Raw genomic sequence first — 53,523 nt, 5'->3', positions numbered from 1 at the left:
GAACGGGCGTTCCATGAACGCGGGGGTTGATCAAGTGGGTGTCGAAGGGGCGCACACCCGGGTGCGCCCGCAGGGGAACCACGGCAAGAGCAAGGGGCCGCGTCACCATGGCTGGACTCACAACAGGTGGGCCGAACGTGGATGTCAGCCTGCTGTACGAGGTCAACGGCGCGGCCCGACGCGCCCCGTCGTGGCTGGACACGGCCGTGAGCCTGGCCGGCGAGTACGGGATCCTGCTGGCCCTGGTGCTCCTGGTGCTGTGGTGCTGGCGCGGCGCCCGCCGGCAGGACGAGACCGCGGCCGCCGAGACCTTCACCGCGCTCGTGTGGGCCCCCCTCGCCGCCGGTCTGGCCCTGCTCGTGAACGTTCCCCTGCGTGAACTGGTCGGGCGACAGAGGCCGTTCCGCCAGCACGAGGGGCTGCAGGTCCTCGACCCCGGTTGGGGCGCGGGACTCGGCAACACCGAATACTCCTTCGTCAGCGGTCACACCACCGTCGCGATGGCCCTGGGCGTAGGGCTGTTCGTCGCCAACCGCAAGCTAGGGCTCGTCGGGATCGGGCTGGCCCTCCTCGAAGGCCTCAGCCGCGTCTACATGGGCGTCCACTACCCGACCGACGTGATCGGCGGCCTCGCGCTCGGCACCGCCGTCGCCCTCGTCCTCGCGCCGCTCGCGCTGGCGCTGCTGAACCCGGCCGTCCGGGCGGTGGCCGCCTCCCCGCGCTTCGGCCGGCTCGTGCGGGCCGGGGAGCGGGCGCGTCCCCTGCCGGTCGGCCTCGCCCAGCCGCAGACCCCGCCGGCGGGCCGGCGCACGCAGGACAGCGACCTCGCCGCCTGACGCAGGGCCTGCGGCCTCCCAGGGCTGCGCGGCCCGTACCGTATCGGCCTGTCCCGATCGGCCCGTCCCGTATCGGCCTGTCCTCCCGTATCAGCCCGTCCCGTACGAGTCCCACACGGCGAGCAGCGCAGCCGTCAGCAGGCACAGCGCTGCCACCCCGAAGCACACCAGGACCGCCCGCGGGCGGGGCCGGGAGGTCACTGGTCGCCCGCGTCGGTGTCGCCCTCGCGGCGGTGGCGGGAGCGCAGCCACAGGCCGGTGGCCACGGCGGCGGCGGAGGTGAGCCCGATGGCCAGGGCCACGTCGGCCGGGCCGTCCGCCGAGCCCACGGGCCTGGCCCACGCCGCGGCTGCCGCGGCGGCCGGGGCGAACACGAGGAGCAGGGCCCAGAGGAGGGCCGCGAGGCGGGCTGCGGAACCTGGCATGAGTCCAGGGCATCCGCTGCGGCGCCCCCCGGCCAGCCGGGCCGTCCGAACGGGCGAGACGCCGCCCTAGGTGGCCTCCGTGGCCGCGTGGCCGGTGGCGTCCTTGCGGGCCAGGTCGCGGGAGCGGCGGGCGGCCCCCTTCCAGCCGCAGGAGCAGACGGCCAGGCAGAACGATCCGCGGTCGGCGGTGGATGTGGTGTGGGCGGTCGGCGGCTGTGGCTGCGACCACGGCCGCGGGGGCGGTACGGCGTCGAGCGGAGGGGCCGGGGTCGCGTCGATGTGCGGTTCCACTTCTCCACGGTACCCGGGGACCTCGGGATGCGGGCACGGTGTGCCCCCGTGACGGGAAACCCTGGGCCTCGTTAACCGGAGCGGGTGGGGACCTCGGGCAAACAGCGGTCACGCGTTGGGGGTTGGCAGGCGATGGTGGTTCACCGGCACAGGCGGCTGCGCGGGCGCGCGGCTGAGGTGGTGCTCGCCGCCGGAGTCACCCTGGTGGTCGCGGCGGCGGGCGGGTGCGCCGGCGGCGGCGGAAGCGACGACCGGTCCCCGGCGGAGGCGTCGGTGGCGGTCCGCGGCGCCGCCGACGCCCTGACGCGCACGGGCAGCGCCCGGGCCCGTACGGCCATGGAGATGGCCACCGGCGGCACCCGGGTCACCATCCGCGGCGAGGGCGGCGTCGACTTCAAGAAGCGGATGGGGCAGCTCCTGGTGCTGCTCCCGGCCGACGTGAAGGGCGAGGACGAGCACCGGCCCATCACCGAGCTCCTCGTTCCCGGCGCGCTCTACATGAAGAACCGCGGGGCGGGCGTCCCCGCCGACAAGTGGGTGCGCATCGACACGACGACCCTCGCCGACGGGAACCTGGTCACCGGCGGCGCCACCGACCCGCTGGTCGCGGCCGAGCTGCTGCGGGTCGCGCAGGAGGTGACGTACGTGGGGGTTACCGAGGTGGCGGGCACGAAGGTGCGGCACTACCGGGGGACCACCGACATCGGACGGGCCGCCCGAAGCGCGCCGGCGGAGATGCGCGGGGCGCTGGAGGCGGCGGCGAAAGGGTTCAGCGAGGACACGGTGCCCTTCGACGCCTACCTGGACGAGGAGGGGCGGCTGCGGAAGGTCAGGCACCGCTTCACCTACGTCAACAATGGCGTGATCGATGTGTCGTCGACCACGCTCCTGTACGGATTCGGGACACCGGTGACCGTCGTATTGCCCGCGAGCGGGGACATTTACGCCGGAAAGATCGCCGACTAGCGGGGCGGGCGGGTCGGAAGCGGCGCGATCGGGCCATGGCCGGGTATCCGGAAATGGTCCATCCGTGTCATGCGGGGGGAGGGACGTCCTCCCTACGCTGAGAAGCCGGGCGCCGGCAAGTGGTGCGGCATGACCGACGACGGCCGGTGGCCGGTGGCAGATTGAGGTGACACGCGTGACTCCCGCAGGCGGTACGACGGTGCAGGACCACGTGGCGCTCGCCGAGATCGAACTGTGCGGTGAGCTGATCATCGCCGCGTCCGCGGCCGCCGAGGACCGGCTGAGCCTGGACCGCATCGACGAAGTACTGCTGGGCCGGTAGCTCCCGCCCGCCGCCGGCGGGCGGGGACGGACCGCTCAGGTGCGCAGGAGACGAGCGATGGCCTTGGTGGCCTCCTCGACCTTGGCGTCGATCTCGCCTCCGCCCTTGACCGCCGCGTCGGCGACGCAGTGGCGCAGGTGCTCCTCCAGCAGCTGGAGCGCGAAGGACTGGAGTGCCTTCGTGCTCGCCGAGACCTGGGTGAGTATGTCGATGCAGTAGACATCCTCGTCGACGAGCCGCTGGAGGCCGCGGATCTGGCCCTCGATCCGGCGCAGCCGCTTGAGGTGCTCCTCCTTCTGGTGGTGGTAGCCGTGGACGGCCCCGCCGTCGTGGGAGGTGCCGGGGGTGGCCGCCGTGCCGGTGCCGGCTCCGGTGCCCTCCGCCTCGATGGTCGTCATACGTCCTCCCGTGGTCGAACGAACGAGGGGATGTATACCCCTCATGGGTATAGGTTACCGGGCTCGCGCCCGAGGAGCAGGGGCCCGTGTTCCACACTCTGCCTGATGGAGGACACTGGGGAACTGCCGGTTAGCCGTGGCCGGGGGATGCGCCTAGCATCAGCCTGACCGAATCCAATGCACCCCGAGGACCTCACGTGCGATTTCGTCTGACCCCCAGGGAGACGAGCTTCTACGACATGTTCGCCGCATCCGCGGACAACATCGTCACGGGCTCCAAGCTCCTGATGGAACTGCTCGGAGCGGACTCGTCCGCCCGGGCCGAGATCGCGGAACGGATGCGGGCGGCGGAGCACGCGGGGGACGACGCGACACACGCGATCTTCCACCAGCTGAACTCCTCCTTCATCACGCCGTTCGACCGCGAGGACATCTACTCCCTGGCGTCGTCGCTCGACGACATCATGGACTTCATGGAGGAGGCCGTCGACCTCGTCGTCCTCTACAACGTTGAGGAGCTCCCCAAGGGCGTCGAGCAGCAGATCGAGGTCCTGGCGCGGGCGGCGGAGCTGACCGCCGAGGCGATGCCGCACCTGCGGACGATGGACAACCTCACCGAGTACTGGATCGAGGTCAACCGTCTGGAGAACCAGGCCGACCAGATCCACCGCAAGCTGCTCGCGCACCTCTTCAACGGCAAGTACGACGCCATCGAGGTGCTGAAGCTCAAGCAGATCGTCGACGTGCTCGAAGAGGCGGCCGACGCGTTCGAGCACGTCGCGAACACGGTGGAGACCATCGCGGTCAAGGAGTCCTGAACCTCGTGGACACCTTCGCTCTGGTCGTGACCATCGGTGTCGCGCTCGGCTTCACGTATACGAACGGTTTCCACGACTCGGCGAACGCGATCGCGACCTCGGTCTCGACGCGTGCGCTGACCCCGCGCGCCGCACTGGCGATGGCCGCGGTGATGAACCTCGCCGGCGCCTTCCTGGGCAGCGGGGTGGCCAAGACGGTCAGTCAGGGTCTGATCGAGACGCCCCACGGTGCCACGGGCATGTGGATCCTCTTCGCGGCGCTGGTCGGCGCGATCGTCTGGAACCTGATCACCTGGTACTTCGGCCTGCCCTCGTCCTCCTCGCACGCCCTCTTCGGCGGCATGGTGGGTGCGGCCCTGGCCGGCGGCACGGAGGTGATCTGGTCGGGCGTGGTCGACAAGGTAGTCATTCCGATGTTCGTCTCGCCGGTCGTCGGTCTGGTCGTCGGCTACCTGGTGATGGTGGTCATCCTGTGGATGTTCCGCCGGGCCAACCCGCACAAGGCGAAGCACGGCTTCCGTATCGCGCAGACGGTGTCGGCGGCCGCGATGGCGCTCGGCCACGGTCTGCAGGACGCGCAGAAGACGATGGGCATCGTCGTGATGGCCCTGGTCATCGCCGACGTCCAGTCCGCCGACGACGCGATCCCGGTGTGGGTCAAGGTCGCCTGTGCGGTGATGCTGTCGCTGGGTACGTACGCGGGCGGCTGGCGCATCATGCGCACGCTCGGCCGCAAGATCATCGAGCTGGACCCGCCGCAGGGCTTCGCGGCGGAGACCACCGGTGCCTCGATCATGTTCGGCTCGGCCTACCTCTTCCACGCGCCGATCTCCACCACCCACGTGATCACCTCGGCGATCATGGGTGTGGGTGCGACGAAGCGCGTGAACGCGGTGCGCTGGGGCGTCGCCAAGAACATCATCCTGGGCTGGTTCATCACCATGCCCGCCGCGGCGCTGGTCGCCGCGGTCAGCTTCTGGATCGTGAACCTGGCCTTCGGCTAGCTAGGCCGGGTCCGGCCGTACGGACACGAGAGCGGGCCGGCTCCCCCCACCCAGGGGGAGCCGGCCCTCTTTCTTTCTTCCGTCCCGCGGTGGCACCGCCATGCAGCACCGCGGGACGTCTCGCACATCTCGCTCTAGCCGAAGCGGCCCGAGATGTAGTCCTCGGTCGCCTGCACGGACGGGTTGGAGAAGATCCGGTCCGTGTCGTCGATCTCGATGAGCTTGCCGGGCTGGCCGACCGCCGAGAGGTTGAAGAAGGCGGTCCGGTCGGAGACGCGGGCGGCCTGCTGCATGTTGTGCGTCACGATGACGATCGTGAAGCGCTCCTTCAGCTCGCCGATCAGGTCCTCGATCGCCAGGGTGGAGATCGGGTCCAGGGCCGAGCAGGGCTCGTCCATCAGCAGGACCTGGGGCTCGACCGCGATGGCGCGGGCGATGCACAGGCGCTGCTGCTGGCCGCCGGAGAGGCCGGAGCCGGGCTTGCTGAGGCGGTCCTTGACCTCGTTCCAGAGGTTGGCGCCCTGGAGGGACCTCTCGACGATGTCGGCGAGCTCGGCCTTCTTGAAGTTGCCGTTCAGCCGCAGGCCCGCCGCCACGTTGTCGAAGATCGACATGGTGGGGAAGGGGTTCGGGCGCTGGAAGACCATGCCGACCGTGCGGCGGACCGCGACGGGGTCCACGCCGGCGCCGTAGAGGTTCTCGTCGTCCAGCAAGACCTTGCCCTCGACGCGGCCGCCGGGGGTGACCTCGTGCATGCGGTTGAGGGTGCGCAGGAAGGTGGACTTGCCGCAGCCGGAGGGACCGATGAAGGCCGTCACCGAGCGGGGTTCGACGGTCATCGAGATGTCGTCGATGGCCCTGTGGCTGCCGTAGAAGGCGGACAGTCCGCTGACGTCGATTCGCTTCGCCATGAGGGGGTCACTTCGCTTTCATACAGTCGCGTCAGCGACCGGTCTTCGGGGCCTTCCAGCGGGCGATGCCGCGGGCCACCAGATTGAGGATCATGACGAAGGCGATCAGGACGAGCGCTGCGGCCCATGCCCGGTCGTAGGAGGCGTCACTGCCGACCTTGTACTGCTCCCAAATGTAGAGCGGGAGCGAGGACTGGGCGCCTTCGAAGGGGTTGCCGTTGATCAGCTGGGTGCCGAAGACCAGCAGCATGATCGGGGCGGTCTCACCGGCGATGCGGGCGACGGCCAGCATGAGGCCGGTGGCGATGCCGCCGATGGCGGTGGGGAGGACGACCTTGAGGATCATGCGCCACTTCGGCACACCGAGGGCCAGGGCGGCCTCGCGCAGCTCGTTCGGGACGAGCTTGAGCATCTCCTCGGTGGAGCGGACCACGACGGGCATCATCAGGATGGACAGGGCCATCGCGCCGGCGAATCCGGAGGGGCCGAAGCCGAGCGCCAGGTTCCAGGTCGTCAGGATGAACAGGCCCGCGACGATGGAGGGGATGCCGGTCATGACGTCGACGAAGAAGGTCACGGCCTTGGCGAGCGTGCCCTTGCCGTACTCGACGAGGTAGACGGCGGTCAGCAGGCCGATCGGGGCCGCGATCAGGGTGGCCAGGGCGATCTGCTCGATGGTGCCGAGCAGCGCGTGGTAGACGCCGCCGCCCTCCTCGAAGCTGGTCACGCCGTTCATCGAGTGGCTGAGGAAGTCACCGCTGAAGACCTTGATGCCGCGGCTGATCGTGGTCCAGATCAGCGAGAGCAGCGGGATGACGGCGAGGACGAAGGAGACCCACACGACGGAGGTCGCGATGCGGTCCTTGGCCTGGCGGCGGTTCTCGACCACCGCGCTGGCGGTGTACGTGATCGCGACGAACAGGATGGCGGCGATCAGACCCCACTGGATCTTGCTGTGGAGGTCGAAGACGATGCCGATGCCGCTGCCGAGGGTGATCGAGAGGACGGCGATGCCGGCCGGGGCCCAGCGGGGCAGGCCGCCTCGGGTGAGGCTGGCGGGAGCGGCGGACCGGGGGGCCCGGGTGGGCCGCTGGTCCTTGAGTGCGTGGCTCATCAGGCGTTCGCCCCCGAGAAGTCCTTGCGGCGAGCGATGATCAGGCGAGCTGCACCGTTGACCAGCAGGGTGAGCAGGAAGAGGACCAGACCGGAGGCGATCAGCGCGTCGCGGCCGAACTCGTTGGCCTCGTCGAACTTCGCGGCGATGTTCTGCGCGAACGTGCCGCCGCCCGGGTCGAGGATGTGGCCGGAGATCAGGAAGCTCGGCGAGAGGACGGTGGCGACGGCCATGGTCTCGCCGAGGGCGCGGCCGAGGCCGAGCATCGAGGCGGAGATGACGCCGGAGCGGCCGAAGGGCAGCACGGACATCCGGATGACCTCCCAGCGGGTCGCGCCGAGGGCCAGTGCGGCCTCCTCGTTCATGCGCGGGACCTGGAGGAAGACCTCGCGGCTGACGCTGGTCACGATCGGCAGGATCATGATCGCGAGCAGGATGCCGACGGTGAAGAGGGAACGCGCCACGCCGACCTGGGTCTTGTCGAAGACGTAGGTCCAGCCCATGTACTCGTCGAGCCAGAGGTTCAGGCCCGCCAGCTGCGGGACGAGGAAGAGGGCGCCCCAGATGCCGTAGATGATCGACGGCACGGCGGCCAGCAGGTCGACCACGTACGCGAGGGGGGCGGCGAGCCTGCGCGGTGCGTAGTGCGAGATGAAGAGGGCGATGCCGACGGCGATCGGAACCGCGATGACCATCGCGATGATCGAGCTGACGACGGTGCCGAAGAGCAGGACGGCGATGCCGAAGACGGGCGGGTTGGCCGACGCGTTCCAGTCGAAGGTGGTGAGGAAGTTCCCCTCGTTCTCCGACAGGGCGATCGAGGCGCGGTAGGTGAGGAAGACGGCGATCGACGCCATGATCACCAGGAGCAGGATGCCGGAGCCCTTGGAGAGCGCGGCGAAGATCTTGTCGCCGGCGCGGCCGGTGGATCCCCTGCTCGGGGAGACAGGCGGAGCCGTGTCTATCGGGGTGGGTGTGGTGGAAGCCATGGTCTTTCCGGTCTGTGTGGGGGGCAGGCCCCCTGGCGGCGGTGCACCGGATTCCCCCGGGTGGAGGGGAAGGGGCTCCGGGGGCCGGTCCGCCCGGTCCCCGGACGGGGGAGGGGACGGACCGGGCCTCGGAGCTCAGGACTAGCTCAGCGAGTTGACGACCTCGCGGACCTTGGCGTTGATCTCGGCCGGGATCGGCGCGTAGCCGTTCTCCAGGAGGATCTTCTGGCCCGCGTCGGACGCGGTGTAGTTGAGGAAGGACTTGACGGTCGGCAGGGTCTCCGCCTTGTTGCCCTTGTCGCAGACGATCTCGTAGGTGACCAGGACGATCGGGTACGCGCCCTCGGCCTTGGTGGTGTAGTCGAGCTTGAGGGCGAGGTCCGAGCCGGTGCCGGCGATCTTGGCGGCGGCGATGGCCTTGGAGGCGTTCTCGCCGGTCGCCTTGACCGGGGCGGCGGCGCCCGTGTTCAGGTCGACCGTCTTGATGCCCTGGGCGCTGGCGTAGGAGAGCTCGAAGTAGCCGATGGCACCGTCGACCTGCTTGACCTGGGTCGCGACACCGGAGGAGCCGGAGGCGCCGAGGCCGCCCGGGGCCGGCCACTTCTTCGCGGCCTCGTACGGCCACGCGTCGCCGGCGGCGGCCTTGAGGTACTTGCCGAGGTTCTCGGTGGTGCCCGAGTCCTCGGAGCGGTGGAAGTGCTGGATCGCGGTGGAGGGGAGCGTGACGCCGGGGTTCAGCTTCTTGATCGCCTCGTCGTCCCACTTCTTGATCTTGTCGTTGAAGATGTTGGCGATCGTGGCGGCGTCAAGGTTCAGCTTGTCCACGCCCGCGATGTTGAAACCGAGGGCGATCGGGCCGCCGACCATGGGCAGGTCGATGCCCTGGCCGCCGGTGCAGATCTTCTTCGACTCCTCGACCTGCTCCGGCTTCAGCGCCGAGTCGGAGCCGGCGAAGCCGACGGTGCCCTGGTTGAAGGCGACGATGCCCTCACCGGAGGAGGAGGACTTGTAGTTCACCTCGACGCCGGAGCAGGCGGCCATGTAGTTCTTCACCCACAGGTCGACCGCGTTCTTCTGCGCGGAGGAGCCGGAGGCGAGCAGCTTTCCCTTCGCGCCCTCGCACTTGATGTCGCCGGCGGCCGGGGCGGCGGCCTTGGTGGCGCCGTCGCCGGTCTTGGTGTTGTCGTCCGAGCCGCACGCCGTGAGGACCAGGGCGCCGGACACGACAAGCGCACCGAGGGCGGAGGCACGAAGCATGTTCTTGCGCTGAAGCTTCACTTTCGGGTGTTTCCTTCCAGAAGCCGCCGGCCGCTTTTCGTTCGTACCGGGCGGCGTGCGAAGAGGACTACTGCGTCGGGTCGCGCGGGCCGGCTGCCCGCTCTGTGAGCCGCCGTATCCGTGCACGACCGAAATTAGGCGGAACAGGTGAAGCAGCCGACCGGCCCGAGTGAACGGACGGTGAACCGTGGCGGACGACCCGGTGCGTTCCGGGGCGTCCGCACACACTTGCCATCATCCGTTATCCCACCGTTATCGCGGTGCGGCCGCCGGCTCCCGCAGCCACAGGTGCTGGAAGTCGGTCCGCGCCGCCTCGACCTGGTGGCGCTGGTCGGCGTGCAGGACGCCCAGGGCGTAGGCCGTCGCCGGGGCGATGCGGGGGGTGCGGGCGGCCGTGGCGGAGGCGGCGGCGGCCTCGGCGGCGTCCCGGTGGCGGTCCAGGGCCTCGCCCGCGGCCGCCGGGCGTGTCACGTCCTCGCCGAGGACCTCCCGCGCGTAGCGGTGGACCCGCATGAGGCGGCGTACCTCGTGCCAGAGGCCGTCGTGGTCCGCGTCGTACGGGCTCGGCGCCGCCTCGCGGCCGCCGACGGGGGGCAGCGCCGATACCGCGGCCGACAGTCGGGTTTCGGCCACGGCCGCGAGGGGCACGAGGACCTCTCCCACCCGGCCGCGGGCCGCGACGGCGTCGAGCGGGACCTCGGAGGCGAGCAGTGCCACCGCGTCCGCCACCGCGTGGAAGCGGGACGAGCCGAGCGCCTGGAGGGTGGCCGAGTGCGCGCGCGTACGGGCCAGGGTCAGCTGGCGGTCCAGCAGTGCGCCCGCGCGCGCCGAGCCCACCGTCAGCGCGCCGGCCGAGCCGCGCGGCGCCGGGAGCTGCGGGGACCCCGACAGCCGGTGCAGTGCGTCCATGAGCCGGGCCAGCCGGGCGGCGTAGGCGTGCTCGTCGGCCAGGGTCGAGGACAGCCAGGCCAGCTCGGTGCGCAGCCCGTCCGCCCAGGAGGACTCGGTCACCGCCCGGAAGGTGGCCAGTGATCCGCTGATGCGGCGCGCGGCCCCCCGCAGGCTGCGCGCCGCGACGCCGCTTTCGGTGGCGGCGGCCCCGCTCTCCTCGTGCAGGCGCAGGCCCCGCAGGAAAGCCGTGGCCTGGGAGCGCAGGTACGTGCCGAGCACGTCCCCCGCGTCCGCCATCGGGTCATGGTTTGGCTGAGCCACGCCGGCGCCTCCGGGCGTCTATGAGCGTCTCCTGTACGTGCCGCAGCGGCTGGCCGTCCGCATCCGTGCTGTGCCGGGTCCATTCGCCGTCCGGGCCGAGGTGCCAGGAGGAGGTGGCGTCGGACATCCCGGTTTCCAGCATCCGGTCCAGTGCCGCGCGGTGGGCCGGGTCGGCGACCCTGACCAGTGCCTCGATACGGCGGTCGAGGTTGCGGTGCATCATGTCGGCGCTGCCGATCCACACCTCGGGCTCGCCGCCGTTGCCGAAGGCGAAGACCCGGGAGTGTTCGAGGAAGCGGCCGAGGATCGAGCGGACCCGGATGTTGTCCGAGAGTCCGGGGACCCCTGGGCGGACGGCGCAGATGCCGCGCACCCAGATGTCGACGGGCACTCCCGCCTGGGAGGCCCGGTAGAGGGAGTCGATGAGGGCCTCGTCGACGATCGAGTTCATCTTGAGGCGCACGTACGCGGCGCGGCCGGCCCTGTGGTGGGCGGCCTCCTTGTCGATCCGCGCGATCAGGCCGTCCCGCAGCGAGCGGGGGGCGACCATCAGCCGGCGGTAGGTCTCGCGGCGCGAGTAGCCGGACAGCCGGTTGAACAGGTCGGAGAGGTCCGCGCCGACCTGCGGGTCGGCCGTGAGCAGGCCGAGGTCCTCGTACAGGCGGGCGGTCTTCGGGTGGTAGTTGCCGGTGCCGACGTGGGCGTAGCGGCGCAGCTGGTCGCCCTCCTGGCGGACGACGAGCGACAGCTTGCAGTGGGTCTTGAGGCCGACGAGCCCGTAGACGACGTGGCAGCCGGCCTCTTCCAGCTTGCGGGCCCACTTGATGTTGGCCTGCTCGTCGAAGCGGGCCTTGATCTCGACGAGTACGAGGACCTGCTTGCCGGATTCGGCGGCGTCGATCAGGGCGTCCACGATGGGGGAGTCGCCGGAGGTGCGGTAGAGCGTCTGCTTGATGGCGAGGACGTCGGGGTCGGCCGCGGCCTGCTCCAGGAACCTCTGCACCGAGGTGGAGAAGGAGTCGTACGGGTGGTGCAGCAGGACGTCGCGCTCGCGCAGGGCGGCGAAGACGTCGGGCGCGTGCGCGGACTCGACCTCGGCGAGGTCCCGGTGGGTGCCGGCGACGAACTTCGGGTACTTGAGCTCGGGCCGGTCCAGGGAGGCGATCCCGAAGAGGGCGGTCAGGTCGAGGGGCCCGGGCAGCGGGTACACCTCGGAGGCGTTGACGTTCAGCTCCTGCACCAGGAGGTCCAGGACGCCGGGGTCGATGGACTCCTCGACCTCCAGGCGCACGGGCGGGCCGAAACGGCGCCGCATGAGCTCCTTCTCCAGGGCCTGGAGAAGGTTCTCGGCGTCGTCCTCCTCCACCTCCAGGTCCTCGTTGCGGGTCACGCGGAACATGTGGTGCGCGAGCACCTCCATGCCCGGGAACAGCTCCTCCAGGTGCGCGGCGATGACGTCCTCCAGCGGGACGTAGCGCTGCGGGGAGGCCTCCAGGAAGCGGGAGAGGATCGGCGGCACCTTGACGCGGGCGAAGTGGCGGTGGCCGCTGACGGGGTTGCGCACGACCACGGCCAGGTTGAGGGAGAGGCCGGAGATGTACGGGAAGGGGTGCGCGGGGTCCACGGCCAGCGGGGTCAGCACCGGGAAGATGTGGTTCCGGAACAGCGTGAAGAGGCGGGCCTGCTCCTTCTCGGTGAGGTCGGGCCAGCGGATCAGGTGGATGCCCTCCTCGGCCAGCGCCGGGGAGATGTCCTGCTGGAAGCAGGCGGCGTGGCGGGCCATGAGCTCGCGCGAGCGCGTCCAGATGAGGTCCAGCACCTCGCGGGGCTGCAGGCCGGAGGCCGATCGGGTGGCGACGCCCGTCGCGATGCGCCGTTTGAGGCCGGCCACGCGGACCATGAAGAACTCGTCGAGGTTGCTCGCGAAGATCGCCAGGAAGTTGGCGCGCTCCAGGAGCGGGGTCGTGGGGTCCTCGGCGAGCTCCAGCACCCGCTCGTTGAAGGCGAGCCAGCTGCGCTCCCGGTCGAGGAAGCGGCCCGGGGGGAGTTCCCCGCCGTCCTTGTCGTCGTAGGCGTCCAGGTCGGCGTCGAGATCGGGGTCGAAATCGACGTGCGGGCGGTGCGCTGCGATGGAGCCTATGCGGGCGTGGGCCGCGGCGGCGGGCGCCTGCCCGGCGGCGTTGCCGGTGTCCTTGCCGGTGTCCTTGCCGGCCTTGCCGGCGGCGGACGCGGACGGGTGGGACGGGTGCTGGGCGGGGACCTCGGTGGGACCGGCGCTGGGCTTGTGGCTCATGACTCCATTCTTCCGCGCAAGCGGCAGGACAGGCGCGTCGGACGTGTCGGCCGTCAGTCGGAGTCGGGGCTGCATTGGGGGAGAGTCGCAAGCGCTTCTGAATGCCCGGTTAATGGCGCATGGCTTCCCGGCTCCGGCCGGCCCACGAGTCGCCTCCCGGCGGGGGTGGCGAAGGTGGCGGGGGCGGGGCGTACGGCCCGGCGTGCCGCGTGCGGTGCCGGGCCGGGTGGGCTGCACCCTTGGCCCCGCCGGGCGTGTCCCCGCCCGGACCCGCGCCTCGCCGGCGGGGCGCAAGGATCGGGGCTCCGCCCCGGCCCTGCGCCCCAAGCGCCGGCGGGGCCGGGTTGTGCGGCGGGGGCCGGGGGGTCAGCTCTCCGTGCGGTACATCAGGTCGACCTCGTGGGTGGTGAAGCCGAGGCCCTCGTAGACGGCGAGGGCCGCCGGGTTGTCGGCGTCGACGTAGAGCATGGCCGTCGGCAGGCCCTGGGCCGCCAGGTGCTGCAGGCCGATCGCGGTGAGGGCCTTGCCGAGGCCGCCGCCCTGGGCGCCGGGGAGGACGCCGACCACGTAGACCTCGCCCAGCTGCTCCGCCGCGTGGACCTTCGTCCAGTGGAAGCCGACGAGCTCGCCGTCGCGCTCGGCGAGGAAGAACCCCTTGGCGTCGAACCACGGCTGCGCGATGCGGTCGTCGAGGTCGCGCTGGGTGAGCGAGCCCTGCTCGGGGTGGTGGGCGAAGGCCGCCGCGTTCGCCGCGAGCCAGGCCGCGTCGTCGGTGCCGGGCTGGAAGGTCCGTACGGTCACGCCCGGCGGGAGTACCGGGTCGGGCAGCGGGGCCCCCTCGGCCAGGGGCCGGCGCAGCTGGCGCAGCTCGCGGAAGAGGGTCAGGCCGAGCACCTGGGCGAGGTGCCGGGCGGCGGACTTGCCGCCGTGGGCCCATACCCGCAGCCGCTTGCCGGAGGCGGCCAGCAGGGCCATCCCCATGACGCGCCCGTGGCCGCGGCCGCGCAGGGCGGGGTGCACGAGGAGTTCGGCTGCCGGGGCCTCCACCGGGTCGGTGTCCTCCAGTTGTCCGTACGCGGCGAGCCGGCCGCCGTCGGTGAGCAGGAAGTGCCGGATTCCCGCGCGCGGCCCTCCGCGCAGCTGGAGCCTTCCCTGTTCGGACACGGCGGTGGTGCCGTCCGTACGCGCCGCGTCCTCGATCAGGTCGAGGACGGCGTCGGCCTGTTCCCCCGTCAGCTCGTCGAGGGTCTGAATCTGCCGTCCCGGCTCCAGGGCCGCTGCTGCGTCAGTCATGGAACGAGCCTACGACCGTCCCGGCCGCCGGGGTGGAGTGCGGGCGCAGGGTCGGTCCTTCTTCTGCGCGTAACCAACGCGATACCCGTTACCCCCTGGTAGAGCTACGCGCGTTGACCATAGGCTTCGGCGGACCTCCCAAGCAGTATCGCTGTCCACAAAGGGGACTAAATGTCAGCGACGCCACAACGGCACCGCCGAAACCGCCGGTTGACCTTCGCCGCCTTCGCCGTCACGGCCGGGGCCGGAGCGCTGGTCGCGGCCGCACTGCCGGCCGGTGCCGCGAGTGGTGGCGGTGCGGCCAAGAGCCGGACCGTCGACGTGCAGATGCTGTCGTTCAACGACTTCCACGGCACCCTGGAGCCCCCGCAGGGCTCCTCCGGCACCGTGACCGAACGTCAGGCCGACGGCACCACCAAGGCCATACCCGCGGGCGGGGTCGAGTACCTCGCGACCAGCCTGCGCGAGGCCCGCAAGGGCCACGAGTACTCCGTCACCGCAGCGGCCGGCGACATGATCGGCGGCAGCCCGATGCTGTCGGGGCTCTTCCACGACGAGCCGAGCATCGAGGCGCTGAACAAGCTGGGCCTGAACGTCTCCAGCGTCGGCAACCACGAGTTCGACGAGGGTGGGACCGAGCTGCGCCGCATGGCGTACGGCGGCTGCCACCCGGTCGAGGGCTGCTACGAGTTCGGCAAGGAGTTCACGGGCTCCACCTTCCAGTACCTCGCCGCGAACGTCACGGACGAGAAGACCAAGCGCCCCCTGATGTCGCCCACCTACGTGTGGAAGAAGGGCGACGTGAAGATCGGCTTCATCGGCGTCACCCTGGAGGGCACTCCGGACGTCGTGACCGCCGAGGGCGTCAAGGGCCTCAAGTTCGGCGACGAGATCGAGACGATCAACAAGTACGCCGCCGAGCTGAACAAGCAGGGCGTGAAGTCGATCGTCGCGCTGATCCACGAGGGCGGTCTGCCCGCGAACGGCGCGTACAACTACGACTGTGACGTCCCGGGCGCCGGCGCCGGCATCTCGGGCGCGATCGTGGACATCGCCAAGAACGTCGACGCCAAGGTCGACGCGCTGGTCACGGGCCACACGCACCAGGCCTACGCCTGCAACATCCCCGACCCGGCGGGCAACCCGCGCGCGGTGACCTCGGCGGCCTCGATCGGCCGTCTGTTCACGGACACCACGCTCACCTACGACCGGCAGACCAAGGACATCGTCCGTACGCCGGTCGCCTCGCCCAAGCCGGTCAACAAGGTCGTCACCCGGGAGCAGCCCAAGGCCCCGGACATGACCGAGCTGATCCAGCGCTGGAACGCCCTGGCCGCCCCGATCGCCAACCGCCCGCAGGGCTTCATCTCGGCGGACATTCCGGGCCGCGGATCGGCGGAGCACGAGAAGCCGCTCGGCGACCTGATCGCCGACGCCCAGCTGGAGGCGCTCGCCCCGGCGGACAAGGGCGGCGCGCAGCTGGCCGTCATGAACCCGGGCGGCATCCGCTCGGACCTCGCCTACAAGGCCTCGGGCGCCGAGGGCGACGGCGTGGTGACGTACGGCGAGTCCTTCACGGTGCAGCCGTTCACCAACATGATGAACGTCGTGGACCTGACCGGCGCGCAGCTGATCACCGCGCTCCAGCAGCAGGTGAGCGGGCCGGTCAACGGGACGAACCCGAAGATTCTGCAGGTGTCGAAGGGCTTCACCTACACCCTCGACATGACGAAGGCGGGCGCGGACCGCATCGTCGTGGACTCGGTCAAGCTGAACGGTGTCGCGATCGACCCCGCCAAGACCTACCGCGTCGCGATGAACGAGTTCCTCGCGGGCGGCGGTGACGGCTTCACCGTCCTGAAGGAGCACAAGAACAAGCTGGTCGGCGCGTCCGACCTGGACTGCTTCAACGCCTACCTGACGAAGAACTCCTCGGCGTCCGCGCCGATCGCCCCGCCGGCGGCGAACCGGATCACCGTCATCAAGTAGCACCCGCGCACAGCGCGCCCGGAGGGGCGGCGGGCCTGTCGGCCCGCCGCCCCTCCGGCGTTTCCCCGCGCACCCCCGTGGCGCGGGGGACCCGCGGGTCAGAGGGCCGCCAGGAAGGCCCCGACGGCCCGGTGGAAGCCGTCCGGGTCGGTGAACGGTACGAAGTGGTCGCCGTCGAGGGGCGCGTACGAGGTCTTCGGGCGCCGGGCGACCATCGCGTCGGCGACGGGCTGCGTGAGCGCCTGGCTCCGGGTGCCGTGGATCAGCAGGGCCGGGCAGGTGCTCGCGAGCCAGGCGTCCCAGTGGTCGCCGGCGCAGGCGTGGATGGAGTCGAGCATGTCCTGCGGGTGGTAGGCCAGGCGCCAGCCGCTGCCGTCGGGCAGGGGGCGCAGCCCGTCGGCGACGAAGGGCGATGCGGCCGGTCCGGCGGCGGCGAGGAGTTCCTCGCGGGTGGGGGCGGTGTAGGGGAGGCCGCCCAGGAAGTCGAACCAGTTCGGTCCGTCGGGGATGCGGATGTCGACGGTGGCGTCGACGCCGACGAGCGCGGAGATCCGCTCCGGGTGGGTGGCGGCCAGGTGGTAGGCGTTGGTTCCGCCCAGGGAGTAGCCGAGGAGCGGTAGGGGGGCGTCCAGGGCGAGGTGGTCGAGGAGGGCGAGGGCGTCGCGGACGTAGCCCTCGCGGCGGTAGTCGGGCGCCCGGTCCGACGCGCCGTGGCCGCGCTGGTCGGGGGCGATGACCCGCCAGCTGTCGCCGAGGGCGGCGGCGAGGCCGGTGAAGGCGACGGCCTCGGACATGCCGCCGTGCAGGGCGAGGAGTGGTCGGCCGGTGCCGCCGAAGTCCAGGTAGGAGAGGGTCCGGTTCTCGATCTTCAGCTCGTGGCGCATGTTCTTGCCTCCCGAGGGCTTGTGGATCTTTCCGACGGCTCCACCCTGCCAGGAGTTGCGCAAGCGCGCAATACGCTTGTATTGCGCGCTTGCCCAAAACGGCGGTGGATACGATCCCGGCATGGGAAATCGCGAGGACCTGCTGGCCGGAGCCCGGCGCTGCCTGGAGGAGAAGGGCTACCTGCGCACCACCGTGCGCGACATCGCCACGGCCGCGGAGGTGAGCATGGCGGCGATCGGATACCACTTCGGGTCGCGCGAGGCGCTGCTCAACCAGGCGCTGTTCGCCGCGATGGAGGAGTGGGCCGCGGGATCCGGCAGGCTCGCCGGAGAGGGTGAGACCGCGGGGGAGCGCTACGCCGACACCTGGGACCGCAAGATCCGGGACTTCGGCGAGACTCGCTGGCTGTGGCTGGCCTCCGTGGAGGCCTTCGTGCACGCGCAGTCCTCGCCCGAGCTCCTCGCGATCCTGGCCGAGGGGCAGCGCCGGAACCGCCGGATGGTGGCCGCCGCGCTGCGCGGGGTGCCGGAGTCCGAGGTGTCGCAGGAGGACGTGCGTGCCCTCGGCTCGATGCACATCGCGCTGCTGAGCGGGGTGATGGTGCAGACCCTGACCGATCCGGAGCAGGCTCCGGACGGCCGGGAGCTGCTCCGGGGGCTGCGCGAGATGGTCGGGCTGCTCGAAGACTGACCGCTGCCGACAGGTGGCAACTGTGACGTGTGCACGCCATAATCCGGCCATCACCGGGTCGGCGAAGGGGCGGGCATGGGCACGGTCACGAGCACGGGCATGGGCATGGGCCGGCGGGCGTTCCTGGCCGGAGCGCTGGCCGCGGGAGCGGCCGCCGGACTGGGGGCCGCACCCGCCCCGGCCGCCGCGGCGGCCCTGGGCACGCAGGACTGGATGTCCGGCCTCGGCGACTCCACCCCCCTCCAGCGGATGACCATCCCCGGCACGCACGACTCCGGGGCGGCCAAGGGCGGCCTCTACGTCGCCTGCCAGAACACTTCGATCGCCCAGCAGCTCGACTCCGGCATCCGCTTCCTCGACGTCCGCTGCCGGGTCACCGGCGGATCCTTCGCGATCCACCACGGGTCCTTCTTCCAGGACCTGATGTTCGGGGACGTCCTCGTCGCCTGCTGGAACTTCCTCTCCGCGCACCCCGGCGAGACCGTCCTGATGCGGGTCAAGCAGGAATACTCCGGGGAGAGCGACGCCACCTTCCGCGCCGTCTTCGACGACTACCTCGACCACCGCGGCTGGCGTCCGCTGTTCCGGATCGCCGACACCCTGCCCGCGCTGGGGCAGGCCCGCGGGAAGGTGGTCCTGCTCGCGGACAACGGCGGCCTGCCGGGCCTGCGCTACGGCGACGGCAACGTCTTCGACATCCAGGACGACTGGAACGCCGAACCCTTCGCCAAACGCGGGAAGATCGAGAACCACTTCCGCAAGGCCGTCCAACAGCCCGGCAAGCTCTTCGTGAACTACGTCAGCACCTCCGCCTACATGCCGCCGCGCTGGAACTCCGACCGGCTCAACCCGCAGGTGCACTCGTTCGTCGACGGCGGGGAGATGGCCGGCCGGACCGGGCTCGGCATCGTCCCCATGGACTTCCCCAACACCCGCTCGGGCCTGGTCGCCTCACTGATCCGGCACAACTGACGGCTCGGAGGGCGGCGGGGTCGGCGCGCCCGGGATGCGGAGCACCGCCTCCGTGCCCCCACCGCCGTCCGCCGCCGCCCGCAGCTCGGCGCTGCCGCCCGCGCGGGCCGCCGTACGGGCCACGATCGACAGGCCCAGCCCGCTGCCGGGCAGGGCGCGGGCGGACGGGGAGCGCCAGAACCGCTCGAAGACGTGCGGCAGGTCCTCGGCCGGGATGCCCGGCCCGTGGTCCCGTACGGTCAGCTCGCCCGCCCGCAGCGTCACCTCGACCGCGCCGCCCGGCGGGCTGAACTTCACCGCGTTGTCCAGGACGTTGACCACGGCACGCTCCAGCGCCGCCGCCTCGCCCCGTACGTACCAGGGCTCCAGGTCCGACGCGAAGGCCAGCTCCGGACCCCGCAGCCGGGCCCGCGACAGCGCGGCCGCGGCGATCTCGTGCAGGGCGACCACCCCGAGCCGGCCCGGGGCGGCCGCGTCCGGCCGGGACAGCTCCTGCAGGTCCCCGATCAGCGAGGCCAGTTCCGTCATCTGCGCCTTGACCGAGGCCAGCAGCTCCCGCCGGTCGTCGGGCGGGATGGCCCGGCCGGTCTCCTCACTGCGCGCGAGGAGCTCGATGTTGGTGCGCAGCGAGGTCAGCGGAGTGCGCAGCTCGTGACCCGCGTCCGCGATCAGCTGGGCCTGCCGCTCCTGGGAGGAGGACAGGGCCGCCGTCATCGCGTTGAAGGACCGCGACAGGCGGGCGATCTCGTCGTCGCCCTCGTCGGGGATCCGGACGGTCAGGTCCTCGGTACGGGCGATGTGCTCGACGGCGTCGGTCAGCTCGTCGACGGGCTGCAGCCCGGTACGGGCCACCCACAGGCCGGCCACGCCGGCGCCGACGACCCCGATGCCGGAGACGAGGAGCAGCACCCAGGCCAGGGTGGACAGGGGCTTGTCGATGTCGGCGAGCGGTTTGGCGATGGAGACGCCGCCGAAGACCTGGCCGGTGTCCGGGGCCACCACCGGGATCGTGAAGACGCGCATCTCGATGCCGGCGGAGGTCGTCACGGTCTGCAGGGTCTTGCCCCGCCGGCCCGCCGCGATCTCCTTGTCGGCCTCGGTCACCGGCAGGGCGGTCGGCCCGGCGACCCAGCAGTGGCGGCCGTCGGGGAGGACGATCTGGACGGTCGCGCCCAGGTTTCCGGCGGTCTGCTGCCGGGGCTGCTGCGGGGGCGGGAGACAGTCGTTCTGAATCACGATGCGGTTCACCTCGGCGCCGACGTTCGTCGCCACCAGGGAGCGGTCGAGCTGCTCGCGCAGCTGGGCGCGCACCATCACCCAGGACACCGCGGACACCGTGGCCACGGCGAGGGCCACCGCCACCGTGACCAGCAGGGCCAGCCGCGAGCGCAGCGGAAGGGCGCGGAAGCGGGCGACCGGGCTCACTCGGGCCCGCCGTCGCCGGCGCGCAGTACGTAGCCCACCCCGCGCACGGTGTGGACCAGGCGCGGCTCGCCGCCCGCCTCGGTCTTGCGGCGCAGGTACATCACGTACACGTCCAGGGAGTTGGAACTGGGCTCGAAGTCGAAGCCCCACACGGTCTTGAGGATCTGTTCGCGGGTCAGGACCTGGCGCGGGTGCGCGAGGAACATCTCCAGCAGCGTGAACTCGGTGCGGGTCAGCTCCACCGGCCGCCCGGCCCGGGTGACCTCACGGGTCGCGAGGTCCATGCGCAGGTCGCCGAAGGTCAGGGCGTCCTCGTGCGCGTCGGCGCCGGCCTGCGGGGCGGCGTAGGCGCTGCGGCGCAGCAGGGCGCGGACGCGGGCGAAGAGCTCGTCGAGCTCGAAGGGCTTGACGAGGTAGTCGTCGGCGCCCGCGTCGAGGCCGGTGACGCGGTCGCCGACGGTGTCGCGGGCGGTGAGCATCAGGATGGGGGTGACGCTGCCGGAGGCGCGCAGCCGACGCGCCGCCGTGAGCCCGTCCATCCGCGGCATCTGGATGTCCAGCACGATCAGGCCGGGGGCGTACGAGGCCGCTTTGTCGAGGGCGTCGAGGCCGTCGACGGCGGTCTGTACGGCGTACCCCTCGAAGGCGAGGCTGCGGCGCAGGGCCTCGCGTACGGCCGGTTCGTCGTCGACGACGAGGATCCGCGCTTCGCCTTCGGCGGGGTTCATGGATGGGTCTCCCAGGTGTGGTGGTCGGCCGGTGGCTCCGATGATGAGGGCGCCTCCAGCCTCGCACGGGCCGGACGGCTAGAAAGAGGTGCCGAAGCCGTTGGCGAAGGAGTCGCCGCCGGAGTCCCCGGGGTTGGCGGAGGATCCCTTGCCGCCGGGGCCGCCCTTGCGCAGGGAGTCCAGGTCGGCCTTGATCGTGTCGACCGGGATGGCGAAGCCGAGGCCGACGCTGCCGGCGGCGGAGCCGTCCGAGGAGGGGGAGTAGATCGCGGAGGGCATGCCCACGATCTCGCCGTTCATGTTGACCAGGGCGCCGCCGGAGTTGCCGGGATTGAGGGAGGCGTCCGTCTGGAGGGCCTTGTACGAGGTGGTGTCCGAGCCGGTGTTCCCGTTGAACTGGCGGCCGCCGAAGGAGAAGGGCCAGCCGTCCTCGCCCCGCTGCCGGCCCTGCGGGGAACCCTGCTCCGACTTGGGCACCTTCACCTCGCGGTTCAAGGCGGAGACGATGCCGCTGGTCACGGTGCCGGTGAGGCCGTCGGGGGAGCCGATGGCGACGACCTGGTCGCCGACCTTGACGCTGCCGGAGTCGCCGAGTGCGGCAGGCTTCAGACCGCCGGCGCCCTGGAGCTTGATCAGGGCCAGGTCCTTGTCGGGGTCGGTACCGACGATCTCGGCGGGGTACTTCTTGCCGTCACTCATCGTCACCCGGATCTCGGTGGCGCCGTCCACGACGTGGTTGTTGGTGGCGATCTCGCCGTCGGCGGTGAGCACGATGCCGGAGCCGGTGCCCTGGCCGGAGCCGGTGCGGGTGTCGATGCGGACGACCGAGGGGCTGAGCTGTTCGGCGATGCCGGAGACGGTGCCGGTGCTGGACTGCGAGACGTTCGTGCCGTTGACCCCGCCGGTCGTGCCGGCCTGCCGGTCCATCAGCTGCTGCACGGCCGCCGCGGTGCCGCCGCCGACCAGGGCGGCGGCGAGCGCGACGGCGGTCAGCAGGGCGGCGGGCTTCTTCGCGCGCCGGTCGGGTGCGGCGTGAGCCGGCCCCTGCCGGGTGCCGGCGCCGCCCTCGCCGCCGGCCGCCGGGACGGTCTCGCCCGCGATGACCAGCGGCCGGTGCACCTCGTGCCGGCCGGGCGCGGCCGGCGGGTAGGAGGGCGGCGGCGGATACGCCCCGGTCCCGGTCCCGGTTCCGGCTCCCGGCTCGTGCGCCGGCCGGTCGCGTCCGCGCTGCCGGTCCTCGCCGAACGGTGCGTGGCGGGGGCGGTGCTCCTGCGGGTACTCGCCTTCGCGGCGGAAGCTCTCGGTCATGACACGACTCTCCCCGTCGTTGATGAGAGCTTCCTGAGCCCGGCCTGAGAAGCCCGACAGAACCGCGTATGCCCCATGTAAAGACACTTCCCCGACGGCTCCCCTTTCCGCTATCTTGAACATGTTCAAGTGAACGTGTTCAAATACGGACCGGGGGTCGGGGATGGACGAGGTCGTGCGGCGGAAGGTGTCCGGCGTGCCGTGGAGGCTGGCGGTGGCAGCGGTCGCCGTGACGGCCGTCGCGGCGGTGTGCGCGGTGACCGTGGGGACGGGGCACGTGCCGGGCGCCGTCCACCTGGTGGTCCTGGCCGTCGTCGCCCTGCCGCTGCTCAGGCGCACCGCCCCGGCGTCCTTCTGCCGTGCCTGCCTGCTCGCCGGGATGGTGCTGCTGTGGGTGTCGCTGCTCGGGGCGAAGTTCGGCCTCGGGCCCGTCGTCCCGGCCTCGTTCCTGCTGCTGGCCGCCTCCGTCGCGGATCGCGACAACCCCCCGGACGGCACGTCGGTGGCGCTGGCCGCGGTGCTGCCGCCGGTGTTCTTCGTGGCGGCCTTCTGCATCTCCCCGTACTGAGGAGAGACGGCCTAACGGCAACCGCAGGAGCGGCGGATCACCAGGGCCGACGGGAACTGCTTGAGGCGTTCCCGGCGCGAGCCGGCCACGCGCAGCCCGTCGTCCAGGACGAGGTCCACCGCCGCGCGGGCCATCGCCGGGCGGTCGGAGGCGATCGTGGTCAGCGGCGGGTCCGTGAGGGCCGCCTCCTTGACGTCGTCGAAGCCCGCCACGGCGAGTTCCCCGGGCACGTCGATCCGCAGCTCGCGCGCGGCGCGCAGTACACCGATCGCCTGGTCGTCCGTGGCGCAGAAGATGGCGGTCGGCCGGTCCGGCCGCGCCAGGACCTCCAGGGCGACCGTGTAGGCGTCGTAGCGGTTGTACGGGGCCTCGATCAGCCGGCCCTCGATCGAGCGGCCCGCCTCCAGCATGGCCCGGCGCCAGCCCTCGACGTGGTCGGCGACCGGGTCGCCGACCGACGGGGTGTTCTCGATCCCGCCGATACAGGCGACGTACTCGTGCCCGTGCTCCAGCAGGTGCCGGGTGGCGAGCTGGGCGCCGCCGATGTCGTCCGTGACGACCGCGACGTCGTCGATCGCCTCCGGGCGCTCGTGCAGGAGCACCACGCGGGCGTCCCAGGCCTCGATCTCACTGGCGGCCTGCTCGCTCATGCCCTGGCTGACCAGGATCAGGCCCGAGACCCGCATCCCGAGGAAGGCCCGCAGGTAGTGGACCTCGCGCTCGGTGCGGTAGTCGGAGTTGCCGACCAGGACCATCTTTCCGCGCTCGGCGGCGGCCTGCTCGACCGCGTGGGCCATCTCCGCGAAGAACGGCTGGCGGGCATCGGGGACGATCATGCCTATGAGGTCGGTGCGCCGCGACGCCATCGCCTGGGCGACCCGGTCCGGGCGGTAGCCCAGGTCCTTGATCGCGGCGAGGACACGCTCGCGCGTGGCCGGGGCGACCGGCCGGGGTCCGTTGTTGATGACGTAGCTCACGACGGCGGTAGAAGTACCCGCAAGTCGCGCTACGTCATCCCGCGTCACCTTGGCCACGCGCGGCAGTCTACGCGGGGTGACCTACCTCTGGGCAGGGCATCCTGAAGACCGGACGATCACCGGCCCTTCAGGCCGACCGGGTGGCGGCCCCGGACGCCGGGACGGGGCCCTCCGCGGCCGCCTCCGCGGCGACCTTGGCCGCCGCCTGGGCCGCCGCCTCCGCGGCCGCCCGCTCGACCTTCTCCGGTGTGACGAAGCGGTAGCCGACGTTGCGGACCGTACCGATCAGCGACTCGTGCTCGGGGCCGAGTTTCGCCCGCAGCCGGCGTACGTGCACGTCGACCGTCCGGGTGCCGCCGAAGTAGTCGTAGCCCCAGACCTCCTGGAGCAGCTGGGCGCGGGTGAAGACCCGGCCCGGGTGCTGCGCGAGGTACTTGAGCAGCTCGAACTCCTTGAAGGTGAGGTCCAGCACCCGCCCCTTGAGCTTGGCGGAGTACGTGGCCTCGTCCACCGACAGGTCGCCGTTGCGGATCTCCATGGGGGAGTCGTCCGAGCCGAGCTGCTGACGGCCGGTGGCCAGCCGCAGTCGCGCCTCGACCTCGGCGGGGCCGGCGGTGTCCAGGAGCACGTCGTCGATGCCCCAGTCGGCGGTGACGGCCGCAAGGCCGCCCTCGGTGACGACCAGGATCAGCGGGCAGCCGGGGCCGGTGGAGCGCAGCAGCTGGCACAGTGACCGGACCTGTGGCAGGTCGCGGCGGCCGTCGACGAGGATGACGTCGGCGCCGGGGGTGTCCACGAGGGCCGGGCCCTCGGCCGGCGCCACCCGGACGTTGTGCAGCAGCAGGCCGAGTGCGGGCAGCACTTCGGTGGACGGCTGCAGTGCGTTGGTGAGCAGCAGGAGCGAGCTCATGACCGACCACCTGCCCTGGCCGGACGGTGGTGCACGGATCGCTGGTCCATCACGTCGGTTCCTCCTCGGTCCCGTCGAGGACGTGCGCGGTACTGCTTCGTACGTGTCGCCTGGTGCCCTCGCGGCCCCGCGCCCCGGGGAGTCCGCTCGGACACCGCTGTTCTCGGTTCGTTCAACGTGCTGAAAGCACAAAAGGACCCGGGGGCCACATTGCCCGGATCCTCTCGCCAGCAGAATAGCCCACCCGCCGTTTCGGGGCCGAGGCTCTTCCACTCCGTCTTCTGTGGTTCCTGCCACCCTCCTGCCACGTTTCCGCCCTGCGTATGCACCGGTTTCACCGGATCGGGGGCATGCGCGGCGGCGCCGGTCGCCCGCCCCGGCGCACACACGGCGCGTCGGGGCACGCCGGGGGCGGCGGCGCGAGGGGCCATCATGGAGGCCGACGGTAGAGAGCCGACGATAGGAGCTGCAGTGGCAACCGGAACCATCCGCTACTGGGCGGCGGCCAAGGCCGCGGCCGGGACTGCGGAGGAGCCGTACTCGGCGGGGACACTGGCCGAGGCGCTCGAGGGCGTGCGGGAACGCCACCCCGGGGAGCTGACCCGGGTCCTGCTGCGCTGCTCCTTCCTCGTGAACGAAGAACCTGTGGGCAAGCGCCCGCACGATTGCGTACCGCTGACCGAGGGGGGCACCGTCGAGGTGCTCCCGCCGTTCGCGGGCGGGTGAGCGGGAGCCGATGAGCACGCCTGAGGAACAGCAGCGCCGGCAGTACGCGCAGCAGCAGTCAGAGCAGCAGCCACAGCAGCAGCCGCAGCAGCAGGATCCGTACGGGACCCAGACCTGGCAGGCCGACACCTGGGACACCGGGTACCAGCCGGTGCACCCGCCACTGGGCGCGGTGCCGGGGCAGCCCGTCGCACCCGAGGGCTGGTTCCGGGACGAGGCCGCGGCTCCCGCCGAGCCCGCTCCGGCGCAGGACTGGTCGCAGGACTGGTCGCAGGGCGGTCCGGGTGCGGTGGCCGTGCCCGGTCACGCCGAGGCCTACCCGTCGTACCAGGCCCCCTCCCAGCCCCAGCTGCCGCCCCAGTCCCAGCTTCCGGCTCCGGAGGGATGGTTCCGGGACGAGGCCCCGGCGCCGGCCGCGCCCGCGTCCGCCGCCGAGACGGCGTATCTGCCGCCGTACCCGGGTCCCGGGCCGGAGCAGGGCGCCGCCGCGGAGCAGACCGCGTACCTGCCGCCCTACCCCGGTCCGGCGCAGCAGGCCGTCGCTCCGGAGGGCTGGTTCCGGGACGAGGCGCCGGCGCCGGTCGCGCCGGCACCCGCGCAGGACTGGTCGCAGGGGGCCGGGACGGCCGTCCCGGCGGCCGAGACGGCGTATCTGCCGCCGTACCCGGGTCCCGGGCCGGAGCAGGGCGCGGCCGCCGAGCAGACCGCGTACCTGCCGCGCTTCCCCGGCCCCGAGCCGCACCGGCAGGAGCCCGCCGCGGGCGCCGCCGAGCAGACCGCGTACCTGCCGCCCCAGACGGCCGCCGAGCCGGCTGGGGCCCGGGCCCAGGCCGCGGACGGCAACGCCGCCGAGGCGCCGGAGGCCGCCGCCGACTGGTCCCCGCCCACCCTCGGCGGGAACACCGTGCGCGCCGTGGACCCGGCCCAGGCCCGCGCCGAAGGCCGGTCGCCGATCATCGACCCCGGCCCGCAGTCGGCCATATTGACCGCCGCCCTCGGGCTGCTGCTCTCCGCGGCCGCCGTCCTCGGGCAGTTCGCCCTGCTCATGCCGCTGATCGCACTCCAGGGCCTCACCGCGGCCGGCTGGTTCCGCCTCAACGGCATGTGGCCCGCCCGGCAGGGCATCGCCCTCGCCTTCGCCGGAGCCCTGGTCGCCGACGCGGCCGTGCTCGCGGTGGAGGACGCGTACGGGGCCGGCGCGATCGTCGGCACCCTCGGTGCCTGGGTGCTGCTCACCCTCGTCCTCCAGCTGCGCAGCCACGCGGACCCCGACGAGCGGATGTACGGGCTGATGGCCTCGGTGGCCTCGGCCGCCCTCGCCGTCATCTGCACCGGCTACCTGGCCGCCGACACCGCCGCCGTCACGGTCGGTGCCGCCGCCGTCGCGGTCGCCGTCTTCGTGCGCGCGCTGCCGCTGCCCACCGCCACCTCGGTCGGCGTCGCGCTGGCCTCGGCCGCCGGCGTGGGCGTCGCGGTCGGCGGGCTCACCTCCGTCGGAGTGGGCGGGGCGCTGCTGGGCCTTGCCGCGGGGGTGTGCGCGCTGGTCGGACTGCGCGTGGCGGCGTACGACTACCCGTCGAAGTTCGTGCACATGACGGCCGGTGTCGCGCTGCCGCTCGCGGCCGCCGCTCCCGCCGTGTACCTGATGGGACGGGTGGTGGGCTGATACCCGTCCGACACGGAGCATGGTCCACTAGAACGCACGTACCGATTAGTAGGGGGAGGGCGCGTGCGGGTTCTGCGTGTCGTTGTGATCGTCGGAGTGGTGCTGGCGGCCCTGTTCGCCGGAGTGGACCGGTGGGCGGCCGGCTATGCCGAGAACCGGCTGGCCGAGCGGATACAGGCCCGCCAGGGACTGGCCGGTACCGCCGAGGTGGAGATCCACGGGTTCCCCTTCCTCACCCAGGCGCTCAGCCACGACCTGGACCGGGTCGACCTCGGCCTGCGGGGCGTCGAGGTCATGGCGGACGGCCGCAAGACGCGGCTCGCGGAGCTCGACGCGAGCTTCCACGGCGTGAAGCTGAACGGTGACTACAGCGGCGGCACGGCCGAGCGGGCCACCGGCACCGCGCTCATCACCTACGCCGACCTGACCGCCGCCTCGCAGACCGGCGCGACCCTCTCGTACGGCGGCGCGCCCGGCAAGGTGAAGGTCACCGCGTCGGTGGACATCGTCGGCAGGACGCTCTCGCGCAGCGTGATCTCGACGATCACGCTCGTGGACGCGCCGGACTCCAAGGGCGGCAAGATCGTCCGAGTGCACGCCGAAGAGGTGCCGGGTGAGGGCATCCCCGGGCTGGAGCGCCAGGTGCGCAAGCGGACCGACTTCGACCGCGATCTCGGCACCGGCCTTCCGGCCGGGCTGCAGCTCTCGGCGCTGACCTCGGACGAGGCGGGTGTGCACCTCACGCTGGGCGGCTCGAACGTGGTGATGGCCGGATCGTGAGACGGAGTGGTCCGATCCGCAGAAGGACGGGCCGCCCGGCGGGCCGGAGGGGCGCCGCGGCACCCGGAACGAGGCTTCGCGTCCCACCATACGGACGATCCTGTCTCGGAATATGACACACCGGTGACAGGGCGGCTGATTCGTCCCTACGATCCATGGCTATGAAGCATCAGCAGGCGGACCTCACGAAGCGACGGGCAGTAGACCTGTGTCGCGTCGCCGCCATGCTCTGTCGATCCATGTGACGTGTGAGCGCATCCGCTCCATCAGCCGGACGACGGCCCCGACAGGCCCTTCCCGCGTGACCGCAACCGCCTCCTGAACCCTGACGCCTCCCCGCGCAGGAAACCGAGCGCACCCGCAGGCACGCAGCACAGCGCAACCCGCACCGCCCCGCCGCACACTGCCCCGGAGGAGAACACCATGAGCCGCAGCGACGTCCTCGTAGACGCCGACTGGGTCGAGGCCCACCTGAACGACGCCAACGTCGTCATCGTCGAGGTGGACGAGGACACGTCCGCCTACGACAAGAACCACATCACCAACGCCGTCCGGATCGACTGGAAGAGCGACCTCCAGGACCCGGTGCGCCGCGACTTCGTGGACCAGGAGGGCTTCGAGAAGCTCCTCTCCGCCAAGGGCATCTCCAACGACGACACCGTCGTTCTTTACGGCGGCAACAACAACTGGTTCGCGTCCTACGCCTACTGGTACTTCAAGCTCTACGGCCACCAGGACGTCAAGCTCCTCGACGGCGGCCGCAAGAAGTGGGAGCTCGACTCCCGCGACCTCGTCGACGGCAAGGACGTCCCGAACCGCCCGGCCACCGAGTACAAGGCCAAGGCCCAGGACACCTCGATCCGCGCCTTCCGTGACGACGTCGTGGCCGCGATCGGCTCCCTGAACCTGGTCGACGTCCGGTCCCCCGACGAGTTCTCGGGCAAGCTGCTCGCCCCGGCGCACCTCCCGCAGGAGCAGTCGCAGCGCCCCGGCCACGTGCCGAGCGCCCGCAACATCCCGTGGTCGAAGAACGCCAACGACGACGGCACCTTCAAGTCGGACGACGAGCTCAAGGCCCTCTACGAGGCCGAGCAGGTCGACCTGGCGAAGGACACCATCGCCTACTGCCGCATCGGTGAGCGCTCCGCGCTCACGTGGTTCGTGCTGCACGAGCTCCTGGGCCAGGAGAACGTCAAGAACTACGACGGCTCGTGGACCGAGTACGGCTCGCTGGTCGGCGTGCCGATCGAGCTCGGCCCCAACAAGTAATCCCCGGGCACGCGACGCCCTCGTAGTACGACCCCTCCAGGACAGGACAGAGAACATGTGTGGAGCACAGATCGGCGGGCCCGACCTCGCGACCCTCAAGCCCGGTGAGACCGCCATCCAGGGCCAGGTGACCAAGGACGGCGAGCCCGTCAGCGGTTACGTGCGGCTGCTGGACTCGACCGGCGAGTTCACCGCCGAGGTCCCGACCTCGGCCACCGGCCAGTTCCGCTTCTACGCCGCCACCGGCTCCTGGACGCTGCGGGCGCTCGTCCCGGGTGCCCAGGCGGACCGTGCCGTCGTGGTCGCCGAGGCCGGCGGCGTGACGGACGTGGCGATCGCGGTCTGAGCACCGCGCATGTGATCGCCTGATCGAACGGCCGAAGGGCCGCACCCCCGGGGGTTGGACGCCACTGGAACGGGGTGCGGCCCTTCGTGCCGTTCCCGGTCCGGGCGTGCCGCCCTACCCTGGAAGCATGTACGCCCGGCGCCGGCGCGCCTACTTCCTGCTGATGGGCGGATGCCTGTTCCTCTTCGTCTCCGCCTGGGCCTTCGTGCGCCTGTGGTCGGTCGAGGCCGCGGTGGCCATGTGCGTGGTCGCGATGGTCATCCCGCCCGTCGCCGCGATGATCGCGAACCGGCGAGGCCCGGACGACCGCTGGTGGGACGACCCCTCGGGCGACCCGAAGTCCGACGAGTGGTGGGACGAACTGGACGGAAAGCGGCGCCACGAGGACTGAAGCGGTCGCGAGACGAGAACGTGATCCAGCTTCGTACAACTGCTCCCCTCCGCTGCGGGTCATGGGGTACGCGCGGGTAACCAGCCCGCGCCTCGCGGTTGTGTGGGGGACCTTTTGGAACACGAACAGACCATCCCTGAGCAGCGGAAAGAGGGGGAGAACGGACCGGAGTCGGGCCCTTCGGTCCCGCGCCGACGCGCGGGGCGCACGACGCTCCTGATCGCGGGCGCGGCCGTGCTCGGCGTCCTCGCCGGCACGGTCACCGGCTACGCGGTCCAGTACCAGCGGCAGCCCACGGCGCTGCCGCCGCTGGCCCAGCAGCAGATGGCCGGGCCGAAGCCGGCGGCCATGAACGACGCGACGAGCCGCCGCTCGATCAACGCCAACCGCTGGCACAAGGCGGACGAGGACCTGGCCAAGAAGCTGGTGGACCTCCCCGGCGGCGTACAGGACAGCTTCTCGGGACCCGTGTCCACGGACACGTTCTCGGCGGAGTACTTCCTCGAGCCCTCCGAGGCGGTCGGCTCGCTCATCAGGCAGGCCAAGCGCCTCGCCACCGCCCGGTGGTCCGAGAACGACCGGAACTTCGTAGAGATCAACCTGCTCCAGTTCCGCGACCGCGGGGGTGCCGACGACTTCTACACGGAGATCGTTCAGTACATGCCCGAGAAGGACCACGCGGGCAACACGGGCAAGGACGTCCCGGGCGCTCCGTCGGACTTCGGGCACATGTGGATCGACTCCAAGGCGCATCAGGAGCCCGGTTACCACCCGCTCCGGCAGGGCCGCGCCGTGGTCCGGCGCGGCGACATCGTCATGAGCATCGAGTACACGAACAACCGCGGCGAAGTCGACGAGAAGGCCCTGGTCGAGCTGGCCAAGCGACAGATGGAGCGGCTGTGAGCGAGCAGCAGAACGCAACCGGGCCCGAGTCGGCGCCCGCACCCGCGGCCGCGCCCGCGGTGACGTCCGCGGTGACGTCCGCGGTGACGTCTGAGCCCGTGCCCGCGGTGACGCCCGACGCCGCGCCCGTGCGCAAGAGGAACCGCAGGACGCTCGCGCTGGTCTCGGCGGCCGTGGGCGTCGTCGTCCTCGCGGGCGGCGGTGTCGCCGCCGCGGCCGCGCTCGCGGACGCCGACCGGACCTCGCCCACGCGGTACTGGGTGGCCGAGGACCACACGACCGGCGGCACTTCGGCCCCGGTCCCGTCCGTGCCGCCGAACGAGCTGACGGGCAAGCTGATGCCGCTGCCCGCCGACTACTGGCCGGGCCCCGACCTCGACCCCGAGGGCAACCACTACTTCCTCCCGAGCGACAAGGCGCTGCAGAGCTTCAAGGACGCCCGTACGGGCCTCTCCAGCAGCGAGCGCGCCGAGCGGGACAAGTCGCTGGCGGACCTGAAGCTCAAGGGCATGGCCGGGCGCAGCTACGCCCGCGGCGAGGGCTACGGCGGCGCGGTCGCCGAGATCCGGCTCATCCAGGCCGATGCGCAGCAGCTGGCCAAGTTCGGCGAGTTCACCAAGAAGCTCATCGAGCTCACCGCCGCCGGCGGCGAGGCCCCCCAGGTGGAGGGCTACCCGCAGGCCAAGTGCGGGCTGGACGACTCGCTCAAGGGCGGGAAGGACGGCAAGGAGAAGATCGACGCCCTCGACTGCGTGGCCGTCGAGGGGGACGTCCTCGTGACCTTCCGCATGTACGGGAGCAAGGGATTCGCGGTGAAGGACGCCGCGAGCCTGTTCAAGCAGCAACTCGACCACCTCAAGTCCCCCGGGGAGTCCGCGTGAGCGAGCAGAACACCACCGCCCCCGAGGGCGAGCACGAGGCGGTGACCGCGCCCGCGCCGCAGGCCGAGCCCGAAGCGGCGAAGCCGGCCGAAGCGGCGCCCGAGCCCGAAGCGGCGCCCGAGGGCGAAGCCGCCCCCGCGCCCGTCGGCGGGGCCGCGGCCCCGTCCAAGGACCGGCGGGCGCTGCGCGCCGCCCTGCGCTGGACCGCCGCCGTCGCCGTCTTCGCCGCGGTCGGCGCCGGAGTCGCGTACGGGATCACCGTGCCGGAGCGCACCGACGTCCCCGGCCTGTCCACCGAGGGCGACGGCCGCTGGACGTACCCGGAGCTGTCCCCGCCCGCGCTGCCGGCCGGCGCGCCCCTGCCCCAGGGCCCGGACAACAAGGACGGGACGCACTACGCGCAGCTCACCGGCCTGCTCCTGCCCGCTCCCCAGGGCGCCAAGGCTGACGACGCGGTCAAGGCCGACAAGGACGGGACGGTGCCGGTCGACTCCTTCCTGGAGGAGTACGCGCCCGAAGCCCGCGAGAAGCTCAGGACATCCCTCGAATGGGACGGGCTGCGGCAGGTCGTCGGCCGGGGCTGGACGACGCCGGACGGCACGCGTACGCACGTCTACCTGCTTCGCTTCCACTCGTCGGGCTTCGTCGACGCCTTCAAGGGCTGCGACACCAACGCACAGCTGACCGGCGTCTCGGCCCTGGACCTGGACGACGTCTGGAGCAAGGCCAAGAACACCCAGATGAACAGCACCGCGCTGGACTTCCCCGGCGCCGCCAACTTCGACGGCACCGACCTCAGCGTGTACCAGGAGGTGAAACCCATCACCGGCGAGGAGCAGACCAAGGTCGGCTGCCTCCGGACGGGTGACGTCCTGGGCATGGTCATCCAGACCCGCAAGGGCGAGGTGGCGCCCGTCCCCTTCCACCAGACGGTGATCCTGCAGAGCCAGCTGCTGAGCTGACCACCGGGCGGGCGCCGTACGGCCCACCTCACACCGTGCGCCGGTTCCCGGGCCAGTAGGCTTGGGGACCGGCCCCGTACAGCCCCGAAACGATTCCGAGGAGCACCCCGTGCTTGAGGCAGTCTTCACCTCCCTGCTGGTCCTGGTCTGCGTCGGCGTCATGGCCTTCACCGGCCTGGCCGTCAAGAAGCTGTACCAGGGTCAGCGCTGAGCACCGGCTCAGCTGACCGCCCCGGAACCCCTCCCACAGATCGCCTGAGCAGCCATTCATGATCCAGATCCCGTCCGACCTGAACCCGGGCCTCGTCCCCCTCGCCTTCCTCCTCGGCACCTGGGAGGGTGCGGGAGTCTTCGACTTCCCCGGTGAGGAGAAGTGCAACTTCGGCCAGGAGGTCGTCTTCAGCCACGACGGCCGGGACTTCCTGCAGTACGCCTCCCACACCTGGGTCCTCGACGCCGAGGGCAACAAGGTGCGGCCGCTGGAGTCCGAAGCGGGTTACTGGCGCATCGACAAGGACCGCAAGGTCGAGATCGTCATGGTCCGCGACCAGGGTGTCGTGGAGGTCTGGTACGGCGAGCTGGCCGACCAGAAGCCCCAGATCGACCTGGTCACCGACGCGGTCGCCCGGACCGCGGCCTCCGGCCCGTACAGCGGCGGCAAGCGGCTCTACGGCTACGTGAAGAGCGACCTCATGTGGGTCGGTGAGAAGGCCACCCCGGACGTCGAGCTGCGCCCGTACATGTCGGCCCAGCTCAAGAAGGTCGTCACGCCCGAGGAGGTCGCCGAGATGGCGCGCAACCTCCCGGACATGCCGGACGACGGCATCGCCTTCTTCCGCTGAGCGGCAACCTCCACAGGCTGTGCGCGAAAGGGGACCACGGGCTCGACCGCGGTCCCCTTCGCACACATACACTGGCGGGGTGGTGAGCACCGAGAGCGCCGAAGGAACCCCGGGCACCGACTGGAAGGCCGACCTGCGCCGGCGCGGGTACCGGCTGACGCCGCAGCGCCAGCTCGTGCTGGAAGCCGTCGACGCGCTGGAGCACGCCACGCCGGACGAGATCCTCGCGGAAGTGCGCAAGACGGCCTCGGGGGTCAACATCTCCACCGTCTACCGGACGCTGGAGCTGCTGGAGGAGCTCGGACTGGTCTCGCACGCCCACCTCGGGCACGGGGCCCCCACCTACCACCTGGCCGACCGGCACCACCACATCCACCTGGTGTGCCGTGACTGCGCCGACGTCATCGAGGCGGACGTCGACATCGCCGCCGAGTTCACCGCGAAGCTCCGTACGACCTTCGGCTTCGAGACCGACATGAAGCACTTCGCGATCTTCGGACTGTGCGAGAAGTGCGCCGCCGAACAGCGTGCCGCGTCCGCGTAGCAGGGTCGTAGGCTTGGTCGCATGACCAGCAGCCCCTTGCTCCATCTTCCCGGCGCCGTCCCGGCCGAAGGCCGCGACGAGGGCGTCGCCGCCCACTACGGCGAGCTGTACGGCGAACAGCGCGCCCTCGCCGACGGCCGCGGCTTCGTCGACCTCTCCCACCGCGGGGTCGTCTCCGTCACCGGACCGGAGCGGCTGAGCTGGCTGCACCTGCTGATCACCCAGCACGTCACCGATCTCCCCGCCGGACAGGCCACCGAGGCGCTGATCCTCTCCGCCAACGGCCACATCGAGCACGCGCTCTACCTCGTCGACGACGGCGAGACCACCTGGGCGCACGTGGAGCCCGGCACCCAGGGCGAGCTGATCGCCTACCTGGAGTCGATGAAGTTCTTCTACCGCGTCGAAGTCGCCGACCGCACCGAGGAGTTCGCGGTCGTGCACCTTCCGGCGGGCTCCATCGCCGAGATCGCCAAGGACCTGGTCGTGCGCGAGACCGCGTACGGCCGTGACGTCTTCCTGCCCCGCGCCGAGCTGGAGGCCTTCGCCGCCGCGCACGGCCCGGCCGCCGGCCTCCTCGCCCACGAGGCCCTGCGCGTCGAGGGACACCGCCCGCGGGTCGGCATGGAGACCGACCACCGCACCATCCCGCACGAACTGGGCTGGATCGGCACTGCCGTGCACCTGCAGAAGGGCTGCTACCGCGGCCAGGAGACGGTCGCCCGCGTCCACAACCTCGGCAAGCCCCCGCGCCGCCTGGTCTTCCTGCACCTGGACGGCTCCGAGGTGGTCCTCCCGGCGCACGGCGCCCCGGTACGGCTCGCCGCGGACGGGGAGGAGGGCCGGCAGCTGGGCTTCGTGACCACCGCCGTCCGCCACCACGAGCTGGGCCCGATCGCCCTCGCCCTGGTCAAGCGGAACGTCCCGGTCGACGCGCCGCTGCTGGTGGGCGGCACGGCCGCCGCCCAGGAGGTCGTCGTAGCGCCCTGACGCGCCGCTCTCACACGTCGACGACGATGGTGAACGGGCCGTGGTTGGTCAGCGACACCCGCATGTCCGCCCCGAAACGGCCCGTCGCCACGGTCGCGCCCAGCGCACGCAGCTGCGCGACGACCTCGTCGACCAGCGGCTCGGCGACCGGACCGGGCGCCGCCGCGTTCCACGTGGGGCGCCGCCCCTTGCGGGCGTCGCCGTAGAGCGTGAACTGGGAGATCACCAGCAGCGGTGCGCCGTTGTCGCTGCAGGACTTCTCGCCCTCCAGGATCCGCACGGACCACAGCTTGCGCGCCAGCGCCGCCGCCTTCTCCGGCGTGTCGTCGTGGGTCACCCCCACCAGCACGCACAGCCCCTCGCCGACGATCTCGCCCACGGTCTCGCCGCCGACGACGACGCTCGCGCCGTCCACCCTCTGCACCACAGCTCGCATACCCCCTGTGTACCAGCCTTGCACCCGTCCGGGGCCGATCGGGTGGAGTGGGACTGCACCGGGGCCACGGAGAGTGGCACGATGCACGCAGGCGGTGCGGGTGCGCCGCACCGGTCGAGGGGACGGACTCGTTCGTATGAATACTTCTGGTACAGCCGTACCTGCGTCACCCGGTTCCGTCGCAGCTGCCGCGGTACGACCGCCCGCGCAGCGCACGGCCGAGACGCAGGAGCCGGGCCCGGCGGCCCCGGCCACCGCGCTCGGGCTGCCCGAACTGCGCGCGCTGCGCCGCGACGCGCAGCGCGACGAAGCCGACCTGAGCTACGTGCGCAGACTGCTCCAGGGCCGCATCGACATCCTGCGCGCCGAGCTCGCCCGGCGCACCGACCCCGAGGCGCCGGTGGTGGACCGGCTCTCGGTGATCCTCGCCGACGCCCCCTCCAGCCGCAGCGCCTCCGCCCGGCACGTCACGCTCGGCACCCCGCACAGCGAGGAGTACCGGGTGCTGGCGGCGGAGATGCTCGCCGACGTCGAGCTGTCGGACCTGGAGGCCCGCACGGACGGTGAACTTCACGACGGGATGGGGCGTCTGGTGCGCTACGAGCAGCAGGTCTCTCGGCGCCGACAGCAGCTCCAGCGCACGGTCGACGAGTGCAGTGTGGAGATCACCCGGCGGTACCGGGAGGGAGAAGCGCAGGTGGACGACCTGCTGGTGTAAGGAAATTCGGGCGACCCGCGCCGGTCCGGCGATTAGCGTGGGCCGCTATGAGTGCTGACGTCCGGCCGATCGCCGAATCCGAGCTCCACGACTGGCTGCGCGCCGTCCACACCGGTTTTCTGACCGCGACCCGGGTGACGGACTCCGATGTCGCCCAGCGCGCCAAGTACAACGACCTCGCCCGGACCCAGGGCGCGTTCGACACCGACAGCGGCCGCTGCGTGGCCGCCTTCCGTTCCTTCGCGCAGGAGTTGACCGTGCCCGGCGGCGCGGCCGTCCCCTCCAGCGCGGTCTCCAACGTGGGCGTGCTGCCCACCCACCGCCGGCAGGGTCTGCTGACCCGCATGATGCGCGCCGAGTTCGCCGCGGCCGCGGCGCGCGGCGAGGCGCTGGCGACGCTGATCGCCGCCGAGTACCCGATCTACGGGCGGTACGGCTTCGGGCCCGCCACATCCCTCGTGGAGTGGGAGATCGACGTACCGCGCACCGGGCTGGACCGGCGGCTGGCGGCGCCCGTGGACGGCGGGCGGATCGAGCTGGTGGACGCGGCCGACTTCCGGCGGTTCGGCCCGGGGCTCCACGACCGGCTGCGGGCGGCCACTCCTGGGGCGGTGAACCGCGACGAGCGCTGGTGGAACCTGGCCACCGGGCTGGAGGAGTTCTCGCACCGGCCGTACAAGGAGAAGTTCCACGCCGTGTACCGGACGGCGGAGGGCGAGGTGGCCGGCGTCGCCGTCTACACCGCTGACGACCACTGGACGGACGCGAAGCTCCCGCAGAACACCGTGCAGGTGCGGGACCTGCTGGCGCTCACCCCGCAGGCCGAGCGGGCGCTGTGGCAGTTCCTGTGCTCGATCGACTGGGTGCAGAAGGTCCGCACGGGCTACCGGGCCCCCGACGACCTGCTCCCCGAGCTGCTGCCCGACCCGCGGTCGGCGCGGGTCGTGACGTCCGCGGACTTCCTGTGGGTGCGGGTGCTGGACGTCGTTCGCGCCCTAGGCGCGCGGACGTACGAGGCGCCGGGGGTGCTCGTACTGGAGGTCACGGACCAGGCGGGCCCGGCGGCCGGGCGCTACCGGCTGGACGCGGCGGCGGGCGTGTGCGAGCGCACGCGGGAGCCGGCGGACCTACGGCTGGACGTGTCCGCGCTGGGATCCTTGTACCTGGGTGACGCTTCCGCGGTACGGCTGGCCGCGCTCGGGCGGGTGACCGGGGAGCGGCCGGGCGCGGTCGCGCTGGCGGACGCGGTGTTCCGCACCGCGCGCCGTCCGTGGTGCCCGGACATCTTCTGAGGTCGCGGACCGCGGACGAAGGACCGAGGACGAAGGACAGAGGACTGAGGTTTTGACGTCACTTGTGGAATCCCTGCGCGCGGCCGGCTGTGTCTTCGCGGAGGAGGAGGCGGAGCTGCTGAGCGGCGCCGCCCGGGACGACGCGCACCTGGCGCGGCTGCTGGCCCGCCGGGTCGGCGGCGAACCGCTCGAACACGTCGTGGGCTGGGCGGAGTTCTGCGGACTGCGCGTACAGGTCGGCGCGGGTGCCTTCGTGCCGCGCAGGCGCACGGAGTTCCTGGTGCAGGAGGCGCTGGCGCTGACCCGGCCGGGCGCGGTGGTGCTGGACCTGTGCTGCGGCGTCGGCGCGCTGGGCGCGGCGGTGGCGGCGCACTCCCCGGGCGGGGTGGAGCTGCACGTGGCCGACATCGACCCGGCGGCTCTGGCGTACGCGCGGCGCAACGTGGCCCCGTACGGTGGCCGGGTGTGGGAGGGCGATCTGTACGCCGCGCTCCCGCCCGAGCTGCGCGGGCGGGTGGACGTGCTGGTGGTCAACGCCCCGTACGTGCCCACGGAGGAGATCGGCCTGATGCCGTCGGAGGCGCGCGACCACGAGCCGCGGGTCTCGCTGGACGGCGGGGCCGACGGCCTGGACGTCCACCGCCGGGTCGCGGCGGGCGCCCTGCCCTGGCTGGCCCCGGGCGGCCGCCTGCTGATCGAGACGAGCGCGCGCCAGGCCCCGTCGACGGCCTCGGCGCTGACCTCCGCGGGCCTCGCGGTCCGTGCGGTCACCTCGGAGGAGCTGTACGCGACCGTGGTGATCGGCACGTCCTGAACCGGCTGTCGCCCGCGCGCGCCCGCTCCGCTGTCACCGGGTGGCGAGCGCGCGGGCGACCGGCACCCCGGTACGCCGGGCGTACGCGAGCCGCTCGCGCACCTCGCGCAGGCTCCGCGGCCGGTAGCCGGGTCCGCATCCGCAGCAGGCCTGCCGGAAGTCGAGCCCGGCGTGCAGGAGTACGGACAGGACCCGCCAGGCGTCCCGGTCCCGCCGCGGCGGCGCCTCGAAGGCGTCCCCGGCGAGGACGAGGGCCCGGCGGCAGCGGGGGCAGCGGTACTCGCGGTACTCGGAGTGCTTGAAGGACACACGGCAGTCGAGGCAGACGTAGGCAGAGCGATGCGGCATGCGGCCAGTCTCCGTCGGCGCACCGCCGGCCCGCGAAGGGATTTCCGACGGCTTCAGCGGCTGACCGCGGCTCGGCGGTCGGCGTGGTCGGCGTGGTCGGCGGCGCGAGCGGGAGATGTTGCAAGCATCTGCTTGCAAAAGTTAGCGGCGTCGGGCAGGATCGACACCATGGCATCGCTCAACGTCGGAAACCTCGGCGAATACCTCCGTGAGCAACGGCGGCAGGCGCAGCTCTCGCTGCGGCAGCTGGCCGACGCCGCGGGGGTGTCGAATCCGTACCTGAGCCAGATCGAGCGCGGGCTGCGCAAGCCGAGCGCGGACATCCTCCAGCAGCTGGCCAAGGCGCTGCGGATCTCCGCGGAGACGCTGTACGTGCAGGCCGGGATCCTTGACGAGCGGGACCGCGACGAGGTGGAGACGCGAGCCGTCATACTCGCCGACCCCTCCATCAGCGAGCGGCAGAAGCAGGTGCTGCTCCAGGTCTACGAGTCGTTCCGCAAGGAGAACGCACTCGACGAGCCCGCCGTTCCCGGCGTTCCCGCTGACGAGATGCCGTCGAAGACCGACTGAAGTTGATCCGGGAGGACCAGCACATGGCCATCGCCGATGACCTGAAGAAGACCCTCACCGACCCCACTCCCCTCTACTTCGCCGCCGGCACCGCCGATCTCGCCGTGCAGCAGGCGAAGAAGGTGCCGGAGCTCATCGAGCAGCTGCGCGCCGAGGCCCCCGCGCGCATCGAGGCCGTGAAGAACACGGACCCGAAGGCCGTGCAGGACGCGGTCACCGCCAAGGTCGCCGAGGTGCTCGGCGCGATCGACCCGAAGAAGATCGGTGAGACCGCCCAGGACCTGGCGCTGCGCGGTGTCGGCGTGGCCGCCGAGTACGCGGTGCGCGCCAAGGAGACCTACGACAAGGTCGCCGAGCACGGTGAGCAGGCCGTACGGGCCTGGCGCGGCGAGGTCTCCGAGGAGATCGTCGACATCGCCGTCGTCGTCGAGCCGCGTCCGGAGCGGAAGGCGGAGGCCGAGGAGGCCGCGGAGCCGGCGGCCGAGGCCGCCGCCGACGGGCAGCCCGCCGCCAGGAAGCCCGCCACGCGCAAGGGCACGGCCAAGAAGGCCGCCGTCACGGCGGACGACGCGAGCTGAGCCGCACGCCCGCATGGGCGATCACGGGCCGGGCACCCTTCAAGGGCCCGGCCCGTTGTGGTTGATGGAGGGTCGTGTGCCGGTAGCGTGGAGTGAGGCGGCACCGCAAGTGCCAAGCGCGAGCAGGAGAAGGCGGTCGAAGCGATGTTGATGGACGGGTTCGATCGAGGGGTGATCCCGCTTCTCGGGCTCGCCATGCTGGTGCTCGCCGTCGTGGCCTTCGGGTTCGCGCTGGTGGCGCGGGACGACGCGTACCGGGCGGCGGACAAGCAGAGCAAGACCTTCTGGCTGGTCATCCTGGGCATCACCGTGCTCGTGGACGCCTTCCTGGGGATGCTCTTCCTGCAGATCGCGGGCCTGGTGGCGACCATTGTGTTCTTCGTGGACGTACGACCGGCCCTCAAGCAGGTCTCGGGTGGCGGCCGTCGCAGCGGTGGCAGCAGCAGCGACGGCCCGTACGGCCCGTACAACGGGGGTCGGTAGCCGGGGACGGCGGCGGTAGCCCGGGACGGCGGACGGTAGCCGGGGACGGCGGGGGTCCGGCGGGGTCGGCTGAGGGAGGTCAGCCCTCGGAGCGGGAAAGCAGGACCACGGCCACGTCGTCGGTGAGCTCGCCGCCGTTGAGGCGGCGCGCTTCGGTGACGGAGGCCTCCAGCAGCCCCTCACCGCTCAGACCGCGGTCCAGGTGGCGGTTGATCATCTCGACCATGCCGTCCTGGCCCAGGCGTTCCTTGCCCTCGCCGATCCGTCCCTCGATGAGCCCGTCGGTGTAGAGCATCAGGCTCCAGGTGCCGCCGAGCTCGACCTGCCGGCGCGGCCAGCGGGCCCGGGGCAGCAGTCCGAGGGCCGGACCGCTGTTCTCGTAGGGCAGGAGCCGTGCGCGGCGGCCCGGCCGGGAGATCAGCGGGGCGGGATGTCCGGCCAGGCACAGGCCCGCGCGGCGGCCGTCCGGGGCGATGTCGACGGTGCACAGCGTCGCGAAGATCTCCTCGCAGGGACGCTCCACCTCCAGCACCTCCTGGAGGGTGGCCAGCAGGTCGTCGCCGCACAGGCCCGCCAGGGTCAGGGCGCGCCAGGCGATGCGGAGCTCGACGCCGAGGGCGGCTTCGTCGGGGCCGTGGCCGCAGACGTCGCCGATCATGGCGTGGACGGTGCCGTCGGGGGTGCGGACGGTGTCGTAGAAGTCGCCGCCGAGGAGGGCCCGGCTGCGGCCGGGGCGGTAGCGGGCGGCGAAGCGCAGATCGGAGCCCTCAAGGAGCGGGGTGGGGAGCAGGCCGCGCTCCAGGCGGGCGTTCTCCTGGGCGCGCAGTTTCGATTCTGCAAGCTTGTACTGGGCGATGTCGGCCCGTTTTCTCTCCACGGCGTAGCGGATGGCGCGGCTCAGCAGCCTGCCGTCCAGCTCGTCCCGGAAGAGGAAGTCCTGGGCGCCGACGCGGACGGCCTCGGCGGCGCGCTCGGCGTCGTCCTCGTCGGTGAGGACGAGGACGGCGTGGCGCGGGGCGAGGCGCAGCACCTGGTGGAGGACCGCGAGCTGCGGGTCGACGGTGCCGGTGGCCGTGGCGGTGACCGTCCCGGCCCCCCCGGACGCGCCGGATGCCCCCGGAGCCCCGGCCGACGTGAGCGGGATGCGGGCGCCGGTGCCGGGCAGCGACAGGTCGAGCAGGATGCAGTGCACGTCGGGGGTGAGCAGCCGCTCGGCCTCGGTGAGGTTGCGGGCGGTGCGGAGCCGGATGCGGTGGCCGTCGGCGTCGAGGATCTCGGGGACGGTGAGCCCGCCGGCGGGGTCGTCCTCGATGACCAGGAGGGTCAGGGCGGTGGTCTGAGGGGTCGCCTGCGCCACGCCGGCACCTATGGAGGCAGGCGGGGCGGCGGTGTGCAGAACGGCCTGACCGCTCTCCGTGGCGGGGGTGTCCCTCTGCCTCGGTACGGGTACGGGCATCGTTTCCGGTTCCTTCCCTCCCCCCGAGGGTGCGCTCGTCCGGCAGACCCTAGCGGTCGTTGCCCCGCGAACGGAATGCCGTTCTTGGCGCGGGCCTCCGTCATATGCCGTCATCACGGGGGAAACTCGGCCTCACTGGATGACAAAGGTCACGGCGGGGCCGTGTTCCGTCCCGCCAGACGAGACGTGTGCCACAGCCCCGGGGTTGCCTCTCCACCCGCGCCGACTCGGCCCACCCGCACCGGCCCCGGCCGGTCGCCCGCCGCCCGCCCAAAGCCGGTCGCTCGCTGCCGTCCCCGAGCCGGGCGCCGGGCGGGACGAGCCCGCCACTCAGCCCCCGCCCCGTTCCCACGCAGCCCGGCGCGACACCACCGGCGGGGCCGGCCCTGGCATGCGAAGTCCCTTCGGCGCAGCCGGGCTGCTGGGCTGCCGGGCCGGGGGGCGTCGGGCGCGGCCCGGGGGAGGCCGGCCCCCGGGCCCGGGAGGGGTCAGGCGTCCGGGCGGACCACTGCTTTGATCGGCATGGAGCCCGCGCCCGCCAGCGTCACGTTGCGGCCGGGGCGCGGGGCGTGGACCATCGCGCCGTCGCCCACGTACATGCCGACGTGGCTCGCGTCGTCGAAGTAGATGATCAGGTCGCCCGGCCGCATGTCCTTGAGCGCGATCTTCGGCAGCAGCCGCAGCTGCTCCTGCGAGGTGCGCGGGATGCCGCGCCCCGCCGCGCGCCAGGCCTGCGACGTCAGTCCGGAGCAGTCGAAGGAGTCCGGGCCCACCGCGCCCCATTTGTACGGCTTTCCCATCTGGGCGGTGGCGAACTGCACGGCATGCTTGCCGGCGTCCGTCGCCTTGCCGTTGACGTCCTTCATCGCGCCTGTCGACAGCCACGCCGTCTGCGCGCGGTACTGGGCCTCCTGCTCAAGCTGGATCAGCCGGGCCTTCTGCTCGGCCTCCAGCTTGCTCTCCAGCTCCTCCGCCGCCTTGATCTTCTCCTCGATCTGCTTCTTGGACTCCTCCTGCTTGACCCGGTTCGCCTCCAGCTTCTGCCAGCGCTCGCTCGCCTCCTCCGCGTAGCGCTGCAAGTCCGTCTGGGTGCGGTCCAGTTCGGACAGGAGGTCCGAGGCGGCCTTCTCGCCCTGCCGCAACCGGTCCGCCCCGTCGAGGAACTGGTTCGGGTCCTCGCTCAACGCCAGCCGTGCGCCCGGCGGCAGGCCGCCCGAGCGGTACTGCGCGCGGGCCGCGGCGCCGGCGCGGCTCTTGAGCGTGGCGATGCGCTCCTTGCCCGCGACGATCAGGTTGGCGATCTCGACGATCTTGTCCGACTGGGCCTTGGTCTCGGCCTCGGCGAGGTTGTAGGCGTCCGTCGCGGTGCCCGCCTGCCGGTAGAGCTCGTCGATGTCCTTGCGGACCTGCTCCAGGGACTTGCCGTCAGGCCCGGGCAGGGGAGCCGCCGGTGCCCCCGGAGCGACGGGTGCCGCATACGCCGTGCCCGTCGCGAGGCCCGCTGCCGTCAGCACCGCCATCGCGCACAGCAGCACGAGAGAGCTTGCGCCTCGTCGTCGCCTTACCGACCCCATGGTCCCCCCAAGGCACCCGAGCCAGACCTGGTATCAGATCTGACTATTCATCAGTAACTTCGCACTGCCATCGGGATGGTGCCACGAGTCGATGAATTCCAACACCCTTGTGGATGCCGTTTCGATCTTGTCTGCACCAACGGACCCCCGGTCCTGCCCCTCACGGATCAACGGGGCACCCCCGCCCCCCGTTCCCCGCCCGCACCGCATTCACCCCGCCGGGCGCAACGCCTCCCAGCGCAGCGTCAGTTCCCCCTGCCGCCACCGCCCGGGCCCGTCCGCGAGCGGCCAGTCCGCGGACAGCGCCCGCGCCGTGCGGATCCAGCGCTGCCGCGCCCCGTACGAGGCGTACGGAGCCGCCGCCGCCCAGGCACGGTCGAAGTCGCGCAGGAACGCGTGCACCGGCTCCCCCGGCACGTTCCGGTGGATCAGCGCCTTCGGCAGCCGCTCCGCGAGGTCCGAAGGGCGCTCCAGCGAGCCCAGCCGGGTCGCGAACGTCACCGTGCGCGGCCCCTCCGGTCCCAGCGCCACCCAGACGTGCCGCCGCCCGATCTCGTCGCAGGTGCCCTCCACCAGCAGCCCGTCCGGCGCCAGCCGCGCGCACAGCCGCGCCCACACCTCGGCGACCTGCTCCTCGTCGTACTGGCGCAGTACGTTCGCCGCGCGGATCAGCATCGCCTGCTCCCCGCCCTCCAGCGGGACCTCGAAGCCGCCGTGCCGGAAGCTCAGCCCCTCCCGCTCGTACGGCTTCGCCCCGGCCACCCGCGCCGGCTCGATCTCGATGCCGACCACCCGCACCCGCGGCGCCGCGTCCCGCAGCCGCGCCAACAGCTCGACCGCCGTCCAGGGCGCGGCCCCGTACCCGAGGTCCACCGCCACCGGGTCCCCCGCACGCCGCAGCGCCGCCCCGTGGGCGGCCGCGATCCAGCGGTCCATGCGGCGCAACCGGTTCGGGTTCGTCGTCCCGCGCGTCACCGAACCCACAGGACGGCCGGGGGCGCGGCTGGGTGACGGGGTACTGCGGGAGGCCATGAGCCGAGGGTAAGCGGAGCGCCCCACGCGGTAAAAACCGCCCGCACCCCCCGAAAATCGCGCGGCGCCCCAAGAAAGCACCAAGAAACAGGGGGACCGCGCAGGAAAACCGGGCACCCCGGAATGCGGGGGACGGCCATCCGGGTTGCACTCCTTGCAGGGCGCCCTACGCGCCCCCGCAGTCATGCCGTCCGAGCGTCCGAGCGCGCACCGTCCGAGCCGAGAGGAAGCGCTTCCTTGAGCCAGTACGTGTCCCGCCTCGGCGGCAGCCTCAGCGGGCGCCTCGCCGCCGCCCGCGCCGCCACCCGTCACGAACCGCCCCGGCTGCGCCTGCCGGCCGTCGGCCACCACCGCAAACCGCGCCGCGTGGCCATGCTCAGCGTGCACACCTCACCGCTGCACCAGCCGGGCACCGGCGACGCCGGCGGGATGAACGTCTACATCGTGGAGCTGGCCCGCCGCCTCGCCGCGATCAACATCGACGTCGAGATCTTCACCCGCGCCACCACCGGCGGGCTCCCGCCCGTGGTCGAGCTGGCCCCCGGCGTCCTCGTACGGCACGTGGACGCGGGCCCCTACGAGGGCCTCGCCAAGGAGGAGCTCCCGGCCCAGCTGTGCGCCTTCACCCACGGCGTGATGCAGGCCTGGGCCGGCCACCGCCCCGGCTACTACGACCTCGTCCACTCCCACTACTGGCTCTCCGGGCACGTGGGCTGGCTCGCCGCCGAACGCTGGGGCGTGCCCCTCGTCCACGCCATGCACACCATGGCCAAGGTCAAGAACGCGGCGCTGGCCGAGGGCGACACCCCCGAGCCCGCCGCCCGCGTCATAGGCGAGACCCAGATAGTCTCCGCCGCCGACCGCCTCATCGCCAACACCGCCGAAGAGGCCGACGAGCTCGTCCGCCACTACGAGGCCGACCCCGCCAAGGTGGCCGTCGTCCACCCCGGCGTGAACCTCGACCGCTTCACCGTCGGCGACGGCCGGGCCGCCGCCCGCGCCCGCCTGGGCCTCCCGCAGGACGCCGTCATCCCGCTCTTCGCCGGGCGCATCCAGCCGCTGAAGGCCCCCGACATCCTGCTGCGCGCCGTCGCCGTCCTCGTCGACCGCGACCCCTCGCTGCGCCGCCGCCTCTTCGTCCCCGTCGTCGGCGGCCCCAGCGGCAGCGGACTCGCCAAGCCCGAGGGCCTGCAGAAGCTCGCCGCCAGACTGGGCATCGCCGACCTCGTGCACTTCCACCCGCCGGTCGCCCAGGACGGCCTCGCCGACTGGTTCCGGGCGGCGTCCGTTCTGGTCATGCCGTCCTACAGCGAGTCCTTCGGGCTCGTCGCGATAGAGGCCCAGGCCGCCGGCACCCCGGTGCTGGCCGCCGAGGTCGGCGGGCTGCCCGTCGCCGTCAACGACGGCGTCACGGGGATCCTCGTACCCGGACACGACCCGGCGGACTACGCGCGGCAGCTGCGCCGCTTCGTCGACGAGCCCGGGCTCGCGGACCGGATGGGGGCCGAGGCGGCGCGGCACGCGCAGTTCTTCGGCTGGGACACGGCGGCCGCCGGCACGGCCGACGTCTACACGGCGGCCATGCACGATCACCGCCGTCGCGTACGCTCCCACCATGGCTGACACTGCCGAGATCATCGAGAGCGCGCTCGCCGGCGCGGAGCTGAGCTGGGAGAGCCCTCGACCGGGCACCTACGTCGTCCAGCTCCCCGGCACGCGCAAGCTCAGCACCACCTGCTCGATCCGGGTCGGCCGGCACTCGCTGTCGGTCAACGCCTTCGTGATCCGCCACCCCGACGAGAACGAGGCGGGCGTCCACCGCTGGCTGCTGGAGCGCAATCTCAAGCTGTACGGGATGGCGTACGCGGTGGACCGCCTCGGCGACATCTATCTGACGGCCCGCCTGCCGCTGTCGGTGGTCACCCCGGAGGAGCTGGACCGGCTGCTCGGCACGGTGCTGGAGGCCGCGGACGGTTCGTTCAACACGCTGCTGGAGCTGGGCTTCGCGAGCGCGATCCGGCGCGAGTACGAGTGGCGGGTCTCGCGCGGCGAGCCGACCTTCAACCTCGACGCCTTCAAGCACCTGACGCGCCCGCAGGACGAGCCGTCGCCCGCGCCCGGCGGCCCGGCCGACTGACACCGGCGCGGAGCCGCCGGCCGGGGTCCGGTCGGAGCCCGGCCGGCTCCGGTCAGCCCGCCCGGACCGGGGCAGGAACCGGGTTCGGGCCCGGGTCCGGAACCGGGTTCGGGTCCGGGGCGGGGAGCGGCTCGGCGGGAGCCGGTGCGCAGGGCAGGGCTTCCGCCGCCTTCGGGCCGGCGGCGACACCGGCCGCCGCCGGGTCCGTACCCCTGTCCCCGTCGGGCAGGTTCCGCATCAGCAGCCAGTAGCCCGCCGCCGCCACCGTGCCCAGTACGCCCGTGGCCGCCCACAGCCGGCCCGCCCCCCACCGGTCGATCATGAAGCCCGCCATCAGCGGCGCCACCAGCGCGGCCACCGCCCAGGACATCGTGTAGACGCCCTGGTAGCGCCCGCGTCCGTGCACCGGCGAGAGGCGTACGACCAGGCTCATCTGGGTCGGCGAGTTGACGATCTCGGCGAGCGTCCACACGCACACCGTCAGCGCGTACGCCCACAGCGGTCCGGCGAAGGCCGTCAGCGCGAAGCCGTAGCCGGCCAGCAGCGCCGAGACGACCAGCAGCTTCTGCGGGTCCCGGTGCTCGATGAAGCCGGTGACCGGGATCTGCAGCACCACGATCAGCAGGCCGTTCACGGCGATGACGAGCCCGTAGTCCCCGGGGGAGAATCCGGCGGACCCCATGGCGACCGGCAGGCCGACCGAGCCCTGAGTGAAGATCAGCGAGATCAGGAACGACAGGCCGACCACACCCATGAACCGGCCGTCCCGCAGCACGGTCCCGAGCCCGATCTCCGAGCCGCCACCGGTCCTTCCCGAGGCGGCGCCGGACGCGCCGGACGCACCGGCTCCGCCGCCTTCCGGGCGGGACTCGGGCAGCTTGACGAACACCAGCACCGCGCAGGCCAGCGTGAGCGCCGCCTCGCCCAGGAAGCCGGCCAGGTAGCTGTACTCGGCGATCAGGCCCGCCGCGGTCGCGCTGACGGCGAAGCCGAGGTTGATGGCCCAGTAGTTGAGCGCGAAGGCCCGTACGCGGTCCTCGGGGCGGACGATGTCCGCCATCATCGCCGCGACCGCCGGACGGGAGGCGTTCGAGGTCATGCCGACCAGCAGGGCCACCGCCGCGATCGCCGCCGGGTGTTCCATGAAGCCCAGCAGCGCCACCGAGAAGGCGGTCGAGGCCTGGGCCGCCAGCAGCGTGGGGCGCCGCCCCAGACGGTCGGTCATCACGCCCGCGACGAGCGAGGAAACCACACCGCCCAGCCCGTGGAGGGCGACGACGAGGCCCGCGAAGGAGGCCGAGTAGCCCCGGTCCAGCGTCAGGTACAAGGTCATGAAGGTGGCGACGAAGGCACCGAGCCGGTTCACGAGCGTGCTCGTCCAGAGCCACCAGAACGCCCGGGGCAGCCCCGCGACGCTCTCCCGGGCGGCCCGTCTCAGACTGGCTGCGGACATACGGAATCCCCCCGAGGGTGTAAGCGTCGCTCTGCCGATGGGCACATTACGAGGGGGTGGGCTCGGGGCGCCACCCAATTGACCCGAGCCGTCAATCGACACCCTCGCGCGTCCATTAGGCTCGTACGCATGGCCGACGCACCGTACAAGCTGATCCTCCTCCGCCACGGCGAGAGCGAATGGAACGCGAAGAACCTGTTCACCGGCTGGGTGGACGTCAACCTCACCGAGAAGGGCGAGAAGGAGGCGGTCCGTGGCGGTGAGCTGCTGAAGGACGCCGGCCTGCTGCCCGACGTTCTGCACACCTCCCTCCAGAAGCGCGCCATCCGCACCGCTCAGCTCGCGCTCGAGTCCGCGGACCGCCACTGGATCCCGGTGCACCGCTCCTGGCGCCTGAACGAGCGCCACTACGGCGCGCTGCAGGGCAAGGACAAGGCGCAGACCCTCGCGGAGTTCGGCGAGGAGCAGTTCATGCTGTGGCGCCGCTCCTACGACACCCCGCCGCCGGTGCTGAAGGACGGTACGGAGTTCTCGCAGTCCGAGGACCCGCGCTACGCGTCGATCCCGAACGAGCTGCGTCCGCGCACCGAGTGCCTCAAGGACGTCGTCGAGCGCATGCTGCCGTACTGGTACGACGGCATCGTCCCGGACCTGCTGGCGGGCCGCACGGTCCTGGTGGCCGCGCACGGCAACTCCCTGCGCGGTCTGGTCAAGCACCTCGACAGCATCTCGGACGAGGACATCACGGGCCTGAACATCCCGACCGGCATCCCGCTCGTCTACGAGCTCGACGCCGACTTCAAGCCCCTCAACCCGGGCGGCACCTACCTCGACCCGGCCGCGGCCGCGGCCGCCATCGAGGCCGTCAAGAACCAGGGCAAGAAGTAACGCCCCTGCACCACGCAGAAGCCCCCGTCCGCTGTTGCGCAGCGGGCGGGGGCTTCGTCGTTCTCGTCGTTCTCCGGTCAGTCCGTGGCGGCCGGCGAGTTCGTCCGCCACTCGTTGCCTATCGAGCGGATCAGGGCCGGGTAGACGCCCAGATAGCGGAAGGGCTTGATGGCCAGCATGTAGGCGGCGCCCAGCAGGCCGTTGGGCTTCACCAGGACGGCCATCTGGCCGTGGTGGCCGCCGTTGCCGTCCGGGACCCAGCCGATGTGCATCACGCCGTGCATGGTCCTGTTGGCCGTCTCCGCCGCCCACTCGTCGTGCGTCTGGTAGACGGAGGTGAACGGTGCGGAGGTGAGGTCCGGCCCGCGATCGCCCTCGCGGAGGTCGGCCGGCAGCCGGTCCCGGAGCGTCGGCACCCGCGACCGGAGGCCCCCCGACGGATCGTCCCAGCCGAGCAGTGCCCCGAGCTTCCAGCGGATCGCGAAGAGCGCCCGTCCCGCGCGGGAGGGGACCGGGTCCCCCGAGCCCGTCGCGAACTGGCGTACCAGGCGCGCGAGGTCGTCGGGACCGCCGGGGGTGGGCAGGGCCCACACGTCCTCGAGCCGGAAGTCGCCGGCGATCTCGTGGATGCGCCAAGGGCGCGAAGTGTGGGCGGTGCTGGGGAGTCTCATGCGCAAGCCCCTATCTATACGATGCCGTATAGAACGAGACTAGCAGCTATCTATACGGCACCGTATAGATGGGGGTCCGTGCGAGGAGGACACACCATGGGCGCGACCCGCACGCCACGCGGCAAGTGGATCGAGGAGGGCTTGCGGGCGCTGGCCGCCGGCGGCCCGGATGCGGTCCGCGTCGAGTCGCTGGCGCAGGCGCTCGGCGTCAGCAAGGGCGGCTTCTACGGCTACTTCGGCAGCCGGGGCGCGCTGCTCACCGAGATGCTCGACACCTGGGAGCGGGAGGTCACCGAGGCGGTGATCGAGCTGGTCGAGAGCGGCGGGGGAGACGCCCGCGCCAGGCTGGACCGGCTGTTCACGATCGTCGCCTCGTACGACGAGGGGCCGGTGGTGGGCGTCGACGCCGACCTGGCGATCCGCGACTGGGCGCGCCGTGACGAGACCGTCGCCGAGCGGCTGCGCCGTGCGGACAGCCGGCGCATGGAGTACCTGCGCTCGCTGTACCGCGCCTTCTGCACCGACGAGGACGACGTCGAGGTCCGCTCCCTGATCACCTTCTCCTTGCGGATCGGCTCCCACTTCATCGCGGCCGACCACGGTGGCCGCAGCCGCGCGGAGGTCATGGCGCTGACCCGCACATGGCTCCTGCGGTAGGGGTGTCTGCGTACCGAGAAAGGCCCCCGCCTGCGGATGTCCGCGGGCAGGGGGCCTCTCGGCGCAACCGGTGCGGTGCCGAGCCGGGTGGGCCCGGTCAGCCGCCGCACTGGCAGGGGGCACCGGACTGGCAGCCGCAGCCGCAGCCGGAGCCGCAGCCGCAGGCCGCGAGCAGCGGCAGCCGCAGCGGCTCGGACTTCGGCGGCTGCTCCTGCTCCGGGGTGATGGGGACGGGGGAATCGGGCATGGTTCCTCCTCGGAGAGGCGGTGCCCCGCGGCATACGGGACTTCGTACGATTGGCCGCCTCGCCCTCATTCATGCCCAGCTCCACCGGCGCGTCAACGGCGCACGGAAGCTCTGCCGGGCCCGCCGCCCGCCCGGCTCCGTCAGACGACGGAGGTCACCGCGGTCAGGTGCCCGCGGTCAGAGGCCCACGGTCAGGCGCCCGCGGTCAGAGGCCCACGGTCAGGCACCCGTGGTCAGAGGCCCGCGGTCAGGCGCCCTCGATCTGGGTCGGCTGCTGGAGGTCGTCCGCGTGCTCGCCCGTCACGAGGTAGACCACGCGCTTGGCCACCGACACCGCGTGGTCCGCGAAGCGCTCGTAGTAGCGGCCGAGCAGCGTCACGTCCACCGCCGTCTCGATGCCGTGCTTCCAGCGGTCGTCCATCAGGTGCTGGAACAGCGTCCGGTGCAGCTGGTCCATCTCGTCGTCGTCCTGCTCCAGCTGGAGCGCCAGGTCGACGTCCTTCGTGATGATGACCTCGGCCGCCTTCGCCATCAGGCGCTGCGCCAGCTGCCCCATCTCCAGGATCGTGGCGTGCAGGTCACGCGGGACGGCGCGGTCCGGGAAGCGCAGCCGGGCGAGCTTCGCCACGTGCTGGGCCAGGTCGCCGCTGCGCTCCAGGTCGGCGCTCATGCGCAGCGAGGTCACCACGATCCGCAGGTCGGTGGCGACCGGCTGCTGGCGGGCCAGCAGGGCGATGGCGCGGGCCTCCAGATCGTGCTGGAGGTCGTCGACCTTCTGGTCGGCGGCGATGACGCTCTCGGCGAGCTTGAGGTCGGCATCGAGCATGGACGTCGTCGCCCGCCCGATCGCGGAACCGACGAGCCGGGCCATCTCGACCAGGCTTTCTCCGATCGAGTCCAGTTCCTCGTGGTACGCGTCGCGCATGTCTCGTGTCCCTCTCTCGACCTACTACTGCGGTGATGCCCGGGGCGGGCCGGGGCGGCCTTCTGCCCCACGTTGACACGGTGAGCCGCAAACGCGTCCGACTCCGGCACCACAAGTGAATCAACCCCGTCGCCAGGGTGAACTCTGGGCGACGACTGTTCGAGGTGCCACCCGAACGGCTGTGGAAGTGTCGTCGTGCCTGCTTAACCTGGATCCATGGACGTGAACGCGGCGGTCGCCGCAGCTGCAGCGATCGCCGGTATGTGCACCGGCGTCATCGCGATGCTGGCGTTCCGCTGGAGCGAGCGCGACCAGGCCCGCCCCACCCGGAGTTCCATGCGCCCCGACATCAACGCGGTGCTGCCGCCCGGCGTGGACACCGTGCTGTCCGTGCTCCGCTCCTCCGCCGTGGTCCTCGACGAGGGCGACGCCGTCGTCAAGGCCTCCTCCGCCGCCTACGCCCTCGGGCTCGTACGCGGCGGCAAGCTGGCCGTCGAGCCCATGCTCCACATGGCCCGCGACACCCGCCGCGACGGGGAGATACGACAGGTCGAGCTGGACCTGCCCCGCCGCGGCACGGGCCGGGGCGAGGCCCTCGCCGTCTCGGCGCGCGTCGCCCCGCTCGGCTCCCGCCTGGTGCTCCTCCTGGTCGAGGACCTCACCGAGGCCCGCCGCATCGAGGCCGTACGCCGCGACTTCGTCGCCAACGTGTCCCACGAGCTGAAGACCCCGGTCGGGGCGATCTCCCTGCTGTCCGAGGCCGTCATGGACGCCGCGGACGACCCCGAGGCGGTCAGCCGCTTCGCGGGCCGCATGCAGATCGAGTCCACCCGGCTGATCAACCTCGTGCAGGAGCTCATCGACCTCTCCCGGGTACAGAACGACGACCCGCTGGAGGACGCCGAGCCCGTCCGCGTGGACACCCTGGTCGCCGAAGCCATTGACCGCTGCCGCCACACGGCGTCCTCCAAGCAGATCACCATGGCCGCCGGCGGTACCGCCGACCTGCGCGTATGGGGCAACCGCGGACAGCTCGCGGCCGCCCTCGGAAACCTCGTCGAGAACGCCGTCAACTACAGCCCCGCCCGCACCCGCGTCGGAATAGCCGGACGCAGGGTGACGTCCCCCGGGGGAGACTTGATCGAGATCGCCGTGACCGACCAGGGCATCGGCATCCCGGAGAAGGACCGCGAGCGCATCTTCGAGCGCTTCTACCGCGTGGACCCGGCCCGCTCCCGCGCCACGGGAGGAACCGGCCTCGGCCTTGCGATCGTGAAGCACGTGGCCGCCTCGCACGGCGGGGAGGTGTCGGTGTGGAGTTCGGAGGGCCAGGGCTCCACCTTCACCCTGCGACTCCCCGAAGCGGCCGCCTCGTCCCCGGCGGCTGCCCCCCGCACCCACCCGACCCCAGCCTGAACCAGAACCGCTCCAGCCATCCCTGCCCCGGAGGTCCTTCCGTGACCCGAGTGCTCGTCGTCGAGGATGAGGAATCCTTCAGCGACGCCCTGTCCTACATGCTCCGCAAGGAGGGCTTCGAGGTCGCCATCGCGGCGACCGGCCCCGACGGGCTCGACGAGTTCGAGCGCAACGGCGCCGACCTCGTCCTCCTCGACCTGATGCTGCCCGGCCTGCCCGGCACCGAGGTCTGCCGGCAGCTGCGCGGCCGCTCCAACGTTCCCGTGATCATGGTGACCGCCAAGGACAGCGAGATCGACAAGGTCGTCGGACTGGAGATAGGAGCAGACGACTACGTCACCAAGCCCTTCTCCTCGCGGGAGCTGGTCGCCCGCATCCGCGCGGTCCTGCGCCGCCGCGGAGAGCCGGAGGAGGTCGCCCCGGCGGCCCTGGAGGCCGGCCCCGTACGGATGGACGTCGACCGTCACGTGGTCACCGTCGCCGGCGGCAAGGTGGACCTCCCGCTGAAGGAGTTCGACCTGCTGGAGATGCTGCTGCGCAACGCGGGCCGCGTGCTGACCCGCATGCAGCTGATCGACCGGGTCTGGGGCGCCGACTACGTTGGCGACACCAAGACGCTCGACGTCCACGTCAAGCGCCTGCGCGCCAAGATCGAGCCGGACCCGGGCGCGCCGCGCTATCTGGTCACGGTCCGTGGGCTCGGCTACAAGTTCGAGCCGTAAGCCGGGACCCCGGTGTTCCCGGGGGCCGGTCGGAGGCCGGCGCAGCGTGCCGAAGCCGGTGAGGCCCCCCGGGGCCTCGCCGCGCGAGGGGCGCACGTGGGAGGAGTTCGAGCCGGACCCGGGCGCGCCGCGCTATCTGGTCACGGTCCGTGGGCTCGGCTACAAGTTCGAGCCGTAAGCCGGGACCCCGGTGTTCCCGGGGGC

The 53,523-nt window shown here is 72.0% G+C and carries 59 protein-coding genes and 1 pseudogene; 35 read left to right on the top strand and 25 right to left on the bottom strand.

Annotation, left to right across the window (positions count from 1 at the left end; genetic code table 11):
- Positions 1 to 107 precede the first annotated feature (107 nt).
- Positions 108 to 836, top strand: a complete 729-nt coding sequence (locus ACZ3X1_RS33250; RefSeq protein WP_356814840.1) for a phosphatase PAP2 family protein — start codon at positions 108 to 110, stop codon at positions 834 to 836.
- A 197-nt stretch (positions 837 to 1,033) separates the two neighbouring features.
- On the opposite strand, the gene ACZ3X1_RS33245 is transcribed toward ACZ3X1_RS33250, so the two are convergent.
- On the bottom strand, positions 1,034 to 1,261 hold the full coding sequence (locus tag ACZ3X1_RS33245; protein ID WP_356814841.1) for a hypothetical protein: 228 nt from the start codon (positions 1,259 to 1,261) through the stop codon (positions 1,034 to 1,036).
- 66 nt (positions 1,262 to 1,327) lie between these two features.
- Entirely contained in the window at positions 1,328 to 1,552 is a 225-nt protein-coding gene (locus ACZ3X1_RS33240; RefSeq protein ID WP_356814842.1) for a hypothetical protein, read from the bottom strand.
- Between the two features lie 132 nt (positions 1,553 to 1,684).
- Here ACZ3X1_RS33240 and ACZ3X1_RS33235 point away from each other — a divergent pair, with 132 nt between their 5' ends.
- Both ACZ3X1_RS33235 and ACZ3X1_RS33230 read left to right on the top strand, forming a co-directional pair.
- Entirely contained in the window at positions 1,685 to 2,518 is an 834-nt protein-coding gene (locus tag ACZ3X1_RS33235) for an SCO4651 family lipoprotein (RefSeq protein ID WP_356814843.1), read from the top strand.
- 175 nt (positions 2,519 to 2,693) lie between these two features.
- Positions 2,694 to 2,840, top strand: coding sequence for a hypothetical protein (locus ACZ3X1_RS33230; protein ID WP_167350610.1), 147 nt, complete (start codon positions 2,694 to 2,696; stop codon positions 2,838 to 2,840).
- Between the two features lie 35 nt (positions 2,841 to 2,875).
- On the opposite strand, the gene ACZ3X1_RS33225 is transcribed toward ACZ3X1_RS33230, so the two are convergent.
- Positions 2,876 to 3,238 carry a metal-sensitive transcriptional regulator gene (locus ACZ3X1_RS33225; protein WP_467282681.1) on the bottom strand — a complete coding sequence of 121 codons (363 nt, stop codon included), beginning with the start codon at positions 3,236 to 3,238 and terminating at the stop codon, positions 2,876 to 2,878.
- Between the two features lie 197 nt (positions 3,239 to 3,435).
- Here ACZ3X1_RS33225 and ACZ3X1_RS33220 point away from each other — a divergent pair, with 197 nt between their 5' ends.
- Together ACZ3X1_RS33220 and ACZ3X1_RS33215 are read left to right on the top strand one after the other, a co-directional pair.
- Complete coding sequence (locus ACZ3X1_RS33220) at positions 3,436 to 4,056, top strand: DUF47 domain-containing protein (RefSeq protein ID WP_028797706.1); 621 nt, start codon at positions 3,436 to 3,438, stop codon at positions 4,054 to 4,056.
- 5 nt (positions 4,057 to 4,061) lie between these two features.
- The gene (locus ACZ3X1_RS33215) at positions 4,062 to 5,060 is read left to right on the top strand and encodes an inorganic phosphate transporter (RefSeq protein ID WP_356814845.1); all 999 of its coding nucleotides are present in this window, start codon (positions 4,062 to 4,064) and stop codon (positions 5,058 to 5,060) included.
- A gap of 134 nt (positions 5,061 to 5,194) precedes the next feature.
- Here ACZ3X1_RS33215 and pstB read toward each other — a convergent pair whose 3' ends face one another.
- From pstB to mshD, 7 genes are all read right to left on the bottom strand, one after another.
- Entirely contained in the window at positions 5,195 to 5,971 is a 777-nt protein-coding gene (pstB, locus tag ACZ3X1_RS33210; RefSeq protein ID WP_356814846.1) for a phosphate ABC transporter ATP-binding protein PstB, read from the bottom strand.
- A 31-nt stretch (positions 5,972 to 6,002) separates the two neighbouring features.
- Positions 6,003 to 7,085 carry a phosphate ABC transporter permease PstA gene (pstA, locus tag ACZ3X1_RS33205; protein WP_356814847.1) on the bottom strand — a complete coding sequence of 361 codons (1,083 nt, stop codon included), beginning with the start codon at positions 7,083 to 7,085 and terminating at the stop codon, positions 6,003 to 6,005.
- The gene (pstC, locus tag ACZ3X1_RS33200) at positions 7,085 to 8,074 is read right to left on the bottom strand and encodes a phosphate ABC transporter permease subunit PstC (RefSeq protein ID WP_362635553.1); all 990 of its coding nucleotides are present in this window, start codon (positions 8,072 to 8,074) and stop codon (positions 7,085 to 7,087) included. Before pstC ends, pstA begins: the two co-directional genes overlap by 1 nt.
- Before the next feature lie 141 nt (positions 8,075 to 8,215).
- Positions 8,216 to 9,352: a phosphate ABC transporter substrate-binding protein PstS gene (gene pstS / locus ACZ3X1_RS33195; RefSeq protein ID WP_467282675.1), complete on the bottom strand. Its 1,137-nt coding sequence runs from the start codon at positions 9,350 to 9,352 to the stop codon at positions 8,216 to 8,218.
- Between the two features lie 252 nt (positions 9,353 to 9,604).
- On the bottom strand, positions 9,605 to 10,564 hold the full coding sequence (locus tag ACZ3X1_RS33190; RefSeq protein ID WP_467282673.1) for a CHAD domain-containing protein: 960 nt from the start codon (positions 10,562 to 10,564) through the stop codon (positions 9,605 to 9,607).
- Positions 10,545 to 12,857 carry an RNA degradosome polyphosphate kinase gene (locus tag ACZ3X1_RS33185; RefSeq protein ID WP_356814851.1) on the bottom strand — a complete coding sequence of 771 codons (2,313 nt, stop codon included), beginning with the start codon at positions 12,855 to 12,857 and terminating at the stop codon, positions 10,545 to 10,547. The genes ACZ3X1_RS33190 and ACZ3X1_RS33185 overlap by 20 nt, the downstream gene beginning before the upstream one ends.
- A 366-nt stretch (positions 12,858 to 13,223) precedes the next feature.
- Positions 13,224 to 14,150 (bottom strand): mycothiol synthase, encoded by a 927-nt coding sequence (gene mshD / locus ACZ3X1_RS33180; RefSeq protein WP_356816032.1) that lies wholly within the window; start codon positions 14,148 to 14,150, stop codon positions 13,224 to 13,226.
- A 171-nt stretch (positions 14,151 to 14,321) separates the two neighbouring features.
- On the opposite strand from mshD, the gene ACZ3X1_RS33175 reads away from it, so the two are divergent.
- Positions 14,322 to 16,139 (top strand): bifunctional metallophosphatase/5'-nucleotidase, encoded by a 1,818-nt coding sequence (locus tag ACZ3X1_RS33175; RefSeq protein WP_467282671.1) that lies wholly within the window; start codon positions 14,322 to 14,324, stop codon positions 16,137 to 16,139.
- 98 nt (positions 16,140 to 16,237) lie between these two features.
- Here ACZ3X1_RS33175 and ACZ3X1_RS33170 read toward each other — a convergent pair whose 3' ends face one another.
- Positions 16,238 to 17,023 carry an alpha/beta fold hydrolase gene (locus ACZ3X1_RS33170; protein WP_467282669.1) on the bottom strand — a complete coding sequence of 262 codons (786 nt, stop codon included), beginning with the start codon at positions 17,021 to 17,023 and terminating at the stop codon, positions 16,238 to 16,240.
- Between the two features lie 121 nt (positions 17,024 to 17,144).
- Between ACZ3X1_RS33170 and ACZ3X1_RS33165 the strand changes: the two genes are divergently transcribed.
- Together ACZ3X1_RS33165 and ACZ3X1_RS33160 are read left to right on the top strand one after the other, a co-directional pair.
- Positions 17,145 to 17,714: a TetR/AcrR family transcriptional regulator gene (locus ACZ3X1_RS33165; protein WP_356813739.1), complete on the top strand. Its 570-nt coding sequence runs from the start codon at positions 17,145 to 17,147 to the stop codon at positions 17,712 to 17,714.
- 75 nt (positions 17,715 to 17,789) lie between these two features.
- Complete coding sequence (locus ACZ3X1_RS33160; protein ID WP_356813738.1) at positions 17,790 to 18,686, top strand: phosphatidylinositol-specific phospholipase C; 897 nt, start codon at positions 17,790 to 17,792, stop codon at positions 18,684 to 18,686.
- On the opposite strand, the gene ACZ3X1_RS33155 is transcribed toward ACZ3X1_RS33160, so the two are convergent.
- From ACZ3X1_RS33155 to ACZ3X1_RS33145, 3 genes are all read right to left on the bottom strand, one after another.
- A complete protein-coding gene (locus tag ACZ3X1_RS33155; RefSeq protein WP_356813737.1) occupies positions 18,666 to 20,111 on the bottom strand; it encodes a sensor histidine kinase in 1,446 nt (481 codons plus the stop codon). The genes ACZ3X1_RS33160 and ACZ3X1_RS33155 overlap by 21 nt on opposite strands.
- Complete coding sequence (locus ACZ3X1_RS33150) at positions 20,108 to 20,839, bottom strand: response regulator transcription factor (protein ID WP_362633592.1); 732 nt, start codon at positions 20,837 to 20,839, stop codon at positions 20,108 to 20,110. The genes ACZ3X1_RS33155 and ACZ3X1_RS33150 overlap by 4 nt, the downstream gene beginning before the upstream one ends.
- A gap of 78 nt (positions 20,840 to 20,917) precedes the next feature.
- The gene (locus tag ACZ3X1_RS33145) at positions 20,918 to 22,147 is read right to left on the bottom strand and encodes a S1C family serine protease (RefSeq protein ID WP_467282665.1); all 1,230 of its coding nucleotides are present in this window, start codon (positions 22,145 to 22,147) and stop codon (positions 20,918 to 20,920) included.
- A gap of 196 nt (positions 22,148 to 22,343) precedes the next feature.
- Here ACZ3X1_RS33145 and ACZ3X1_RS33140 point away from each other — a divergent pair, with 196 nt between their 5' ends.
- Positions 22,344 to 22,715, top strand: a complete 372-nt coding sequence (locus ACZ3X1_RS33140) for a hypothetical protein (RefSeq protein ID WP_467282661.1) — start codon at positions 22,344 to 22,346, stop codon at positions 22,713 to 22,715.
- An 11-nt stretch (positions 22,716 to 22,726) separates the two neighbouring features.
- On the opposite strand, the gene ACZ3X1_RS33135 is transcribed toward ACZ3X1_RS33140, so the two are convergent.
- Positions 22,727 to 23,749, bottom strand: a complete 1,023-nt coding sequence (locus tag ACZ3X1_RS33135) for a LacI family DNA-binding transcriptional regulator (protein ID WP_030659049.1) — start codon at positions 23,747 to 23,749, stop codon at positions 22,727 to 22,729.
- A gap of 70 nt (positions 23,750 to 23,819) precedes the next feature.
- Positions 23,820 to 24,602 carry a response regulator transcription factor gene (locus tag ACZ3X1_RS33130; RefSeq protein WP_362633598.1) on the bottom strand — a complete coding sequence of 261 codons (783 nt, stop codon included), beginning with the start codon at positions 24,600 to 24,602 and terminating at the stop codon, positions 23,820 to 23,822.
- Between the two features lie 471 nt (positions 24,603 to 25,073).
- Between ACZ3X1_RS33130 and ACZ3X1_RS33125 the strand changes: the two genes are divergently transcribed.
- The 13 genes from ACZ3X1_RS33125 to ygfZ all read left to right on the top strand — a co-directional run bounded on the left by ACZ3X1_RS33125 (position 25,074) and on the right by ygfZ (position 34,902).
- The gene (locus tag ACZ3X1_RS33125; RefSeq protein WP_356813731.1) at positions 25,074 to 25,328 is read left to right on the top strand and encodes a MoaD/ThiS family protein; all 255 of its coding nucleotides are present in this window, start codon (positions 25,074 to 25,076) and stop codon (positions 25,326 to 25,328) included.
- A gap of 10 nt (positions 25,329 to 25,338) precedes the next feature.
- Positions 25,339 to 26,994: a hypothetical protein gene (locus ACZ3X1_RS33120; RefSeq protein ID WP_467282653.1), complete on the top strand. Its 1,656-nt coding sequence runs from the start codon at positions 25,339 to 25,341 to the stop codon at positions 26,992 to 26,994.
- A 63-nt stretch (positions 26,995 to 27,057) separates the two neighbouring features.
- Entirely contained in the window at positions 27,058 to 27,774 is a 717-nt protein-coding gene (locus tag ACZ3X1_RS33115) for an LmeA family phospholipid-binding protein (protein ID WP_356813730.1), read from the top strand.
- 155 nt (positions 27,775 to 27,929) lie between these two features.
- Complete coding sequence (locus ACZ3X1_RS33110) at positions 27,930 to 28,019, top strand: Ms5788A family Cys-rich leader peptide (protein ID WP_350875872.1); 90 nt, start codon at positions 27,930 to 27,932, stop codon at positions 28,017 to 28,019.
- A gap of 178 nt (positions 28,020 to 28,197) precedes the next feature.
- The gene (locus ACZ3X1_RS33105) at positions 28,198 to 29,043 is read left to right on the top strand and encodes a sulfurtransferase (RefSeq protein ID WP_356813729.1); all 846 of its coding nucleotides are present in this window, start codon (positions 28,198 to 28,200) and stop codon (positions 29,041 to 29,043) included.
- Positions 29,044 to 29,098: 55 nt separating this feature from the next.
- Entirely contained in the window at positions 29,099 to 29,389 is a 291-nt protein-coding gene (locus ACZ3X1_RS33100) for a DUF1416 domain-containing protein (RefSeq protein ID WP_030030422.1), read from the top strand.
- Positions 29,390 to 29,516: 127 nt separating this feature from the next.
- Positions 29,517 to 29,780 (top strand): DUF3099 domain-containing protein, encoded by a 264-nt coding sequence (locus ACZ3X1_RS33095; protein ID WP_356813728.1) that lies wholly within the window; start codon positions 29,517 to 29,519, stop codon positions 29,778 to 29,780.
- A gap of 114 nt (positions 29,781 to 29,894) precedes the next feature.
- Positions 29,895 to 30,683, top strand: coding sequence for a hypothetical protein (locus tag ACZ3X1_RS33090; RefSeq protein ID WP_467282647.1), 789 nt, complete (start codon positions 29,895 to 29,897; stop codon positions 30,681 to 30,683).
- The gene (locus tag ACZ3X1_RS33085; RefSeq protein ID WP_467282644.1) at positions 30,680 to 31,564 is read left to right on the top strand and encodes a hypothetical protein; all 885 of its coding nucleotides are present in this window, start codon (positions 30,680 to 30,682) and stop codon (positions 31,562 to 31,564) included. Before ACZ3X1_RS33090 ends, ACZ3X1_RS33085 begins: the two co-directional genes overlap by 4 nt.
- On the top strand, positions 31,561 to 32,526 hold the full coding sequence (locus tag ACZ3X1_RS33080; protein ID WP_467282642.1) for a hypothetical protein: 966 nt from the start codon (positions 31,561 to 31,563) through the stop codon (positions 32,524 to 32,526). The genes ACZ3X1_RS33085 and ACZ3X1_RS33080 overlap by 4 nt, the downstream gene beginning before the upstream one ends.
- A gap of 269 nt (positions 32,527 to 32,795) precedes the next feature.
- Complete coding sequence (locus ACZ3X1_RS33075; RefSeq protein ID WP_356813724.1) at positions 32,796 to 33,368, top strand: heme-binding beta-barrel domain-containing protein; 573 nt, start codon at positions 32,796 to 32,798, stop codon at positions 33,366 to 33,368.
- A 79-nt stretch (positions 33,369 to 33,447) separates the two neighbouring features.
- Positions 33,448 to 33,912 carry a Fur family transcriptional regulator gene (locus ACZ3X1_RS33070; protein WP_467282640.1) on the top strand — a complete coding sequence of 155 codons (465 nt, stop codon included), beginning with the start codon at positions 33,448 to 33,450 and terminating at the stop codon, positions 33,910 to 33,912.
- A gap of 21 nt (positions 33,913 to 33,933) precedes the next feature.
- On the top strand, positions 33,934 to 34,902 hold the full coding sequence (ygfZ, locus tag ACZ3X1_RS33065; RefSeq protein WP_356813722.1) for a CAF17-like 4Fe-4S cluster assembly/insertion protein YgfZ: 969 nt from the start codon (positions 33,934 to 33,936) through the stop codon (positions 34,900 to 34,902).
- A 10-nt stretch (positions 34,903 to 34,912) separates the two neighbouring features.
- On the opposite strand, the gene dtd is transcribed toward ygfZ, so the two are convergent.
- Positions 34,913 to 35,338 carry a D-aminoacyl-tRNA deacylase gene (gene dtd, locus ACZ3X1_RS33060; protein ID WP_356813721.1) on the bottom strand — a complete coding sequence of 142 codons (426 nt, stop codon included), beginning with the start codon at positions 35,336 to 35,338 and terminating at the stop codon, positions 34,913 to 34,915.
- A gap of 136 nt (positions 35,339 to 35,474) precedes the next feature.
- Here dtd and ACZ3X1_RS33055 point away from each other — a divergent pair, with 136 nt between their 5' ends.
- Genes ACZ3X1_RS33055 through ACZ3X1_RS33045 form a run of 3 tightly spaced genes read left to right on the top strand, consistent with a single transcriptional unit; the run spans position 35,475 to position 38,162 of the window.
- A complete protein-coding gene (locus ACZ3X1_RS33055) occupies positions 35,475 to 36,056 on the top strand; it encodes an RsiG family protein (RefSeq protein ID WP_467282636.1) in 582 nt (193 codons plus the stop codon).
- A gap of 47 nt (positions 36,057 to 36,103) precedes the next feature.
- The gene (locus ACZ3X1_RS33050; RefSeq protein WP_467282634.1) at positions 36,104 to 37,348 is read left to right on the top strand and encodes a GNAT family N-acetyltransferase; all 1,245 of its coding nucleotides are present in this window, start codon (positions 36,104 to 36,106) and stop codon (positions 37,346 to 37,348) included.
- A 52-nt stretch (positions 37,349 to 37,400) separates the two neighbouring features.
- A complete protein-coding gene (locus tag ACZ3X1_RS33045; RefSeq protein ID WP_356813718.1) occupies positions 37,401 to 38,162 on the top strand; it encodes a putative protein N(5)-glutamine methyltransferase in 762 nt (253 codons plus the stop codon).
- A 33-nt stretch (positions 38,163 to 38,195) separates the two neighbouring features.
- Here ACZ3X1_RS33045 and ACZ3X1_RS33040 read toward each other — a convergent pair whose 3' ends face one another.
- Positions 38,196 to 38,510 carry a deoxyxylulose-5-phosphate synthase gene (locus ACZ3X1_RS33040; protein ID WP_390078862.1) on the bottom strand — a complete coding sequence of 105 codons (315 nt, stop codon included), beginning with the start codon at positions 38,508 to 38,510 and terminating at the stop codon, positions 38,196 to 38,198.
- Positions 38,511 to 38,678: 168 nt separating this feature from the next.
- Between ACZ3X1_RS33040 and ACZ3X1_RS33035 the strand changes: the two genes are divergently transcribed.
- From ACZ3X1_RS33035 to ACZ3X1_RS33025, 3 genes are all read left to right on the top strand, one after another.
- Positions 38,679 to 39,080 (top strand): helix-turn-helix domain-containing protein, encoded by a 402-nt coding sequence (locus tag ACZ3X1_RS33035; RefSeq protein ID WP_356813716.1) that lies wholly within the window; start codon positions 38,679 to 38,681, stop codon positions 39,078 to 39,080.
- 23 nt (positions 39,081 to 39,103) lie between these two features.
- Positions 39,104 to 39,658, top strand: coding sequence for a hypothetical protein (locus ACZ3X1_RS33030; RefSeq protein ID WP_356813715.1), 555 nt, complete (start codon positions 39,104 to 39,106; stop codon positions 39,656 to 39,658).
- A 144-nt stretch (positions 39,659 to 39,802) separates the two neighbouring features.
- Complete coding sequence (locus ACZ3X1_RS33025; RefSeq protein ID WP_356813714.1) at positions 39,803 to 40,141, top strand: DUF2516 family protein; 339 nt, start codon at positions 39,803 to 39,805, stop codon at positions 40,139 to 40,141.
- 79 nt (positions 40,142 to 40,220) lie between these two features.
- Here ACZ3X1_RS33025 and ACZ3X1_RS33020 read toward each other — a convergent pair whose 3' ends face one another.
- The 3 genes from ACZ3X1_RS33020 to ACZ3X1_RS33010 all read right to left on the bottom strand — a co-directional run bounded on the left by ACZ3X1_RS33020 (position 40,221) and on the right by ACZ3X1_RS33010 (position 44,203).
- Complete coding sequence (locus ACZ3X1_RS33020; RefSeq protein ID WP_467282629.1) at positions 40,221 to 41,711, bottom strand: PP2C family protein-serine/threonine phosphatase; 1,491 nt, start codon at positions 41,709 to 41,711, stop codon at positions 40,221 to 40,223.
- Positions 41,712 to 42,085: 374 nt separating this feature from the next.
- Positions 42,086 to 43,117, bottom strand: a complete 1,032-nt coding sequence (locus tag ACZ3X1_RS33015; RefSeq protein ID WP_390078857.1) for a C40 family peptidase — start codon at positions 43,115 to 43,117, stop codon at positions 42,086 to 42,088.
- Between the two features lie 264 nt (positions 43,118 to 43,381).
- Positions 43,382 to 44,203 (bottom strand): class I SAM-dependent methyltransferase, encoded by an 822-nt coding sequence (locus ACZ3X1_RS33010; RefSeq protein ID WP_467282626.1) that lies wholly within the window; start codon positions 44,201 to 44,203, stop codon positions 43,382 to 43,384.
- Between the two features lie 237 nt (positions 44,204 to 44,440).
- Between ACZ3X1_RS33010 and mshA the strand changes: the two genes are divergently transcribed.
- Both mshA and ACZ3X1_RS33000 read left to right on the top strand, forming a co-directional pair.
- Positions 44,441 to 45,826, top strand: coding sequence for a D-inositol-3-phosphate glycosyltransferase (mshA, locus tag ACZ3X1_RS33005; RefSeq protein WP_391707908.1), 1,386 nt, complete (start codon positions 44,441 to 44,443; stop codon positions 45,824 to 45,826).
- Positions 45,819 to 46,340 (top strand): type III secretion system chaperone family protein, encoded by a 522-nt coding sequence (locus ACZ3X1_RS33000; RefSeq protein WP_356813710.1) that lies wholly within the window; start codon positions 45,819 to 45,821, stop codon positions 46,338 to 46,340. Before mshA ends, ACZ3X1_RS33000 begins: the two co-directional genes overlap by 8 nt.
- Before the next feature lie 52 nt (positions 46,341 to 46,392).
- Here the strand turns inward: ACZ3X1_RS33000 and ACZ3X1_RS32995 are convergent, their stop codons facing one another.
- Positions 46,393 to 47,793, bottom strand: coding sequence for an MDR family MFS transporter (locus ACZ3X1_RS32995; protein WP_356813709.1), 1,401 nt, complete (start codon positions 47,791 to 47,793; stop codon positions 46,393 to 46,395).
- A 129-nt stretch (positions 47,794 to 47,922) separates the two neighbouring features.
- Between ACZ3X1_RS32995 and ACZ3X1_RS32990 the strand changes: the two genes are divergently transcribed.
- Complete coding sequence (locus ACZ3X1_RS32990; protein WP_467282621.1) at positions 47,923 to 48,681, top strand: phosphoglyceromutase; 759 nt, start codon at positions 47,923 to 47,925, stop codon at positions 48,679 to 48,681.
- Positions 48,682 to 48,758: 77 nt separating this feature from the next.
- On the opposite strand, the gene ACZ3X1_RS32985 is transcribed toward ACZ3X1_RS32990, so the two are convergent.
- Complete coding sequence (locus ACZ3X1_RS32985; RefSeq protein ID WP_356813708.1) at positions 48,759 to 49,352, bottom strand: DUF2867 domain-containing protein; 594 nt, start codon at positions 49,350 to 49,352, stop codon at positions 48,759 to 48,761.
- Positions 49,353 to 49,448: 96 nt separating this feature from the next.
- Here ACZ3X1_RS32985 and ACZ3X1_RS32980 point away from each other — a divergent pair, with 96 nt between their 5' ends.
- Entirely contained in the window at positions 49,449 to 50,009 is a 561-nt protein-coding gene (locus ACZ3X1_RS32980; RefSeq protein ID WP_356813707.1) for a TetR/AcrR family transcriptional regulator, read from the top strand.
- Between the two features lie 97 nt (positions 50,010 to 50,106).
- Here the strand turns inward: ACZ3X1_RS32980 and ACZ3X1_RS32975 are convergent, their stop codons facing one another.
- Positions 50,107 to 50,256 carry a hypothetical protein gene (locus ACZ3X1_RS32975; RefSeq protein ID WP_356813706.1) on the bottom strand — a complete coding sequence of 50 codons (150 nt, stop codon included), beginning with the start codon at positions 50,254 to 50,256 and terminating at the stop codon, positions 50,107 to 50,109.
- Between the two features lie 247 nt (positions 50,257 to 50,503).
- Positions 50,504 to 51,181 carry a phosphate signaling complex protein PhoU gene (phoU, locus tag ACZ3X1_RS32970; protein WP_356813705.1) on the bottom strand — a complete coding sequence of 226 codons (678 nt, stop codon included), beginning with the start codon at positions 51,179 to 51,181 and terminating at the stop codon, positions 50,504 to 50,506.
- Positions 51,182 to 51,397: 216 nt separating this feature from the next.
- Between phoU and phoR the strand changes: the two are divergent.
- From phoR to ACZ3X1_RS32955, 3 genes and pseudogenes are all read left to right on the top strand, one after another.
- Positions 51,398 to 52,543 (top strand): annotated as a pseudogene (phoR, locus tag ACZ3X1_RS32965) (two-component system sensor histidine kinase PhoR); the annotation flags it as partial.
- Positions 52,544 to 52,647: 104 nt separating this feature from the next.
- On the top strand, positions 52,648 to 53,319 hold the full coding sequence (gene phoP, locus ACZ3X1_RS32960) for a two-component system response regulator PhoP (protein ID WP_467282709.1): 672 nt from the start codon (positions 52,648 to 52,650) through the stop codon (positions 53,317 to 53,319).
- A gap of 46 nt (positions 53,320 to 53,365) precedes the next feature.
- Positions 53,366 to 53,497, top strand: a complete 132-nt coding sequence (locus ACZ3X1_RS32955) for a hypothetical protein (protein WP_467282618.1) — start codon at positions 53,366 to 53,368, stop codon at positions 53,495 to 53,497.
- Positions 53,498 to 53,523: the final 26 nt, after the last annotated feature.

The sequence above is a fragment of the Streptomyces sp. NPDC023541 genome, from assembly GCF_055559995.1.
The sequence above is the reverse complement of the archived record's forward strand: the minus strand, read 5'-3'. Positions and strand labels throughout refer to the sequence as shown.

Bases quoted from the DNA above. Each gene is read 5' to 3' on its own strand.
- ACZ3X1_RS33250 (WP_356814840.1), top strand. From the start codon at position 108: ATGGCTGGACTCACAACAGGTGGGCCGAACGTGGATGTCAGCCTGCTG.
- ACZ3X1_RS33170 (WP_467282669.1), bottom strand. From the start codon at position 17,023: ATGCGCCACGAGCTGAAGATCGAGAACCGGACCCTCTCCTACCTGGAC.
- ACZ3X1_RS32980 (WP_356813707.1), top strand. From the start codon at position 49,449: ATGGGCGCGACCCGCACGCCACGCGGCAAGTGGATCGAGGAGGGCTTG.
- ACZ3X1_RS33165 (WP_356813739.1), top strand. From the start codon at position 17,145: ATGGGAAATCGCGAGGACCTGCTGGCCGGAGCCCGGCGCTGCCTGGAG.
- ACZ3X1_RS33050 (WP_467282634.1), top strand. From the start codon at position 36,104: ATGAGTGCTGACGTCCGGCCGATCGCCGAATCCGAGCTCCACGACTGG.
- ACZ3X1_RS33010 (WP_467282626.1), bottom strand. From the start codon at position 44,203: ATGGCCTCCCGCAGTACCCCGTCACCCAGCCGCGCCCCCGGCCGTCCT.
- ACZ3X1_RS33075 (WP_356813724.1), top strand. From the start codon at position 32,796: ATGATCCAGATCCCGTCCGACCTGAACCCGGGCCTCGTCCCCCTCGCC.
- ACZ3X1_RS33000 (WP_356813710.1), top strand. From the start codon at position 45,819: ATGGCTGACACTGCCGAGATCATCGAGAGCGCGCTCGCCGGCGCGGAG.
- ACZ3X1_RS32990 (WP_467282621.1), top strand. From the start codon at position 47,923: ATGGCCGACGCACCGTACAAGCTGATCCTCCTCCGCCACGGCGAGAGC.
- ACZ3X1_RS33225 (WP_467282681.1), bottom strand. From the start codon at position 3,238: ATGACGACCATCGAGGCGGAGGGCACCGGAGCCGGCACCGGCACGGCG.
- ACZ3X1_RS33100 (WP_030030422.1), top strand. From the start codon at position 29,099: ATGTGTGGAGCACAGATCGGCGGGCCCGACCTCGCGACCCTCAAGCCC.
- ACZ3X1_RS33150 (WP_362633592.1), bottom strand. From the start codon at position 20,839: ATGAACCCCGCCGAAGGCGAAGCGCGGATCCTCGTCGTCGACGACGAA.
- ACZ3X1_RS33120 (WP_467282653.1), top strand. From the start codon at position 25,339: ATGAGCACGCCTGAGGAACAGCAGCGCCGGCAGTACGCGCAGCAGCAG.
- ACZ3X1_RS32985 (WP_356813708.1), bottom strand. From the start codon at position 49,352: ATGAGACTCCCCAGCACCGCCCACACTTCGCGCCCTTGGCGCATCCAC.
- ACZ3X1_RS33110 (WP_350875872.1), top strand. From the start codon at position 27,930: ATGGCTATGAAGCATCAGCAGGCGGACCTCACGAAGCGACGGGCAGTA.
- ACZ3X1_RS33185 (WP_356814851.1), bottom strand. From the start codon at position 12,857: ATGAGCCACAAGCCCAGCGCCGGTCCCACCGAGGTCCCCGCCCAGCAC.
- pstB (WP_356814846.1), bottom strand. From the start codon at position 5,971: ATGGCGAAGCGAATCGACGTCAGCGGACTGTCCGCCTTCTACGGCAGC.
- dtd (WP_356813721.1), bottom strand. From the start codon at position 35,338: ATGCGAGCTGTGGTGCAGAGGGTGGACGGCGCGAGCGTCGTCGTCGGC.
- mshD (WP_356816032.1), bottom strand. From the start codon at position 14,150: ATGACTGACGCAGCAGCGGCCCTGGAGCCGGGACGGCAGATTCAGACC.
- ACZ3X1_RS32975 (WP_356813706.1), bottom strand. From the start codon at position 50,256: ATGCCCGATTCCCCCGTCCCCATCACCCCGGAGCAGGAGCAGCCGCCG.
- ACZ3X1_RS33245 (WP_356814841.1), bottom strand. From the start codon at position 1,261: ATGCCAGGTTCCGCAGCCCGCCTCGCGGCCCTCCTCTGGGCCCTGCTC.
- ACZ3X1_RS33130 (WP_362633598.1), bottom strand. From the start codon at position 24,602: ATGAGCTCGCTCCTGCTGCTCACCAACGCACTGCAGCCGTCCACCGAA.
- ACZ3X1_RS33235 (WP_356814843.1), top strand. From the start codon at position 1,685: ATGGTGGTTCACCGGCACAGGCGGCTGCGCGGGCGCGCGGCTGAGGTG.
- pstC (WP_362635553.1), bottom strand. From the start codon at position 8,074: ATGGCTTCCACCACACCCACCCCGATAGACACGGCTCCGCCTGTCTCC.
- ACZ3X1_RS33025 (WP_356813714.1), top strand. From the start codon at position 39,803: ATGTTGATGGACGGGTTCGATCGAGGGGTGATCCCGCTTCTCGGGCTC.
- pstA (WP_356814847.1), bottom strand. From the start codon at position 7,085: ATGAGCCACGCACTCAAGGACCAGCGGCCCACCCGGGCCCCCCGGTCC.
- ACZ3X1_RS33015 (WP_390078857.1), bottom strand. From the start codon at position 43,117: ATGGCGGTGCTGACGGCAGCGGGCCTCGCGACGGGCACGGCGTATGCG.
- ACZ3X1_RS32995 (WP_356813709.1), bottom strand. From the start codon at position 47,793: ATGTCCGCAGCCAGTCTGAGACGGGCCGCCCGGGAGAGCGTCGCGGGG.
- phoU (WP_356813705.1), bottom strand. From the start codon at position 51,181: ATGCGCGACGCGTACCACGAGGAACTGGACTCGATCGGAGAAAGCCTG.
- ACZ3X1_RS33145 (WP_467282665.1), bottom strand. From the start codon at position 22,147: ATGACCGAGAGCTTCCGCCGCGAAGGCGAGTACCCGCAGGAGCACCGC.
- ACZ3X1_RS33040 (WP_390078862.1), bottom strand. From the start codon at position 38,510: ATGCCGCATCGCTCTGCCTACGTCTGCCTCGACTGCCGTGTGTCCTTC.
- ACZ3X1_RS33160 (WP_356813738.1), top strand. From the start codon at position 17,790: ATGGGCACGGTCACGAGCACGGGCATGGGCATGGGCCGGCGGGCGTTC.
- ACZ3X1_RS33095 (WP_356813728.1), top strand. From the start codon at position 29,517: ATGTACGCCCGGCGCCGGCGCGCCTACTTCCTGCTGATGGGCGGATGC.
- ACZ3X1_RS33175 (WP_467282671.1), top strand. From the start codon at position 14,322: ATGTCAGCGACGCCACAACGGCACCGCCGAAACCGCCGGTTGACCTTC.
- ACZ3X1_RS33105 (WP_356813729.1), top strand. From the start codon at position 28,198: ATGAGCCGCAGCGACGTCCTCGTAGACGCCGACTGGGTCGAGGCCCAC.
- ACZ3X1_RS33030 (WP_356813715.1), top strand. From the start codon at position 39,104: ATGGCCATCGCCGATGACCTGAAGAAGACCCTCACCGACCCCACTCCC.
- ACZ3X1_RS33020 (WP_467282629.1), bottom strand. From the start codon at position 41,711: ATGACGGCATATGACGGAGGCCCGCGCCAAGAACGGCATTCCGTTCGC.
- ygfZ (WP_356813722.1), top strand. From the start codon at position 33,934: ATGACCAGCAGCCCCTTGCTCCATCTTCCCGGCGCCGTCCCGGCCGAA.
- ACZ3X1_RS33035 (WP_356813716.1), top strand. From the start codon at position 38,679: ATGGCATCGCTCAACGTCGGAAACCTCGGCGAATACCTCCGTGAGCAA.
- ACZ3X1_RS33055 (WP_467282636.1), top strand. From the start codon at position 35,475: ATGAATACTTCTGGTACAGCCGTACCTGCGTCACCCGGTTCCGTCGCA.